General features: G+C 64.1%; 52 protein-coding genes and 1 other RNA gene (2 of these 53 only partly in view). 26 read left to right on the top strand and 27 right to left on the bottom strand.

The annotated features are described in order from the left end of the window. Together AC56DV_RS23410 and AC56DV_RS23405 are read right to left on the bottom strand one after the other, a co-directional pair. On the bottom strand, positions 1-536 hold the 5' portion of the coding sequence (locus AC56DV_RS23410) for an ATP-binding protein (protein ID WP_496316624.1). It extends 637 nt beyond the left edge of the window; the window shows 536 of its 1,173 coding nt (coding positions 1-536); it begins with the start codon at positions 534-536; its stop codon lies off the left edge, out of view. Positions 537-1,137: 601 nt separating this feature from the next. Beyond that, entirely contained in the window at positions 1,138-2,673 is a 1,536-nt protein-coding gene (locus AC56DV_RS23405) for a recombinase family protein (protein ID WP_496316623.1), read from the bottom strand. Between the two features lie 109 nt (positions 2,674-2,782). Here AC56DV_RS23405 and AC56DV_RS23400 point away from each other — a divergent pair, with 109 nt between their 5' ends. The 3 genes from AC56DV_RS23400 (at position 2,783) to AC56DV_RS23390 (ending at position 3,955) form a co-directional block, all read left to right on the top strand. Beyond that, on the top strand, positions 2,783-3,262 hold the full coding sequence (locus AC56DV_RS23400) for a hypothetical protein (protein ID WP_496316622.1): 480 nt from the start codon (positions 2,783-2,785) through the stop codon (positions 3,260-3,262). Positions 3,263-3,405: 143 nt separating this feature from the next. After that, the gene (nadS, locus tag AC56DV_RS23395; RefSeq protein ID WP_496316621.1) at positions 3,406-3,696 is read left to right on the top strand and encodes a NadS family protein; all 291 of its coding nucleotides are present in this window, start codon (positions 3,406-3,408) and stop codon (positions 3,694-3,696) included. A gap of 127 nt (positions 3,697-3,823) precedes the next feature. Further along, a complete protein-coding gene (locus tag AC56DV_RS23390; RefSeq protein WP_496316620.1) occupies positions 3,824-3,955 on the top strand; it encodes a hypothetical protein in 132 nt (43 codons plus the stop codon). Here AC56DV_RS23390 and AC56DV_RS23385 read toward each other — a convergent pair. After that, a complete protein-coding gene (locus tag AC56DV_RS23385; RefSeq protein WP_496316619.1) occupies positions 3,952-4,137 on the bottom strand; it encodes a hypothetical protein in 186 nt (61 codons plus the stop codon). The two genes, AC56DV_RS23390 and AC56DV_RS23385, sit on opposite strands and share 4 nt — an antisense overlap. A 350-nt stretch (positions 4,138-4,487) precedes the next feature. Here AC56DV_RS23385 and AC56DV_RS23380 point away from each other — a divergent pair, with 350 nt between their 5' ends. Further along, complete coding sequence (locus tag AC56DV_RS23380) at positions 4,488-4,697, top strand: transcriptional regulator (RefSeq protein ID WP_496316618.1); 210 nt, start codon at positions 4,488-4,490, stop codon at positions 4,695-4,697. Between the two features lie 1,163 nt (positions 4,698-5,860). On the opposite strand, the gene AC56DV_RS23375 is transcribed toward AC56DV_RS23380, so the two are convergent. The 6 genes from AC56DV_RS23375 to AC56DV_RS23350 form a co-directional block, all read right to left on the bottom strand. Then, entirely contained in the window at positions 5,861-6,619 is a 759-nt protein-coding gene (locus AC56DV_RS23375) for a plasmid recombination protein (RefSeq protein ID WP_496316617.1), read from the bottom strand. Positions 6,620-6,834: 215 nt separating this feature from the next. After that, a complete protein-coding gene (locus AC56DV_RS23370) occupies positions 6,835-7,038 on the bottom strand; it encodes a helix-turn-helix transcriptional regulator (protein WP_496316616.1) in 204 nt (67 codons plus the stop codon). Positions 7,039-8,401: 1,363 nt separating this feature from the next. Beyond that, complete coding sequence (locus AC56DV_RS23365) at positions 8,402-8,770, bottom strand: hypothetical protein (protein WP_496316615.1); 369 nt, start codon at positions 8,768-8,770, stop codon at positions 8,402-8,404. Between the two features lie 199 nt (positions 8,771-8,969). Next, positions 8,970-9,215 carry a hypothetical protein gene (locus tag AC56DV_RS23360; protein WP_496316614.1) on the bottom strand — a complete coding sequence of 82 codons (246 nt, stop codon included), beginning with the start codon at positions 9,213-9,215 and terminating at the stop codon, positions 8,970-8,972. A 47-nt stretch (positions 9,216-9,262) separates the two neighbouring features. Further along, the gene (locus tag AC56DV_RS23355) at positions 9,263-9,808 is read right to left on the bottom strand and encodes a hypothetical protein (RefSeq protein WP_496316613.1); all 546 of its coding nucleotides are present in this window, start codon (positions 9,806-9,808) and stop codon (positions 9,263-9,265) included. Between the two features lie 933 nt (positions 9,809-10,741). Next, positions 10,742-10,984, bottom strand: a complete 243-nt coding sequence (locus tag AC56DV_RS23350) for a helix-turn-helix domain-containing protein (protein WP_496316612.1) — start codon at positions 10,982-10,984, stop codon at positions 10,742-10,744. A gap of 267 nt (positions 10,985-11,251) precedes the next feature. Here AC56DV_RS23350 and AC56DV_RS23345 point away from each other — a divergent pair, with 267 nt between their 5' ends. Continuing rightward, positions 11,252-11,788, top strand: a complete 537-nt coding sequence (locus tag AC56DV_RS23345; protein WP_496316611.1) for a helix-turn-helix domain-containing protein — start codon at positions 11,252-11,254, stop codon at positions 11,786-11,788. 326 nt (positions 11,789-12,114) lie between these two features. On the opposite strand, the gene AC56DV_RS23340 is transcribed toward AC56DV_RS23345, so the two are convergent. From AC56DV_RS23340 to ompA, 7 genes are all read right to left on the bottom strand, one after another. Then, entirely contained in the window at positions 12,115-13,137 is a 1,023-nt protein-coding gene (locus AC56DV_RS23340; protein WP_496316610.1) for a hypothetical protein, read from the bottom strand. 175 nt (positions 13,138-13,312) lie between these two features. Continuing rightward, entirely contained in the window at positions 13,313-14,569 is a 1,257-nt protein-coding gene (locus AC56DV_RS23335; protein ID WP_496316609.1) for a tyrosine-type recombinase/integrase, read from the bottom strand. A gap of 162 nt (positions 14,570-14,731) precedes the next feature. Then, positions 14,732-15,091: a transfer-messenger RNA gene (gene ssrA, locus AC56DV_RS23330) on the bottom strand. 294 nt (positions 15,092-15,385) lie between these two features. Beyond that, complete coding sequence (locus AC56DV_RS23325; RefSeq protein WP_496316608.1) at positions 15,386-16,342, bottom strand: hypothetical protein; 957 nt, start codon at positions 16,340-16,342, stop codon at positions 15,386-15,388. 84 nt (positions 16,343-16,426) lie between these two features. Further along, on the bottom strand, positions 16,427-17,134 hold the full coding sequence (locus tag AC56DV_RS23320) for an HAD family hydrolase (RefSeq protein ID WP_496316607.1): 708 nt from the start codon (positions 17,132-17,134) through the stop codon (positions 16,427-16,429). A gap of 51 nt (positions 17,135-17,185) precedes the next feature. Next, the gene (gene ubiG, locus AC56DV_RS23315; protein WP_496316606.1) at positions 17,186-17,881 is read right to left on the bottom strand and encodes a bifunctional 2-polyprenyl-6-hydroxyphenol methylase/3-demethylubiquinol 3-O-methyltransferase UbiG; all 696 of its coding nucleotides are present in this window, start codon (positions 17,879-17,881) and stop codon (positions 17,186-17,188) included. A 113-nt stretch (positions 17,882-17,994) separates the two neighbouring features. Then, positions 17,995-18,711 carry an outer membrane protein OmpA gene (gene ompA, locus AC56DV_RS23310; RefSeq protein WP_496316605.1) on the bottom strand — a complete coding sequence of 239 codons (717 nt, stop codon included), beginning with the start codon at positions 18,709-18,711 and terminating at the stop codon, positions 17,995-17,997. 424 nt (positions 18,712-19,135) lie between these two features. Between ompA and gyrA the strand changes: the two genes are divergently transcribed. The 16 genes from gyrA to AC56DV_RS23230 all read left to right on the top strand — a co-directional run bounded on the left by gyrA (position 19,136) and on the right by AC56DV_RS23230 (position 37,111). Then, positions 19,136-21,811, top strand: coding sequence for a DNA gyrase subunit A (gyrA, locus tag AC56DV_RS23305; protein ID WP_496316604.1), 2,676 nt, complete (start codon positions 19,136-19,138; stop codon positions 21,809-21,811). 94 nt (positions 21,812-21,905) lie between these two features. Next, on the top strand, positions 21,906-22,988 hold the full coding sequence (gene serC / locus AC56DV_RS23300) for a 3-phosphoserine/phosphohydroxythreonine transaminase (protein WP_496316603.1): 1,083 nt from the start codon (positions 21,906-21,908) through the stop codon (positions 22,986-22,988). Between the two features lie 23 nt (positions 22,989-23,011). After that, positions 23,012-24,085 (top strand): prephenate dehydratase, encoded by a 1,074-nt coding sequence (pheA, locus tag AC56DV_RS23295; protein ID WP_057158911.1) that lies wholly within the window; start codon positions 23,012-23,014, stop codon positions 24,083-24,085. Positions 24,086-24,121: 36 nt separating this feature from the next. After that, positions 24,122-25,240 (top strand): histidinol-phosphate transaminase, encoded by a 1,119-nt coding sequence (gene hisC, locus AC56DV_RS23290; RefSeq protein ID WP_496316602.1) that lies wholly within the window; start codon positions 24,122-24,124, stop codon positions 25,238-25,240. A gap of 1 nt (position 25,241) precedes the next feature. Further along, complete coding sequence (locus tag AC56DV_RS23285) at positions 25,242-26,156, top strand: prephenate dehydrogenase (RefSeq protein WP_496317275.1); 915 nt, start codon at positions 25,242-25,244, stop codon at positions 26,154-26,156. 33 nt (positions 26,157-26,189) lie between these two features. Continuing rightward, positions 26,190-27,524: a 3-phosphoshikimate 1-carboxyvinyltransferase gene (gene aroA, locus AC56DV_RS23280; RefSeq protein ID WP_496316601.1), complete on the top strand. Its 1,335-nt coding sequence runs from the start codon at positions 26,190-26,192 to the stop codon at positions 27,522-27,524. A gap of 25 nt (positions 27,525-27,549) precedes the next feature. Next, positions 27,550-28,218 carry a (d)CMP kinase gene (gene cmk, locus AC56DV_RS23275; protein ID WP_496316600.1) on the top strand — a complete coding sequence of 223 codons (669 nt, stop codon included), beginning with the start codon at positions 27,550-27,552 and terminating at the stop codon, positions 28,216-28,218. A gap of 107 nt (positions 28,219-28,325) precedes the next feature. Further along, the gene (rpsA, locus tag AC56DV_RS23270) at positions 28,326-30,005 is read left to right on the top strand and encodes a 30S ribosomal protein S1 (RefSeq protein WP_056402965.1); all 1,680 of its coding nucleotides are present in this window, start codon (positions 28,326-28,328) and stop codon (positions 30,003-30,005) included. A gap of 18 nt (positions 30,006-30,023) precedes the next feature. Further along, positions 30,024-30,329, top strand: coding sequence for an integration host factor subunit beta (locus AC56DV_RS23265; RefSeq protein WP_050408958.1), 306 nt, complete (start codon positions 30,024-30,026; stop codon positions 30,327-30,329). A gap of 104 nt (positions 30,330-30,433) precedes the next feature. Continuing rightward, positions 30,434-30,739, top strand: a complete 306-nt coding sequence (locus tag AC56DV_RS23260) for a LapA family protein (protein ID WP_057158906.1) — start codon at positions 30,434-30,436, stop codon at positions 30,737-30,739. 13 nt (positions 30,740-30,752) lie between these two features. Further along, positions 30,753-31,928 carry a lipopolysaccharide assembly protein LapB gene (lapB, locus tag AC56DV_RS23255; RefSeq protein WP_496316599.1) on the top strand — a complete coding sequence of 392 codons (1,176 nt, stop codon included), beginning with the start codon at positions 30,753-30,755 and terminating at the stop codon, positions 31,926-31,928. A 10-nt stretch (positions 31,929-31,938) separates the two neighbouring features. Further along, the gene (gene rfaE1 / locus AC56DV_RS23250; RefSeq protein WP_496316598.1) at positions 31,939-32,883 is read left to right on the top strand and encodes a D-glycero-beta-D-manno-heptose-7-phosphate kinase; all 945 of its coding nucleotides are present in this window, start codon (positions 31,939-31,941) and stop codon (positions 32,881-32,883) included. A gap of 76 nt (positions 32,884-32,959) precedes the next feature. Continuing rightward, complete coding sequence (locus tag AC56DV_RS23245) at positions 32,960-34,249, top strand: DUF4214 domain-containing protein (RefSeq protein WP_496316597.1); 1,290 nt, start codon at positions 32,960-32,962, stop codon at positions 34,247-34,249. A 21-nt stretch (positions 34,250-34,270) separates the two neighbouring features. Beyond that, positions 34,271-35,188, top strand: a complete 918-nt coding sequence (locus AC56DV_RS23240) for an FAD:protein FMN transferase (RefSeq protein WP_496316596.1) — start codon at positions 34,271-34,273, stop codon at positions 35,186-35,188. A gap of 99 nt (positions 35,189-35,287) precedes the next feature. Further along, the gene (locus AC56DV_RS23235; RefSeq protein ID WP_496316595.1) at positions 35,288-35,620 is read left to right on the top strand and encodes a ComEA family DNA-binding protein; all 333 of its coding nucleotides are present in this window, start codon (positions 35,288-35,290) and stop codon (positions 35,618-35,620) included. A gap of 126 nt (positions 35,621-35,746) precedes the next feature. Further along, positions 35,747-37,111 (top strand): M20/M25/M40 family metallo-hydrolase, encoded by a 1,365-nt coding sequence (locus AC56DV_RS23230; protein WP_496316594.1) that lies wholly within the window; start codon positions 35,747-35,749, stop codon positions 37,109-37,111. Here the strand turns inward: AC56DV_RS23230 and AC56DV_RS23225 are convergent, their stop codons facing one another. Then, positions 37,112-38,875 carry an FAD-dependent oxidoreductase gene (locus AC56DV_RS23225; RefSeq protein WP_496316593.1) on the bottom strand — a complete coding sequence of 588 codons (1,764 nt, stop codon included), beginning with the start codon at positions 38,873-38,875 and terminating at the stop codon, positions 37,112-37,114. A gap of 129 nt (positions 38,876-39,004) precedes the next feature. Here AC56DV_RS23225 and AC56DV_RS23220 point away from each other — a divergent pair, with 129 nt between their 5' ends. Continuing rightward, positions 39,005-39,544 carry a GNAT family N-acetyltransferase gene (locus AC56DV_RS23220; RefSeq protein WP_496316592.1) on the top strand — a complete coding sequence of 180 codons (540 nt, stop codon included), beginning with the start codon at positions 39,005-39,007 and terminating at the stop codon, positions 39,542-39,544. Positions 39,545-39,632: 88 nt separating this feature from the next. Continuing rightward, positions 39,633-40,535 (top strand): cysteine synthase CysM, encoded by a 903-nt coding sequence (gene cysM / locus AC56DV_RS23215; RefSeq protein ID WP_496316591.1) that lies wholly within the window; start codon positions 39,633-39,635, stop codon positions 40,533-40,535. Positions 40,536-40,598: 63 nt separating this feature from the next. On the opposite strand, the gene AC56DV_RS23210 is transcribed toward cysM, so the two are convergent. The 5 genes from AC56DV_RS23210 to AC56DV_RS23190 all read right to left on the bottom strand — a co-directional run bounded on the left by AC56DV_RS23210 (position 40,599) and on the right by AC56DV_RS23190 (position 46,535). Continuing rightward, entirely contained in the window at positions 40,599-40,934 is a 336-nt protein-coding gene (locus AC56DV_RS23210) for a hypothetical protein (protein ID WP_082552264.1), read from the bottom strand. Positions 40,935-41,344: 410 nt separating this feature from the next. Beyond that, the gene (mltB, locus tag AC56DV_RS23205; protein WP_496316590.1) at positions 41,345-42,514 is read right to left on the bottom strand and encodes a lytic murein transglycosylase B; all 1,170 of its coding nucleotides are present in this window, start codon (positions 42,512-42,514) and stop codon (positions 41,345-41,347) included. Continuing rightward, positions 42,511-44,547, bottom strand: a complete 2,037-nt coding sequence (locus AC56DV_RS23200) for a transglutaminase TgpA family protein (protein ID WP_496316589.1) — start codon at positions 44,545-44,547, stop codon at positions 42,511-42,513. The genes mltB and AC56DV_RS23200 overlap by 4 nt, the downstream gene beginning before the upstream one ends. Then, positions 44,544-45,536, bottom strand: a complete 993-nt coding sequence (locus AC56DV_RS23195) for a DUF58 domain-containing protein (protein ID WP_496316588.1) — start codon at positions 45,534-45,536, stop codon at positions 44,544-44,546. The genes AC56DV_RS23200 and AC56DV_RS23195 overlap by 4 nt, the downstream gene beginning before the upstream one ends. A gap of 78 nt (positions 45,537-45,614) precedes the next feature. Beyond that, on the bottom strand, positions 45,615-46,535 hold the full coding sequence (locus AC56DV_RS23190; protein WP_496316587.1) for an AAA family ATPase: 921 nt from the start codon (positions 46,533-46,535) through the stop codon (positions 45,615-45,617). Between the two features lie 59 nt (positions 46,536-46,594). Between AC56DV_RS23190 and AC56DV_RS23185 the strand changes: the two genes are divergently transcribed. After that, the gene (locus AC56DV_RS23185; protein WP_496316586.1) at positions 46,595-47,521 is read left to right on the top strand and encodes a histone deacetylase family protein; all 927 of its coding nucleotides are present in this window, start codon (positions 46,595-46,597) and stop codon (positions 47,519-47,521) included. 21 nt (positions 47,522-47,542) lie between these two features. Next, entirely contained in the window at positions 47,543-47,929 is a 387-nt protein-coding gene (locus AC56DV_RS23180; RefSeq protein ID WP_496316585.1) for a VOC family protein, read from the top strand. 6 nt (positions 47,930-47,935) lie between these two features. Here the strand turns inward: AC56DV_RS23180 and AC56DV_RS23175 are convergent, their stop codons facing one another. After that, a complete protein-coding gene (locus AC56DV_RS23175; protein WP_496316584.1) occupies positions 47,936-51,004 on the bottom strand; it encodes a hybrid sensor histidine kinase/response regulator in 3,069 nt (1,022 codons plus the stop codon). Between the two features lie 168 nt (positions 51,005-51,172). Beyond that, the gene (locus AC56DV_RS23170; RefSeq protein ID WP_496316583.1) at positions 51,173-53,155 is read right to left on the bottom strand and encodes an OPT family oligopeptide transporter; all 1,983 of its coding nucleotides are present in this window, start codon (positions 53,153-53,155) and stop codon (positions 51,173-51,175) included. Positions 53,156-53,322: 167 nt separating this feature from the next. Here AC56DV_RS23170 and ylqF point away from each other — a divergent pair, with 167 nt between their 5' ends. Beyond that, positions 53,323-54,273 (top strand): ribosome biogenesis GTPase YlqF, encoded by a 951-nt coding sequence (gene ylqF / locus AC56DV_RS23165; protein ID WP_496316582.1) that lies wholly within the window; start codon positions 53,323-53,325, stop codon positions 54,271-54,273. Positions 54,274-54,375: 102 nt separating this feature from the next. Here the strand turns inward: ylqF and AC56DV_RS23160 are convergent, their stop codons facing one another. The 3 genes from AC56DV_RS23160 to AC56DV_RS23150 all read right to left on the bottom strand — a co-directional run. After that, positions 54,376-55,179: a DODA-type extradiol aromatic ring-opening family dioxygenase gene (locus AC56DV_RS23160; protein ID WP_496316581.1), complete on the bottom strand. Its 804-nt coding sequence runs from the start codon at positions 55,177-55,179 to the stop codon at positions 54,376-54,378. Positions 55,180-55,258: 79 nt separating this feature from the next. Then, positions 55,259-56,116, bottom strand: a complete 858-nt coding sequence (locus AC56DV_RS23155; RefSeq protein ID WP_496316580.1) for a hypothetical protein — start codon at positions 56,114-56,116, stop codon at positions 55,259-55,261. Beyond that, positions 56,113-56,922, bottom strand: partial view of a M1 family metallopeptidase gene (locus AC56DV_RS23150; protein ID WP_496316579.1) — the 3' portion only. Its footprint extends 1,398 nt past the window's final position; only the last 810 of its 2,208 coding nucleotides appear in the window; its start codon lies off the right edge, out of view; it ends in the stop codon at positions 56,113-56,115. The genes AC56DV_RS23155 and AC56DV_RS23150 overlap by 4 nt, the downstream gene beginning before the upstream one ends.

Genomic DNA, 56,922 nt, shown 5'->3' with positions numbered 1-56,922 from the left:
TACTGCAATTCATCGATGAAGATCAGCAGCACCGTGTCAGCGGCGCGGGCGGCGCGGCCGACCTGTTCCAGCAACGCCGTCAGATCGCTTTCCAGGTCGCCATTGTCGGCCAGGCCCGGCTCGGCCTCGTAGTCGAATCCGACCTCGATGTCGTTGTAGGTCAGTTTGAGCTTGCCAGCGAAGCCGGCCAGCGCACGCAAGCCGCGCACCGCCATGTCCTTGGCGGCGTCCAGTTTGCTCAGCCGCAGCAGGGCGCGGCGCAGCTCGGGCGCCAGTAGCGCGGGGAGCGAGTGATTTTCCGGCGCTTCCAGCCGGATGGTGTGCAGGCCGACCGCCTCGGCGTCCATCAGCATGCGGTCGAGCAAGACCGTCTTGCCGACGCCGCGCAGGCCAACCAGCAGCACGCTCTTGGCCTGACGGCCGATGCGCAGCCGTTCGTTATGGATGCGCACCGTCTCGCGCACGTCAGCGCGCCCGGCCAACTCGGGCGGCTGACTACCCGCACCAGGCGAAAATGGGTTTAGTGCTGTATCCATGCTGAGCTTCTTGAATTTGTTCGTATGGTTATCCCACCAGCCCCAGTCTATCAAACAGAGGCACGATATAAGGCGAAAGTGAAACTATCTGCTTCATGAAAATTGCACGTCCCGCGCAAGTGTTAGTCGTGGCGGTTAGGCCGCGATGATCCCAATAGGGATCACTGGTGCACGATTTCAGCTCATCCATGCGCAAAATCCGATCATCCGTGATCCCGCATGGCTCACTGGTGATCCCAATAGGGATCACGGGAGGTCGGCTTTTGGCTCACCTATGCACGGACAGCGGACAAATTTCAGCCGACAAGTAGCCGCTCGTGTTGGCCCCCACTTCGCTGCAGCGGGTATGCAGCCACGCGTGCGGCGCGTCCAGCCGGCGCAGATTGCAGGCCAAGAATCGGTCATTGCGCCCAAGCCATGGCTGCCCCCCGGCGTCACTGCCATTCTCGATAGTCTTCCACAGCTCGGCCACCTTGAAAGTCGCCGCTGTTCAGCGCAGCGCGAATTTCCCATTTCGCAGCCGTTGCGGCGTCCACATGCGTTCGCATCTTGAGTTCAATGGCTGCCAATACCCGCTCAGCGCTCCAGTCGAGGCGCTGGCCTACACCTCACCAAAAATGGCGGCCAGACTCCAATATCGGTACTGCGCACGATCTTCTGGACGCTCGCCACGCAGGATGATATGGCCCTCACTGAAATCAGCAACGGGGACGAGAAAGTAGGCTAACACTGCCGCGTTTGCGCTATTCATCTGCACACACAGGACGAAGTCAGGAATTGGCACGGTGCGTACAGGTATCCGCCACCGAATGCGACCCTGCTGATCGTGGCGGCTCCTTGAAACCACGACCTTGAGGATGAGCCGGTCATTTATCAGCAAGCACCATTTCGCTGCCCCTGGCGCGTGGGCTGCGCCGGCCTGCACGATAAGCATCTTCGCCGCCGAAATGGTCGCGTGCAAGGTCTGGCGCACAGCGCGGGTGGTCCTGGCATAAGCCAGCGTCTTGGTGATCGGTAGCCCCGCCATCAGGTAAGCATCCGCCATGGTGCCAAACGCCTCTTTGATGTAGCGCGGTGCAGGGTATCCCGGTTCGGCGGCGATCAGCTTAGCGTCAACTTTGCCGCACTTGTCATGCAGCCTGCGCAACAGCATAAGAATTTCTTCCCTCTGCCACGGAGCCAAACGCGCTTTGCGCTCAAGCTGAGCCTGCCTGAAGAGGTCAGCCGGAATGATCGGCTCCATTGCGCCTTCAATCCGAACAACTGCCGCAGGCTCATTGAATGCCATCCGGGTCTTGAGCTTCGCAGTTCGCTTGTTGAAGATTGCGTGGCCCATGTATTTCTCGCCCTGCAGGACATTCTTGACTCGAAACGCAGTCCATGGTCGCCCACGCTCGGCGGGTATACCTTCCAGATTTAAAATCTCGGCGATCTTGGTGTCCCCGTAGCGGCTGTGGACGTACATGTCGAAGATGCGGCGGACCACCTCCACCTCAGAGTCAGGCCCCCAGCACAATCTCACGCGGTCCGTTAGGGCAGCCTTCCGCTCACCTGGCTGCAACATCCGCCGACGCTTTCCCATGTGGTCGAACGACATGCGCCGCAGTCCATAGCCTGGCAAGCCACCCATCTTGAAGCCCAGCCCGGCGAACTTGCACTGCGCAGCAAGCACCTTTGCTGACAGCTCCCTGCTGTATTCAGCCGCCATGGTGCGCTTCACGCCCTTCAGCAACGAGGACATGGCCGAGCCATCGTTTTCAAATTGCTCGGCGCAGTACACGACCTGCACGCCTGCCCGCCGGCACACGAACTCGTAATGGGCACTTTCATCCACATCCTGAAACCGGCCCCAGCGGCTCACATCGTATACCAGCACCAGTTCAAAGCCCGGCGCTCCCGCCTGCACGTCAGCTAGCAGTCCCTGTAGCCCGTCGCGGCCATTGATGCGCAAGCCACTCTTTCCCGCGTCGGCATACATCATCACAATCTCGATGTCGTGCTTTTGGGCATACTCGTTCAGCCGGTCGCACTGATGCTGAATGGAGTGGTCTTGGGGGCGGCTGGACATACGTACATAGATGGCCGCCCGGCGCGAGGGCGCACACTTTGCTTGTGCCTTGGCGCCCGGGTCAGTCATGGGACGATGGGCCTTGGCTTATGCGTCGCAGCTCATGAATGTCCCTTCGCACTTCGGCATCCATGCGGCCATTTAACCGTGCCCTAGCGGCACGCTGAATCGCGCCTGCATGATCGACCACGAATGCATCAGCAAACGCGTGCCCATGGCTTTCGGCGAGCGATACGCGTATGACCGCGACTGCCGTGCGGCCGAACACAGTGGCGGCATCGAATTTTATGTGGCTGCTCTTGTTCATGGTTCCCTCCTACCGCAGGCTACCAGCAATGCTTGGCGGCGCGTTGATATTGCGCAAACTTATGCACCCCGCCGGGGTGGGGGCCAAATGCCCCACGGACTGCACCTCTCGAATCTATCCGGCCCTCAAAAATCTTTCGGCGGATTCTTAGCGGACAAAAGTCGAATTGCAGTCCAGTGGCGACAATGGTGCCGTCTTCAACAACAGAGGAACCGCATGCCGTACTTCACCATCACCAACTTCGACACACTCGCCGCCACCATGTCCGGTATCGCTTGCCGCTTCTTCGGTAGCTGGACAGCGACCAACGCCGAGGCTGCGAGCGCCAACGAGCTGTTCAGCGCAGCGTGAATTCAGTCGGGCAGGGCTAGCATAAGCGTGGGAGAGCGTGCGCCCCATAGGGGTATCCGCCAATGACGTATATAATTCAGACGCCATGCAATGCGCCGCGCCCCTTCTTTTCTTCCCTTCAGTTGCCGAACTGTTACCCGAAAATGGACAAAGCAATATTCAATGAGATAACCGAGAGTTTGAAGCAAGCTGTCGCCATCAAGCGCGGCGAGTTGGCTCCTGGCCGTCGCTTTACCGTGATCGCCCCCGATGTCAAGCTGGTGCGCGAGACAACCGGCCTCAGCCAGTCCGAATTCGCCGCCCTGCTGCGCATCAGCATCGACACGCTGCAAAACTGGGAGCAGCATCGGCGCGTGCCACGCGGCCCAGCGGCGGCGTTGCTCAAGCTAGTGCAGGCTTCCCCCGAGTTCGTGTTGAAAACGCTGCACGCCTGATCCTGGCGGCTAGCTCGCCGCTTTTTCCTTGCTGATGCGGCCCGCGAATGCCGCTTTCAGCTCCGCAAACGCATCCGCCACGGCTGGGCGGCGCTTTGGCCGGGGCCGGCACGTCCGGCGCCGGTAAGTGCTGCACGTTGAAGGTCTGCCGCTCCAGCCCAAGAGGTTCTTCATGGCCGTGGACAGGTCGCGCATGGTGCTGGCGTGGACCGGCCGCGATACCGCCTTCATCAGCTTGACACGGCGCTCGCCGGTTTAGCCCTCGGCTGTATCCAGCTCAATCAGGTTTTCCAGCTCGTCGCGCCGGCACTCCGCCGACAGTAGCTGCGCCGACAGCACGGCCACGACATTGCGCCCGGTGGCGATGTCGCGCCGATGTTCGCACAACACCGTGACCACCGTCAGCGCCGCCGCCTCGACTATCTCGCGCTTGGTACGCACACCATGCGCTTTCGCGTGAGCAGTGTGTACCTACTAGTCGCGGGCCTTCTGCTGCACCTTGGCCGTCAGGTCGCGCTGCCAGGCATTCACTGTGGCCCTCTTGCGTATCGCCCGCTCCGTCACTTCATGCAGTTCGGCGATGGCGCGCACTGATCGCCCCCGGCTCGGTACAGCTTGGATAACGCTGCTCGTGGAATGACAGCGCCCGTATGGCCGATGGCGTGCGGACATGAAAGCGCGTCGTGGCGGTGCGAAGCTGGTTGCGGCGAACCGCAGTCAGGTTTTAGCGCGGACTAGTGATGCGTCGATCATGTGTAAAATTCACACATCATCTGAATCAAGGAAGAATCATGTCCACCAGCTTCAATGTCGTGCTTTCCGACGACCTCAACCGTGATATCAATCTGGCGGTGGCCGCCACCGACAGTAGCACGAGCGAGCTGCTGCGAAAAGCATTGCAGCTGTACTTGGCCGCCCTGGAGGGCAAGGGCCGAGGCCTGAAACTTGGCCTGGTCGATCCGAAAACCGGATTGATGCAGACGGAGTTCATCGGTCTTTAGCCTTGGCTGGACCACACGGGCGTGCTGCGAGCCTCGGTAAGCTCAATCATGTTGGCTAGGCCGGGCCAGCGATGAATCGCTGAACGACGCGCAGCGCCGTGCCATCCTGACCGACGAACTACTGGCCCACTTGATCATGGGGGAAATCAGTTTTCGCCGCCTTGCCAACGAGTCCGTGGTGAGGTGCGCAACGGGCTGCGCACGCCTTCAGGCGTCAGTGTAGGGCTTCTCGTATGGCATCGTCGCGGCGCTGCTAGGCTTACTTACATGCTCACATGCTCACTTGCTTACATGAGCTGGAATCTCAGGGTTAGTTTCGCCGTGGCGCTCCCTTGTTTTGATGCCCGTTATGCTGGCGCGTGGCTTTGTTCCAGAAAGGCTGAATCTGCTGCCGCACTGGCTGCTGATCGCAAGATGACGTAGGCAGCCATGGCGTTGAATGCAGCGATACCGGCCGGCTTGAACCGCATGGCATGGAGTAGGGCGAAGCCCATTGTCAGTAGCCTCAAAGGCAAGCGGCTCAATTTTGAGCCGCTTGAATCCATCCTTACATCCCAGCTTGTCTGTTTCAGCAAGCGCCCGCATGCGTTGCCACCGTTACCGCCATTGCCGCCGCCTCGACAGTCATGCGCTCGGTACGCACGTCGTGCGTTCTCGCGTGCGCGCTGCGTACTTGGATGCGTACCAGTTCTCGCGTGCCTTTGCTGAACATCGCCGGTGGGTGCATGCGCCAAGTGCGGAAACTAAGGGGTGTCACCACCACAGATTGGCTGCAATCGTGTCCATTGCCTGCTGGCGCTTGGACGCATGCAATCGGGACGGTATCGTGGAGGTCATGAATCTGGCGGTATCCATTCGTTGTTGTTGCAGCGAGACGCGCCAGATTCTATTCTTACCCGCCGGGCAGTCAATCAGTGTGCACTGGCATTCAGGAGCGGCACCGAGTAGGAAAGACCTGCACCGGTCTATTGTCAGCGTGTTCGGTTTGTTCACGCTCGGGCAGGTTGTACTGACCGAGCTGGGTACTGTTTGACGTCGATTGCGCAGAACTGCTGCCCCCTACTGCAGGCTTTCGCCTTCATTGTGCTAACACAGGATAGAGAATGGTGCGTCCGTGACAGGCGCGCCATTCTCTAGCGCATGGTGCGCCCAGTACTTCGGTGTCAGCGTTCCGACGGGGAAGGCGCAGAACCGCCGCCTGCTTGTTGCAGTGACGCCGCCAGCTTTTCCGTGAACACGGCCGGCGCAACCAGGGCCGACATAACCCCGGCATCGAGCGGTTGCGTTGGCTGGTCCAGCGTATGCGCTATGAGCGTCTCCTCGTTCAAGCCGCGATGCTTTGCTGAGGCTTTGGGGCGCACGCTTGAGCAGTCCAAGCCAAAGCGCGTGGCAACCTCCTGGCGAAACGTCTTCTGCGCCAAGCTGAGGGCGGAGCGCTTGCCGAACAAGTAGCCGCCTAACCACTTGCCGTTGCGCAGGGGCAGCAGGAGAACGTGGCAGTGCGGTTTGGCTTGGTCGAAGTGGCACACGGCACTTATGACTGGAACGTCGTAATATGCACGCAGCCATGCCACGCAGGCTTGGAAGTAATCGACAGGATTCTCCACGCTGCCGGGTTCTAGCGAAAACACAACCTCGCTGCCCATGTTGGCGTTCTTACGTGCGATGGTGAGTGAAGCGGCGGCCATCAGGTGCAAAGCGAAGTTAGCAACCTCTAGTGCCGAGCGTGGACCCGCCAGGATGACGTTGTCCCGGCTACGCTCAGGGCGGATGGCGCCCGTGACGTGATCGCGGCCTGTGGACGGAATTTCGCGGAGGTTGTGCATGGCGCAGTTGCGGATGACCACCGCGTTTGCGGAGGCACGTGTCGTCTTTTTGCTGAGTGGTTTCATGCGCATGAACGGAAAGGATTTCTTCATCATGATGTTCCTTAAGAAAGCGCTATTCGCCAGCGTCCATCACTGGAGGTGTAGGCGTAACCCTGCCTCCATCGCTGGACATTGGGTATGGAAGAGCGCGTGCAGCAGTGGCCCGAAGGCAGGCTGAAGCACGCACCAGTGCTGCCAGTGCGACATTTCGCCGCGTAAGTTGTTAGCTCACGCGGAAAAGTGATGCGAAAGCAGCTTCGGCTGCGGCGTTAGCTGGGGCTTGTCGTGGAGTTGGACAGGCAGGCTTGTTGCCAGGCTACGATGGCCGTGGATGACCAAGCGATGGCGCGGGCGCCAACTTTCACGGGGGGCGGGAAGGTTTTGGCTTTGACTGCTGCGTAGATGGCGCTGCGGGATTTGCCGGTCATGGCGACCACGGCATCCAGGCGGAGAAATTGCACGTACTGCGTCATATCACGTCCTTTAGGTTGGACGCAGAGCCAGTGTTGGACACAATTGGTTTTTTTTATATGGCATGATGCTATATGGCGTCATGCCTTGACCCGTGCGTGCCACTGCGTTACGCTCCAAATTGTCTCTCACGACAAAGTTTGGATTGGCCTTGCGTCAATACGAACTGCTTCAAATAAACGCCCTGGTGCCGGCAAGCGCCGGGGCGTTTTCCTTTGTCTCACGGGTTCCCTGCGGTGCGATGTCCTGGCACGGCATTGAATGGCGTGAAACTGAAAACGATTCTATGGCAAAGCGCAAGAAAAAGAAACGCGCATCCACTTTTAGCACTTCTGCGACTAACGACAACACTTTTCTTTTCGGCTCGACACCTTGCACAGAATCGGAAGGGCCGCGAGAAGGTATCTGCGGAGACTGGGGCAGCAGGACGAGCAGTGGTTAGTACTGCTTGAGTAGCTATAGGAGTTTCAACTCCTGGGCTGCGCGGGCTTCCAGCGGTTCGATGGCCAAGGACATGGCGGCCATCGTGAATGAGTTGATGGCGTCTGCAGATGAGGGCTACAAGCGTCGCCTAGTGGATAGTGATCCGCGATGGTGCAAGATGTACCGCGTTTGTCCTGGCCGCTGTCCGCCGGTGGCCACAAGTGCTGCCTGCTGACTGCGAAGTCAAGGGGATGGCAGTTCTGGCCGCGACAACGGATCAGCGCTTGCCGGATATTTTGCCTCTGCGACGATTTTAGGTGACATACCGACAGCGGTTGTTGTCACCTGCTGTCGCGGGCAAGTTGCGGACGACGGACGCCTTGGCGGAGTCCAAGTTGGACAGCCTGAGCCATGGCCTCGATTATGCCCTGCGGAGCTGTTGCGTTGAGTGTCTTGCGGCTGCTTGGCCAGCAGGGAGGGCTGTCCTTTCTGTATCAACTGGCTGGCACCAAATGCGCTGGTCCGATTTGCTGACCTAACAGGACTCGGCAACGGTCAACTGGCAGCTGTCGTATAAATGGCGCGAAATGCGCCAACAGGCCTCAGCTGCCATTCGCTAAGACGTTTCGCCTGGATCGGGCCGCATTGGTGGCCTGCCCGTTTGCGCACGGTCTGCGGTGCGCGATGTAGCCAGCGTGCCACCGTCTCAGCGTCAACAAGCGATCGCATGTCCAGATCGATGGCGGCAATTACAGGCGGTGTCTGGCGTGGCGAAAGGGGGGCTGTCTGAACTGCGTGAGCAGTGGCCAGTGTACCTGCGAGGCAGTGCACGCGGGCATTCAGCGCCGCAATGGCCCCAGCGCGCAGGCTCCTTGGCTCGGCGGTCATCGCCTGCTATACATGCCGGCGCTGAGTTATGTTTGTTTGATGCTAGTTCATGGACTACCTGTACGTGCGTGGGCCAGGATACAGCGGCGCGCCCGCCTCGTCCTCCCCGCTCGTCAAATCAATTTCGCATAACCACGACTGCGCGTACTCCACTCGCTCTTTGTGCTGATTCATCGACCGCTCGAAGCCGGCAAGCGTAAACCGGCCGTGCCTGGCCCAGACCATGCACGGCTCGATCAGGGTCTCCTGAATCACCTGCGTCCCTGGCGCCATTAGCCTCGCCAGCTTTACCGGACGGTGCAGTCCTTGGTCATCGGTAGTAAGGATGAGAAGGTCCCCGGTGACAGGTTTCCCGCGCTGCCCAAGCGACAGGCTTGGCAACGTGATGCCTTGCATCCGCAGCTTCGTCATTTTGATCCGCATTTTGCACTCGATACTGTGTTTTTGTACAGTATATCAGGCGCAGCTTGATGGGCAACTATTCCTGACCACGGGACGATGCCCGGTCAACAACGGAAGCCAGGCGAAGGTGACGACTGCCCTCTAACGTCAGGTTGCTTGGCGCGCAGGATGGTATGGCCTCCCGTGAAGTCAGCCACCGGAACGAGGAAAGGCGCCCTGGTCATTCATGCGTAGTCCCAGCTTGTCCGATAAATCGCATGCCCTGGAATTCCGCTCGCACTTCGCACTCCGTGCGGCCATTCAAACGCGCTCTGGCGGCACGCTGGATCGCGCCCTTGTGCTTCGCCACGAATGTATCAGCAAACGCGCTACCGTGGCTCTGGGCCAGCGACATGCGTATTGCCGCGATGGCCGCTCGGCCGAACACGACGGTGACATCGAATTCTATGTGGCGCGCTTTGTTCATTGGCTCTCCTTCCTCTTTAGCAGGGTAGGGTGCCGGCCGGCCCAGCGTTAGCCCATCCAGCTTCGAGTATTTGACGGCCGCTTTGACGGTTCAAAGCCAGGCTGGTGACGGTTTTCAATGAGGAAGCTTGCTCCCTTCGTAGTTGCCTTGACCCGATCCGACCTCAACGTTTCCACCAATCCTCGCTTCATGAGTGAGTTCGCGGCGACTCGTGAGGCTGCCGCTTCAGGCAATCCGGGGTGCTCCGCTATCTCATAGAGGCTGGCCTGCAAATGCGGCTGCTCGCTCAGGTATTGCAGAACAAAAATCTCTGCCTCTGTGAGCTTACTGAACTTAACTGGCCAGACTCTAACCACGCTGGCGTATGCGGCCACGATCGTCCCTGGCGCCGACGATACCGCCCACCAAGCGCATTGGAAGCCTGAGAAGATCATCACGAGCCACACTAGCCATGCAGCGAATGCCGGCGGTGGAAGCACCAGGGTGAAGTGGGCAAGGGCCAGATATCCTGCCGTGGCCGCGAAAGCCGCTGCGCTCGACAGCCGGGAATTCAAAAAATGTTTGAACAGATCGGCCCAACCTGCTGCGGTCATATTGATCACCTTGAGGAAAAGTATTTCCACATTATAACGACGTGGTCGGCCAATGGCGTTATGTGGTTGGGGCGGTCTTGGGGCCGCCTGCACCCCCTATATGTCTTAAAGATTTGCCTTATTCCTGTCTTACCGTATATACGAAAAGGCGCGCGCCCAGCTGGATCTTCCGCTCCCTCTATAATCAGGTTGCGGTGCCATGTGGGTGCCGCGAGTCAGGGTAGCATCAGCCACTAAGCCAACTTCACTTTCTCTCTCGTAGGCGCCGTCACCCAGCACTCAGCGCCGGTGCATTGCTTTTAGCATCGCCTGCCGGCGACAGATGCCCGCACGCTTTGTCGCCGGGTCGCTCCGTCCCGCCATACAGCCTTTTGCCTTCCTTGTGCGCCTCTGCCGCTTCGAGCAGCTTGGCTGCCGTGCATATTGCCCAGCCTTGCCGGATGGTCGAGTGGCAGCCGCTTCATCTCCTGTCGCGCCTTGCGGTGGCGCAGGGCCAGCCTGCCTTTCGCCAGGGGCTATGCGTGCAGACACGCAGCGGCCATGGTGGAGCGGGAACGGGAAGTGAGGCGAACTATGGACAATCGAAAAGATGCGTGTACAGCGAAACGGATCGGCGAAGCGTTGACGTTGGCCAGTAGAGCAGGACTCAGCCCGGCAATGGCGCTATTGCAGGATGCCGGGGGCAACGAGGTGATACTTCGGGTGCTGACCGCATCAGCGTTTCGCCGAACGGAACGCGATCAGACGGTGGCGCTAGGAGAACTCTGGCAATCCAGCTATGGCTAGTCCCCACGACCGATTCATACGGCAGTGGGCGCACCAGCTAACCAGCAGTCCATCAGATGGCGCATGCCACTTCCCAGGCCGTGCAGCGCCCATGCCGGGTTGGCCAGAGTGCCGGTTGATTGCGACGCGACCACGCACCAGCAGTACTCAAAGACCAGCCAGTTGCATGAGGTCTTTCGCTGACAAGTTCAGCGCGTCAGCAATTCTGATCAGCGACAAAACCGCCACATTGTTGTCACCCCGCTCAACGCGGCCCAAGTAGCTGCGGTCAACGCCTGCAAGCAGTGCAAGGGATTCCTGGGACACGCCGCGTTCGAGACGGACCTGGCGAATGGCGTCACCAAGTGCGACAAGAGCAGGATGTTGGCGGTGTTGGGAGAGATTCGGCACCCGCCAATCATGCGTATATAATTCGTGCCTTTCGACGGTACATGTACCGCATTGACGTTGTTTTTTAGCTGATGGATGGGGTGTTGACGCAGTATGAGTACGCAGGCAACTAAGAGAGTCATCGTCTATGGATTAGCCTCATCCGTAGATGGTCAGATCCGGTACGTAGGCCAAACCACCAAACCAGTCGGCGACCGCCTGAAGGAGCATCTCACTTGGGCGAGAAGAGAGAGGGACAAGAGCCGTCGTACAGCGTGGATAAGGTCGGTGGTGAACGCGGGCCACGAAGTGTTGGTCTTGCCGCTCCAGGAGGATGCCGAATTGCATACCGTAGAGATGATGTGGATTAAGCATTTTTCCGATCTCGGCCACGACCTTGTCAACGGGTCAGCGGGTGGCGATGGCGGGATAGGCATTCCGAAATCGGAGGAGCATAAGGAAAAAATTCGCGCCGCCTTGAAGAATAGAAAAAGTCCTTGGACCAGCGAGCGCAATCGCGCCCAGAAAGGGAAGCCGGGCCACCCGATATCTGCGGAATCAAAACTCAAGATTTCACTGGCCAACAAGGGCAAACCGAAGGCCGGCCTGGCGGAGCGGAACAGTAATCGGGAATGGACGGAAGAGCAGCGTCAGCGAATTCGGGAAACGCGCAAGAACCGCAAGCTGTCGGATGACGATGTCCGTGAGATTAGGCGGCTACTTGCCCAGGGCATGACGCAGACAGCGGTGTCGAAAGAATTCGGTGTATCGAACGGCACCATCAGTGAGATTCATCGCGGCCGCACCCATTCGCTTGTCAAGTAGCATGCAAGGAATCGTCTAAATCGTCGCGTGGAACATTAGCGCCAGGTGCCGTAGCTCAGCTTGTCCTGATGGTGGCTGTGAAGCGTGAAAAATAGTCTGCAGCCTGCCAGAACCGGCGAAGCGCTATTCGGCTCGTGACGCAGCGGCGCCCTATGCCGCGAGCGTGATCGATGTGCCTGGCTGGCCTGGTAGGCTACGTGGGAGCGGAACTGCATCAATGGCTAGTTGGCGTCCACCACCGCCAACTGCTGCGCGCTACGTGAACAAGCTGTGGCGCTGCTCGAATGGCATGCCGAAACAGCATGACGAGATGTCAGCGCCGCTGTTTAGGCAACATTCGCTCGCCGCTGCTCGGCAGCCGTTTCGCGTAGCCAATTGAGCGCGCAAATCCGATACAGCTTGAGCAGCGTCCGATGCTGTTCGCGTTCTTCAACATTGTCCCACGTTCCGATTGCTGGGCAATACAAATCATCGTGCATCAGTTTGCCTTTGTGGAGCAGAGCGGAGCGTGTGCTGTAGATTTTTTTGAAGGTCTTCTTGTACTCCTCTAGAAGATCTTTGGGATTGCCGGCACCGTACTGGAGGCAGAACTCAAGGAATTTTTTTACAACCCTGTATCGTTCCTGGCCGCACTCCTTGCAGCGCTCCACCTCATGGCCACGGTGGTTGTAGTCTATCAGCGTCTCAAGCGCCGATACGGCTGACGCGAAGGACAGGCTGGAATAATGCTGCCACAGGTCCTTCGCTTGACGGAATAGCAGACAAGCTGAGAGAAATGTCTCCGAGGCTTCCGCGTCAAGTGCGCCGACATCTGCCAACAACTCGTTGATCAAGTCGGGCAGATCAAACTCATGGTCCGGCACAAGTCCCATACGTGCGTGATACTCGCGGGTGTCCGTGAGCGGAATGCCTTGGTAGTCGGGTTGCGAGAACGCTTGGATGCCGGGACCGATTTCGCGCAGGCTATAGGACTCCATGCCCCACTGCGGCAACGGGAATGGATTTTCTCGGCGATCGGTTGCCGGCCGAAACCATGATGATCGTTGCTTTGGGAATACCAGGCTGAAGGTGGTTAATGTTGTGAGCCACAGTAGCACGTGATTAATCCGGTCAACTCGACGCCGTTGATTGATCGAGTCGGGTTCGATGAAGCCCTGTTCGAGGTGTCTGCCCTGATCGGTGGCCATGTATTTCACTTCGATGATGAACGGGTAGGTTGCCTCGATATGGTTGGTCATCGGCGAGCCAGCAGGCGCCGGGTAGATCTGAAACTCATCGTCAAAACGATACAGTCCGGTAATCGGCGCGGAGGACAACGCTATCACTCGCCCGTACGCGGCGTATTCCATGATGTGATGTTTCCTAGGTAAATTTTACGGTGGCTCGGAACGCATGCGCATGTGGTGCGCAAGGTGCTCGACCCGGGCGGGGCGGGGCACACTGACCCGTGAGGAAGAGGCACCGTTAAGCGCGAATACTGACGGATTACACGGGTGTCGGCGCCCCACTCGTCTGCATGAAGGATCAGGGCGTCGCTTGTGCCTTGGTCAAGACATCGTCCCACCAGCGGAAAAGTATGATGCGGTCATCGAAATATTCACCACGGTCGTAGGCAAGTGCCGTTTCGCTGTCGCTGGCATGATCGGTGGCGACTTGAATCAGCTTGTTGGGCATGATCTTCTCCTCGCTGGCTCGTGTGGTCAATGAGCTGCGCCAGCCATGTGGGGTATGGACCGCGTTTAATTTGAGGGTCACGCGGTAGAATTTTTCCAGCGCCTCCCGCGTGATGGGCTGCTCAGCGTTGGTCGGGGAGGGGAACAGCAGGCCCTTGCCGCCGGTCGCCAACTTCCACTCGCGCAGCTCAGCGGCGATGGTGGGACCGAGCGGGATGCGATGATCTGGAAACCGCTTGTCTTTTTTCTTTAGGTTGGCGCGTGGAATGGTCCATATGGGCTGGTCGTCCTCCAGGTCGAACTCCTTCCATTCAGCGTTGACGATATTGCTGATGCGCATGACGCTGAAGGCAATCAAGCGGTGCGCCAAGTACACTTGGGGAGTCGTTCGTGCCAGCCGGGCGTGACGCAGGACCTGGCCCAGTTCGGCGCGCTTCAGCAGGGCGGGCATGCGCGTGCTATCGCGCTTGCGTTGCAAGACTTCCCTGACCGATGTCGCAGGGTTGCCCTTGCACAGGTCCTTGGCTTCGGCAAAGCGGAACACGCCGTTGACGTGTTGCAGGATGCGTGAAGCCGTCTCGTGAACGGAGCGGGCGGTGATCTTTTCCATTGTCATCGTGATCATGCCGGAGCTGATGCGTGAAATGGGGAGTTGGCCCAGCTCGGGGTAAATATCGCGCTCCAAAGCGCGGGCTGATTTTTTGAAGTGCACTTCACTCCATTCGCGGCGCTTCATCGCCAGCCACTGCTGCGCTACCGACGCGAAAGTGTCCACGTTGGCCGCTGCCGCCGCAGCGCGGTCCAGGCGACGTTCGACGACGGGATTCATGTGCGCACGGGTCTGTTCCCGCACCTTGGCCAGCTCGGTCCGGGCCTGCGCCAGAGAAATGTCCGGGTAGGGGCCGATGGTATAGGTCGTCTCTTTGCCACCCGTGCGGTATTTGAACCGCCACTTGGCGCTACCGGAAGCCATGCGTTGCAGGTACAGGCCCTGGCCATCCCACAGGCGCTTGCCGTCGCGTTCGCCTTCGATTCCGCTGGCGTCCTTGCCGCCGGCCAAGAAGGCCTTGACGCGGCGGTCCGTCAGCTTGTTTGTACCCCCAGCCATATCACGCTCCCCAGTTGAAGAAATGAAATGTACCCCCAGCCATACACCCATTGTAGCTGGATCTTCTTAAACATTGGGCAACTTTATGGGATTTCGCCGAAGGCGAGCGAGAATGAAAAACGCCGTCACTGGGACGGCGTTGGATGATGCTGAATAATTCAGTGGTGGAGACGGCGGGAATCGAACCCGCGTCCGCAAGCACTCTACAGACAGTTCTACATACTTAGCACTATCATTTAATTTAACCGGTACGGCACGGATGTGCACGTTACGTACCAGCGATTCACCTTAGATTTAGCGCTACTTCAAGTGACCCGTTATAGCGCGATTCCCTGTAAATGACTCCTCAGCTTTTAACGGCCCGCCCCAGGGAAGAAGCGTTGAGGAGCTAACAGCAATTAAGCTGCCAGTGCGTACGAGTTATCGTTTGCAGTTATTGATTTCTGGGTGTATTTACGAGGTAACCAGGCCTCGGTATGCCCTGTTCTGCTTTGCAACCCACGTCGAAGCCAGGTCGTCCCCACAGACTTACCATTGTACTCGATTCCACCCCAACGTGCACTTTGCTTGGCAACGGGCTTCATGGCGGCGCCGAACCGCCACATCGCGCGCTAAAATTGCGAACCTAGTAGGGGAAGGGGATGCCATGCCCGAGACACCTGACGAGTCAAAGAAGCAACGGCCGAGTATTCCGAATTGGCTGATGAATTGGATCATGGTGGCCGTGGCGCTGCAGCTTGTGTTCTTGATCTGGATGATCTGGCACTACGACCTTCGCCTTTGGGCCTGACGCGGCGCGCGCGGCCGCGCGGCGCATCACACCTTGCCCGGCACCCGGAACAGCGGCTCGCTGCCCTTGAAGGTCACTTCGAACAGGTGCCGGCTGGCTTCCTTCACGCGGTCCGAGTACAGGTTCTGGAACGCGTCCGGCGCTTCCAGCCCGAGGTCCACCTGCAGCCGCTGCAGCATGTGCGCCTGGTACAGATTGGCCACCCGCGCTTCCCGCGCCTGCACTTCGCGCGCACTGCGCATTTTCTCGTCGTCCTTCTCGAAGTACTTGATCAGTATGCACTCGAGCAAGTCCATCTGGTCCTTCAGCATCAGGTCGTGCAGCTCGTCGGAGGCGCCGTCGGTGGTCACCGGCGCGCCGGTGCTGAAGTCCATGCGCTGGATCAGCAGGAAGTTGTCGTTGTCCGGGCCGCTGTTGTCGCAGGCGCGGTTCACGCCGCTGATGCGGCCCTTGATCAGGCGCCCGGCCGGGTCGCGCGTCTGGCCCACGTAGTGCACCTTGCTCGGGTAGTCGTGCTTGGTGTTGAAGTTCTGCAGCAGGTCGTGGATCGAGTAGGTCTCTATCATCGAGCCCCAGTTGAGCGTGAGGAAACGCTCGAACACCTGCACCGTCGGCTTCTTTAAAGTGGCGTCCTCCGGCGTGTTGAGCTCGATGGTCAGCGCGTCGCGCTTCTGGTCGGCGCCCACCAGGATGGGGATGGTCAGCTTCAGGCCGAAAAAGCCCCAGCTGGTCGAGCGCGACGTGTCGAAACGCAGCTTGGGACGGCTCACCAGCATGTACATCAGCCGCTTTTCCATGGTCGCTTCCACCGCGAACTGCATGCGGCGCAGGTAGCGGCCCAGCGGGTCGCGGAAGTCGGGCACCGGCGGGAAATCCGTCAGCAGGTCGTACCAGTAGAACTTGGATTCGGACACCGTCACATCCCAGCTCTGCGGCGTATGGCTGCGCGCAGCGGCGTCGGCGATTAGTTCATCGCTAGTCATGTGCGTACTCCGGCTTTCATGTGTTTATGTCCCGTTTATCTTACTGGGAGAATTTCCGTACGGCAATGGTCGTGTGACAATCTATCAGGCTGCCAGCGCGTTTCCGGCGTGCGCAGCCAACACTGTTTGCACAAGTTGCAATAAAGATTGGGGTGTCGGCAGCAAGTGGTCGGCGTTCCAGCCGGCCGGCTCGGTGGCGCCGCAATAGCCCCAGGCGCAGGCCACGGTCGGCATGCCGGCGGCCCGGCCGGCCTGGATGTCGCGCAGGTCGTCGCCCGCGTACCAGCATGCTTCCGGCGGCAGGCCAAGGCGGCGCGCCGCTTCCAGCAGCGGCGCCGGGTGCGGCTTGGCGTGCGCGGTGGTGTCGCCGGAAATGACGCAGCCGGCGTGCGCCAGGCCGATCTGCGGCAGCAGCGGGTCGGTGAAGCGGGCCGGCTTGTTGGTGACGATGCCCCAGGCCACGCCGGCCGCTTCCAGTCCGGCCAGCAGCGCCGGCACGCCGTCGAACAGCGTGCTGTGCACGGCGATGGCGGCTTCGTAGTTGTCGAAGAAGCCGTTCTTGAGCTCGTCAAAGCCGGCGTCCTGCGGCGTCAGCCCGAAGGACGCGCCTATCATGCCGCGCGCGCCGGCCGAGGCGGTGGGGCGCAGCAGTTCGTAGGGCGTGGCGTCCAGGCCGCGCGCGCTGCGCAGCAGGTTGACGGCGGCGGCCAGGTCGGGCGCGGTATCGGCCAGCGTGCCGTCCAGATCGAACAGCACGGCGCGCGGGGCGGACAAGGTGGCAGGATGGCTCATGAAGGGGGCGTAGAGATGGCGGCCGCGGCCGCCGTTGGAAAAGAGGGGGGCTCAGCCGGTGCGGCTGGTGGCCACCATGTAGTTGACGCTGGTGTCGTCGTTCAGCGAGTAGATCTTGCTGAGCGGGTTGTAGCCCAGGCCTTTCAGGCCGTTCACCTGCAGCCCGGCGCTGCGCGCGTATTGCGACAGTTCGGCCGGCGTGATGAACTTGGCGTAGTCGTGCGTGCCGCGCGGCAGCATGCGCAGCACGTATTCGGCGCCGATCACGGCAAACAGGTAGGACTTGGGATTGCGGTTCAGCGTGGAGAAGAACACGTGGCCGCCCGGCTTCACCAGGGCGGCGGCGGCGCGCACGATGGCGGCCGGGTCGGGCACGTGCTCCAGCATTTCCATGCAGGTCACCACGTCGTACTGGCCGGCTTCCTGCGCGGCCATGTCTTCGGCGGCGATCAGCTTGTAGCGCACCTGCACGCCGCTTTCCAGGCTGTGCAGGTCGGCCACTTTCAGCGCTTTTTCGGACAGGTCGATGCCGGTCACCTTGGCGCCTTTGCGCGCCATCGATTCGGCCAGGATGCCGCCGCCGCAGCCGATGTCGATCACGTTCTTGCCCGCCAGCGGGGCGCGCGCGTTGATCCACTCCAGGCGCAGCGGGTTGATTTCGTGCAGGGGACGGAATTCGGACGTGGGATCCCACCAGCGGTGGGCCAGTTCGCTAAATTTTTGGATTTCTAAAGGGTCGGCATTCATATCCGCATGATAGCGGGATTTTGCCCGGCGCCAAAGCGTGCGCGCAACAAAATGCGCGCAAAAAAGCCGCCCGGCGCGAACCGGGCGGCTTGAGCGGTGTTGCTACCTATGAATTACTTGCCGCGGGTGCCCACGACTTCGATTTCCACGCGGCGGTTTTTGGCGCGGCCGGCGGCGGTCTTGTTATCGTCGACTGGCTGCTTCTCGCCTTTGCCTTCGGTGTACACGCGGTTCGCTTCCACGCCCTTGGATACCAGGTAGGCTTTCACGGCTTCCGAACGCTTGATCGACAGCTTCTGGTTGTATTCATCGGTGCCCACGGAGTCGGTGTGACCCACGGCGATGATGACTTCCAGGTTGATGGCGCCCAGTTTCGAGCTCAGGTCGTCCAGCTTGGCTTTGCCTTCAGGCTTCAGCACGGCTTTGTCGAAGTCGAAGAAGGCGTCGGCTGCGAAGCTGACTTTTTCCGAGGTTGGCGCCGGTGCCGGTGCCGGGGCTGGGGTCGCTGCCGGTGCTGGCGCTGGCGCCGGGGCTGGCGGTGGCGGCGGCGATACGCATTTGCCGTTTTCCAGTTTCTGTGGCTCTACGCAGATCGGCAGATCGCAGCCTGGCACGGCGTCAGCCGGGGTCCAGTAGCCGGTGCGCCAGCACAGGCCGAACGGATCACGCGCGATCACGCCGCGTGCATCCTGCACGTAGGCGCTCTTGGGCGTGGCTGCTTTGATGTCCTGGGTCACTGGCGCGAAAGGCGGGGTGGTTGGCTGCTGGGCCATGGCAGAACCAGCGATCACTGCCGACGCAGCAAAAATCGATGCAACATATTTATTCATATTTTTTCTTCCTTTCGGGGTGATATCCGCAGAAAAACTGCGCGACTGATGGTACGTGGGGCGCATCCTACCATACGCTCCTATGTCGCGCCGGTTCCCGATTGCGAAACAAGCAATTAACTTCTCGTCCATTTTGCCATAGGCATCGGAACGAAATACGAACCGCGCAAACTGAATCCGGGCCGCAATTGACCAAAATGTTGTTTTTGCGCAACGTCGGGCGAAATAATAACGTTTCATTATTTCCGCTGCGTGACATGGATCGGGTCCCGCGCCGGCCGCCTGTCATGGCCGCGGCGGCGGAATTGCGCAGCAGCCATGGCGCGCATGCTAAAATCGTACGCTTGTCTGCGGACAGCGGGTAATCACGGTCAGCGTGCGTAACAGATAAGTCAACCTCAGTAAAGAACAGACGAACCCACCCATGGATCAATTCGCAAAAGAAACAATCCCAATTTCCCTCGAAGAAGAGATGCGCAAGAGCTACCTCGATTACGCCATGAGCGTGATCGTGGGCCGTGCCTTGCCGGACGCGCGCGACGGCCTGAAGCCGGTACACCGCCGCGTCCTGTTCGGGATGCACGAACTGAACAATGTCTGGAACCGCCCCTACGTCAAATGCGCGCGCGTGGTCGGCGAAGTCATGGGTAAATACCACCCGCACGGCGACGCGTCGATCTACGACACGCTGGTGCGCATGGCGCAGGACTTCTCGCTGCGCTACATGCTGGTCGACGGCCAGGGCAACTTCGGTTCGGTCGACGGCGACAACGCCGCCGCGATGCGTTACACCGAGTGCCGCCTGGACAAGATCGCCGGCGAAATGCTGGCCGACATCGACAAGGACACGGTCGACTTCGCACCGAACTACGACGGCAAGGAAAAAGAGCCGACCGTCCTGCCGACCCGCATCCCCAACCTGCTGATCAACGGTTCGTCCGGTATCGCGGTGGGCATGGCGACCAACATTCCGCCGCACAACCTGACCGAAGTGATCAACGGCGCGCTGCACGTGCTGCGCAACCCGGATTGCTCGATCGACGAGCTGATCGAACTGATCCCGGCGCCGGACTTCCCGACCGCCGGCATCATCTACGGCGTGTCCGGCGTGCGCGACGGCTACCGCACCGGCCGCGGCCGCGTGGTGATGCGCGCCAAGACCCACTATGAAGAGTACGGCAAGGACGGCGGCCGCACCGCCATCATCGTCGACGAGCTGCCGTACCAGGTGAACAAGAAGTCGCTGCTGGAACGCATCGCCGAAAACGTGCGCGACAAGAAGCTGGAAGGCATTTCCGACATCCGCGACGAGTCCGACAAGTCGGGCATGCGCGTGGTCATCGAGCTGAAGCGCGGCGAAGTGCCGGAAGTGGTGCTGAACAATCTGTACAAGCAGACCCAGCTGCAAGACACCTTCGGCATGAACATGGTGGCGCTGGTCGACGGCCAGCCGAAGCTGCTGAATCTGAAAGAGATGCTGCAGTGCTTCCTGTCGCACCGCCGCGAAGTGGTCACGCGCCGCACCGTGTTCGAGCTGCGCAAGGCGCGCGAACGCGGCCACGTGCTGGAAGGCCTGGCCGTTGCGCTGGCCAACATCGACGATTTCATCGCCATCATCAAGGCTGCGCCGACGCCGCCGGTGGCGAAGACCGCCCTGATGGAGCGCGGCTGGGATTCGTCCATCGTGCGCGAAATGCTGGCCCGTACCGGCGACGAAGGCCAGGCCGGCATCGACGCCTTCCGCCCCGAGCACCTGCCGAAGCACTACGGCCTGCAGCCGGACGGCCTGTACAAGCTGTCCGACGACCAGGCGCAGGAAATTCTGCAAATGCGCCTGCAGCGCCTGACCGGCCTGGAACAGGACAAGATCGTCAACGAATACAAAGACGTGATGGCGCTGATCGCCGACCTGCTGGACATCCTGTCCAAGCCGTCCCGCGTGACCACCATCATCACCGACGAAATGACCGCCGCGCAGCTGGAATACGGCAGCAAGGACGAGCGCCGCTCCAGCATCGAGCACAACGCCACCGACCTGGGCACCGAAGACCTGATCACGCCGCAGGACATGGTGGTGACCCTGTCGCACCTGGGTTACATGAAGTCGCAGCCGATCTCCGAGTACCGCGCGCAGAAGCGCGGCGGGCGCGGCAAGCAGGCCATGGCCACCAAGGACGAGGACTGGATCGACCAGCTGTTCATCGCCAACACGCACGACTACATCCTGTGCTTCTCCAACCGCGGCCGCATGTACTGGCTGAAGGTGTGGGAAGTGCCGCAAGGCTCGCGCAATTCGCGCGGCAAGCCTATCGTGAACATGTTCCCGCTGCAGGACGACGAGAAGATCACCGTGGTGCTGCCGCTGTCGGGCGAAAACCGCACCTTCCCGGAAGACCACTACGTCTTCATGTCCACCAGCCTGGGCACCGTGAAGAAAACCCCGCTGAAGGACTTCAGCAACCCGCGCAAGGCCGGCATCATCGCCGTCGACCTGGACGAGGGCGATTTCCTGATCGGCGCCGCGCTGACCGACGGCCAGCACGACGTGATGCTGTTCTCCGACGCCGGCAAGGCGGTGCGTTTCGACGAGAACGATGTGCGTCCGATGGGCCGCACCGCGCGCGGCGTGCGCGGCATGAACCTGGAAGAGGGCCAGAACGTGATCGCGCTGCTGGTGGCCGAGAACGAGCAGCAGTCCGTGCTGACGGCCACCGAGAACGGCTTCGGCAAGCGTACCCCGATCACCGAGTACACCCGCCACGGCCGCGGCACCAAGGGCATGATCGCGATCCAGACCTCGGAGCGCAACGGCCGCGTGGTTGCGGCCACGCTGGTTGAGCCGACCGACGAGATCATGCTGATCACCACCGGCGGTGTGCTGATCCGCACCCGCGTGGCGGAGATCCGCGAGATGGGCCGCGCCACGCAAGGCGTGACCCTGATCGCGGTGGAAGACGGCACCAAGCTGTCCGGCCTGCAGCGCATCGTGGAAACGGATATCGACGAAGTGGAGCTGGAGCCGTCCGGCGGCGCAGCGGCCGCATCCGATGCCACGGATGCACCGGAGGCCCCGGACGCATCGGAATCCGCGCCTGAATAAGCTGGCGTAATTCGTATTGGGCGGGGCCGGGGTCGTGTGCGCGGAATAATGCGACAATGACACTGGCCCCGTTTTTCATTTAAAGGAACAAGTTGTGACGAACATCTACAATTTCTCAGCCGGTCCCGCCGTGCTGCCGAAAGAAGTGCTGGCCCAGGCCGCCGCTGAAATGCTGGACTGGAACGGCAGTGGAATGTCCGTCATGGAAATGAGCCACCGCGGCCCGGAGTTCATTTCGATCTACCGCGCCGCCGAGCGCGACCTGCGCGAGCTGCTGGCGGTGCCGGACAACTACAAGATCCTGTTCATGCAGGGCGGCGGCCTGTCGCAGAACGCCGTCATCCCGATGAACCTGGTGGGCGGCGCCGACAGCACCATCGATTTCGTGCAGACCGGCTCCTGGTCCAGCAAGTCCATCAAGGAAGCGGGGCGCTACGCCAAGGTCAACGTGGCCGCCAGCGCCAAGGACAACAACTACACCTTCGTGCCGCCGCAGTCCGAGTGGAAGCTCACGCCCGGCGCGGCCTATCTGCACCTGTGCACCAACGAGACCATCGACGGCGTGGAGATCGACTTCGTGCCGACCGCGCAAGGCGACACCACCTTGGTGGCGGACATGTCCTCGCACATCCTGTCGCGCCCCGTGGACGTATCGAAATACGGCCTGATTTTCGGCGGCGCGCAAAAGAACATCGGCCCGGCCGGCGTCACCGTGGTGATCGTGCGCGAAGACCTGATCGGCAAGGCTTTGCCGTTCTGTCCGTCCGCGTTCGACTTCAAGAACGTGGCCGACAACGAATCCATGTACAACACGCCGCCCACCTACGGCATCTACATCGCCGGCCTGGTGTTCCAGTGGCTCAAGCGCCAGGGCGGCGTGGCCGAGATGGAACGCCGCAACAAGGAAAAAGCGGCGCTGCTCTACGCCGCGCTGGATGCGGACGACTTCTACCAGAATCGCGTCCTGCCGCAATACCGTTCGCGCATGAACGTACCGTTCTACCTGCGCGACGAAAGCAAGAACGAAGCATTCCTGGCCGGCGCCAAAGCGCGCGGCCTGTTGCAGCTGAAGGGCCACAAGTCCGTCGGTGGTATGCGTGCATCCATTTATAACGCCATGCCTGTCGAGGGCGTGCAAGCCCTCGTCGATTACTTGAACGAATTCGCCGGCCGCTGAGCGCTGGCCGCTAAGGCACCTTCATGAACGATAAACTGAAACCCCTGCGCGAGCAGATCGACGCGATCGACGCGCAGATCCTCGCATTGCTGAACCAGCGCGCCAAGGTGGCGCAGGAAGTGGGCCACGTCAAGGCCGAGACCAACGCGCCTGTGTTCCGGCCCGAACGCGAAGCCCAGGTGCTGCGCGGCGTGGCCGACCGCAACCCCGGCCCCATGGTCGCCACCGACGTGCAGACCATCTTCCGCGAAATCATGTCGGCCTGCCGCGCGCTGGAAAAGCGCGTCACCGTGGCCTACCTCGGCCCGGTGGGCACCTTCAGCGAGCAGGCCGTGTACCAGCAGTTCGGCAGCGCCGTCGAAGGCCTGCCGTGCGCCTCCATCGACGAAGTGTTCCGCGCCACCGAAGCCGGCACCGCCGATTTCGGCGTGGTGCCCGTGGAGAACTCGTCCGAAGGCGCCATCAACCGCACGCTGGACCTGATGCTGGGCACCACCACCCTGATCAGCGGCGAAGTGGCCATCGCGGTGCACCACAGCCTGATGACCAAGACCGGCAATATGGACGGCGTGCAGGTGATCTGCGCCCATTCGCAGGCGCTGGCGCAGTGCCAGGTGTGGCTGAACCAGAACTACCCCAACATCGAACGCCGCGCCGTGGCCTCCAACGCCGAAGCGGCGCGCATGGCGGGCGACGACGCCAGCGTGGCGGCCATCGCCAGCGAAATGGCGGGCACGCAGTACAAGCTGGGCGTGGTCAAGGGCCACATCCAGGACGACCCGCACAACCGCACCCGCTTCGCCGTCATCGGCCATCTGCAGACGCTGCCGTCCGGCAAAGACCACACCTCGCTGGTGCTGGCCGTGCCGAACAAGGCCGGCGCCGTGTACCAGCTGCTGGCCCCTTTGGCCAAGCACGGCGTGTCGATGACGCGCTTCGAATCCCGCCCCGCCCGCATCGGCACCTGGGAGTACTACTTCTATGTCGACGTGGACGGCCATGTGAACGACGCGGCCGTCGCACAGGCGCTGGCGGAACTGAAAGACCAGGCCGCATTCTTCAAGGTGCTGGGTTCCTACCCGGTGAGTCTCACCTGACCTTTGACCTGACCTTCACTTAACACGAGAATTACTATGTCCAAGAATTTCGGTCCAGAATACGTCCGCGCCATCGCCCCATACCAGGCTGGCAAACCCATCTCCGAAGTGGCGCGCGAGTTCGGCCTCGACGAGGCTTCCATCGTCAAGCTGGCGTCCAATGAAAACCCGTTCGGCGTGCCGGAGTCGGCCAAGGCCGCCATGGCCGCCGCCGCTGCGGACCTGGGCCGCTACCCGGACGCCAACGGCTTCGAACTGAAGGCCGCGCTGTCCGAGCGCTACGACGTGCCGGCCGACTGGATCACGCTGGGCAACGGCAGCAACGACATCCTGGAAATCGCCGCCCACGCCTTCGTGGAAAAAGGCCAGGCCATCGTCTACTCGCAGTACTCGTTCGCGGTGTACGCGCTGGCCACGCAGGGCCTGGGCGCGCGCGCCATCGTGGTGCCGGCCAAGGACTACGGCCACGACCTGGACGCCATGGCCGCCGCCATCGACGCCGACACCCGCCTGGTCTTCATCGCCAACCCGAACAACCCGACCGGCACCTTCATCGGCGCCGCCGGCATCGAAGCCTTCCTGAAGAAGGTTCCCGCCAACGTGGTGGTGGTGCTGGACGAGGCCTACAACGAATACTTGTCGCCGGAAAACCAGTACGAATCGGCGGCGTGGGTGAAGCAGTACCCGAACCTGCTGGTGTCGCGCACCTTCTCCAAGGCCTACGGCCTGGCCGGCCTGCGCGTGGGCTTCGCCATCGCCCAGCCGGCGCTGACGGACCTGATGAACCGCATCCGCCAGCCCTTCAACGTGAACTCGCTGGCGCAAGCTGCCGCCATCGCCGCCCTGAACGACAAGGCCTTCCTGGAGCAGGGCGCGCGCAACAACGCCGCCGGCTACGCGCAGTTCGTGGAAGCGTTCCAGCAGATGGGCCTGGAGTACGTGCCGTCCTACGGCAACTTCGTGCTGGTGAAAGTGGGCAAGGACCTGGCCGCCGGCGCGCGCGTCAACCTGGCGCTGCTGAAGCAGGGCGTGATCGTGCGCCCGGTGGGCAACTACGGCCTGCCGGAGTGGCTGCGCATTTCCATCGGCCTGCCGCAGGAAAACGCCATCCTGATCTCGGCGCTGCAGAAAGCGCTGGCGTCAGACCGTGAGTAAGATTGCACATGCGGCAGTAAACAAGGTCGTCGTTTTCGGCGTCGGCCTGATCGGCGGCTCGTTTGCGCGGGCGCTGAAGCAGGCCGGCGCCGCGCGCCGCATCGTCGGCATGGACCGCTCGCCGGCGTCGCTGCAGCGGGCGCTGGAGCTGGGCATCATCGACGAAGCCGGAACCGATATGGCCAGCGCCGTAAAGGGCGCCGACCTGGTGCTGCTGGCCGCGCCGGTGGCGCAGACCGGCAACATCCTGGCGGCGCTGCTGCCGCACCTGGACGCGCACACCGTGGTCACCGACGCCGGCAGCACCAAGGCCGACGTGGCGGCCGCCGCGCGCCGCGCGCTGGGCGACAGGGCGGGGCGCTTCGTGCCCGGCCACCCCATCGCCGGCCGCGAAACCAATGGCCCGGACGCGGCCATTCCGAATCTGTATCAAGGCAAGAAAGTAGTGCTCACGCCGCTGGCCGAAAACGCCGCAGCGGACGTGGAGCTGGTGGCCGCCGCCTGGCGTGCCTGCGGCGCTGTGATCCATCGCCTCTCGCCGGAAGAACACGACAAGGTGTTCGCCGCCGTCAGCCATTTGCCCCATTTGCTGGCTTACGCACTGGTGGACGACATCGCCCACAAGCCGCACGCCGATCTGCTGTTCCAGTACGCCGCCAGCGGCTTCCGCGACTTCACGCGCATTGCCGGCTCGTCGCCGGAAATGTGGCGCGACATCAGCCTGGCCAACCAGGCCGCGCTGCTGACGGAACTGGACGCGTATCTGGCACAATTGACCACGCTGCGCGCGCAGCTTGCCGCTGGCGACGGCGCCGCCCTGGAGGCGGTGTACGGCAATGCCCGGCACGCGCGCGAGCGCTGGATCGCGACGATCGAGGCGGCCGAAGCGCCGCCCGCACAAGACAACGCTGAATGAATCAAAGCTGAACAAGCAAGCAAAAGGACTGGTATGACGCAGCAATATCCCGAACACATCGACCTGGCGCCGGTCGCCCACGCTGAAGGCGTGGTGCGCCTGCCGGGTTCGAAATCGATCTCCAACCGCATCCTGCTGCTGGCCGCGCTGGCCGAAGGCGAAACCCGCATCGGCGGCCTGCTGGCCTCCGACGACACGCACGTGATGCTGAACGCGCTGCGTTCGCTGGGCGTGAACTGGAGCGAACAGCCCACCATGGACGGCTACCCGATGCACACCGTGCAGGGCGCCGGCGGCGTGGGTGGTGTTCACTTGGCGCCGTCGGCCGACCTCTTCATGGGCAACGCCGGCACCGCCATCCGCCCGCTGACGGCGGCGCTGGCCGTGATCGGCGGCGACTACACGCTGCACGGCGTGCCGCGCATGCACGAGCGCCCGATCGGCGACCTGGTGGACGCGCTGAACGCCATCGGCGCGCAGATCGAATACACCGGCAACCCCGGCTTCCCGCCGCTGCACATCCGCAAGGGCAAGCTGACGGCCCAGCGCCTGTCGGTGCGCGGCGACGTGTCCAGCCAGTTCCTCACCGCGCTGCTGATGGTGGCGCCGCTGATGGCGCAAGGCCACGCCGTCACCATAGCCGTGGTGGGCGAGCTGATTTCCAAGCCCTACATCCAGATCACCCTGAACCTGATGCGCCGCTTCGGCGTGACGGTGGAGCAGGACGGCTGGGCATCCTTCACCGTGCAGGCCGGCCAGCGCTACCGGAGCCCGGGCCTGATCCACGTGGAAGGCGACGCCTCGTCGGCGTCCTACTTCCTGGCGGCCGGCGCCATCGGCGGCGGTCCGGTGCGGGTGGAAGGCGTGGGGCGCGATTCGATCCAGGGCGACGTGCGTTTCGCCGAAGCGCTGGAACGGATGGGCGTGCAGATCACCATGGGCGACAACTGGATCGAAGCCAAAGGCAATGGCCCGCTGAAGGCGGTGGACATGGACTTCAACCATATCCCGGACGCCGCCATGACCATCGCCGTGGCCGCGCTGTACGCCGAAGGCACCACCACCTTGCGCAACATCGCCAGCTGGCGCGTGAAGGAAACCGACCGCATCGCCGCCATGGCCACCGAGCTGCGCAAGCTGGGCGCCGACGTCGAAGAGGGCGCCGACTACCTGAAGGTGACGCCGCCGGCCGTGATCGGCACGGCCGCCATCGACACCTACGACGACCACCGCATGGCCATGTGCTTCTCGCTGGCCTCGCTGGACGGCGCGTTGCGCAAAGGCAATAATGTGCGGATCAACGATCCCAAGTGCGTAGCCAAGACTTTCCCTGACTATTTCGCCGCCTTCGCCGCGATCGCAAAATAAGTCCCAAGCAGAGCCCAATAAAAATATGCCGACAACCCACATCCCCGTCATCACCATCGACGGCCCTACCGCATCCGGCAAGGGCACCGTCGCACACAAGGTTGCCGACCACCTCGGCTTCCACCTGCTGGACTCGGGCGCGCTCTACCGGTTGACCGCGCTGCAGGCGATCCGCCGCGCCACCAGCCTCACCGACGAACACGCGCTGGCCAAGCTGGCCGAGCACCTGCACATCAGTTTCACCGGCGAGGCGGTGTTTCTGTCGCATGAAAACGTCACCGATGCGATCCGGCAGGAAGACGTGGGCAACACGGCATCGAAAATCGCGGCTTTCCCGTCTGTGCGGCAGGCGCTGTACAGCCTGCAGCTGGGCTTCCGCAAGACTCCCGGACTGGTGGCGGACGGGCGCGACATGGGCACGGTGATCTTCCCGGGCGCCCAATTGAAGGTGTTTTTGACCGCCAGCGTGGAGGCGCGCGCCGAACGCCGATATAAGCAATTGATAGCTAAGGGATTTTCTGCTAATATGGAAGACCTCCTGATGGATTTGAAGGCAAGGGATGACCGGGATACGAACCGGGCCATCGCGCCGCTGGTCCCCGCAGAGGGGGCGCATGTCCTCGATACCTCGCAGATGACCGTCGATGAGGCGGTTTCGCAGGTGTTGCAGTGGTATGCGGCCGTCGGGAAATAGTTGGTTGCCGGGCAAGCTCTGAGTGCCCTGGCAGTTTATTAACCCTAACCCAGTTGAAGCCGCATGGTGCGGGTCTTACTGGCTAACCTGGAAGTACTATGTCTAATATGGAAAGTTTCGCAGCCCTCTTCGAGGAATCCCTGTCCCGTCAGGACATGCGTTCCGGCGAAGTGATCTCCGCTGAAGTCGTTCGTCTGGATCACAACTTCGTGATCGTAAACGCCGGCCTGAAATCGGAAGCTTTCATCCCTGTTGAAGAATTCAAGAATGACCAAGGCGAACTGGAAGTCAAAGTAGGCGACTTCGTTTCCGTGGCCATCGAATCGCTGGAAAACGGTTTCGGCGATACCATCCTGTCGCGCGACAAAGCCAAGCGTCTGGCTTCGTGGCTGGCTCTGGAAAAAGCAATGGAATCCGGCGAAATCGTCGTCGGTACCGTCAACGGCAAAGTCAAGGGCGGCCTGACCGTTCTGACCAACGGCATCCGCGCGTTCCTGCCAGGTTCGCTGGTGGACACCCGTCCTGTCAAAGACACCACCCCATTCGAAGGCAAGACCCTCGAATTCAAAGTTATCAAACTGGACCGCAAGCGTAACAACGTCGTTCTGTCCCGCCGCGCCGTCATCGAAGCTTCGATGGGCGAAGAGCGTCAGAAACTGATGGAAACGCTGAAAGAAGGCACCGTGGTGACCGGCGTTGTGAAAAACATCACCGACTACGGCGCGTTCGTGGATCTGGGCGGCATCGACGGCCTGCTGCACATCACCGACCTGGCATGGCGTCGTGTGCGTCACCCATCGGAAGTGCTGACCGTTGGTCAAGAGATCACCGCGAAAGTACTGAAGTACGATCAAGAGAAGAACCGCGTGTCCCTGGGCGTGAAACAGCTGGGCGACGATCCTTGGACCGGTCTGTCCCGTCGTTACCCGCAAGGCACCCGCCTGTTCGGTAAAGTAACGAACCTGACCGACTACGGCGCGTTCGTTGAAGTTGAACAAGGCATCGAAGGCCTGGTTCACGTTTCCGAAATGGACTGGACCAACAAGAACGTTGCTCCTAACAAAGTTGTCCAGCTGGGCGACGAAGTAGAAGTGATGGTTCTGGAGATCGACGAAGAGCGTCGCCGTATCTCGCTGGGCATGAAACAGTGCAAAGCCAACCCATGGGACGACTTCGGCGTAACCCACAAGAAGGGCGATAAAGTCCGTGGCGCCATCAAGTCGATCACCGACTTCGGCGTGTTCATCGGCCTGGCTGGCAACATCGACGGCCTGGTGCACCTGTCCGACCTCTCGTGGACCGAGTCCGGCGAAGAAGCCGTACGCAAGTTCAAGAAGGGCGACGAACTGGAAGCCGTTGTTCTGGCCATCGACGTTGAGCGCGAGCGCGTGTCCCTGGGCGTCAAGCAACTGGAAGGCGATCCGTTCAACAACTTCGCAGCCATCAACGACAAGGGCGCACTGGTCACCGGCACCGTTAAATCGGTTGAGCCTAAAGGCGCCGTGATCCAGCTGTCCGAAGAAGTTGAAGGCTACCTGCGTGCATCCGAAATCTCCCGCGACCGCGTGGAAGATGCCGGTACGCACCTGAAGGTGGGCGATTCGGTTGAAGCGCTGGTCATCAACATCGACCGCAAAGCACGTTCGATCCAGCTGTCGATCAAAGCTAAAGACAATGCTGAAACTGCAGAAGCCATGCAGAAGATGGCATCGGTCGACAGCAGCGCCGCTTCGGGCACCACCAGCCTGGGCGCACTGCTGAAAGCCAAGTTCGACAACAAGAACTGATAGCATTAGTCAACGTAGATGACCAAGTCCGAGTTGATCAACCGCCTGGCTGAGCGTTATTCTCAGCTGGTGGCCAAGGATGCGGAGTACGCCGTCAAGACGATACTCGATGCCATGACCGGCGCGCTTGCGAGCGGCCAGCGCATCGAGATCCGCGGCTTCGGCAGCTTTGCTTTGAATAGCAGGCCGCCCCGCATCGGCCGCAATCCGAAGTCCGGCGACAAGGTGATGGTGCCCGAAAAACGGGTGCCGCACTTCAAGCCTGGCAAGCAGTTGCGCGAGCGGGTCGACGCGATGGTGGGGCAACCCATCATCGAGGACTGAAGCGTCTACATGACGGTAGCCGGGGCGGGTGCGAACCTGTTCCGGCTGATGTAAAAGAGCGGCGTCCCTGGATGCCGTTTTTTTTTGAAACAGGAAGCTGACGAATGAAAATTGTTTCCACTGTTTTTGGTTTTATCCTGTTTGTGCTGTTTTTCGGTTTCGCGCTGAAGAACACCCAGGAAGTGAATCTGGTCCTGTTCCTGAATTACGAATTACGCGGCCCCCTGGTGCTGATGCTGCTCGGCTTCTTTGCCGCCGGCGCCTTCCTCGGCGTGCTCGCGCTCACCCCTACCGTATTCCGCCACCGGCGCGAAGCGACCAAACAAAAATCCACGATCCAGACGCTGCAAACCTCGGCCCTGCAGGTGAATGCACAGCCGCAGCCGGACAGTGTCAACACGCAGCAATAATCATAAGAAAAGCATGGAATTCGAACTCTGGTGGTTACTGGGCATGCCCATCTTCTTCGGCCTGGGCTGGGTTGCCGCGCGGGTGGACATCCGCCAGCTGGTGTCCGAGTCGCGCAGCCTGCCGCGCGGCTATTTCAAGGGCCTGAACTTCCTGCTGAACGACCAGCCGGACAAGGCGATCGACGCCTTCATCGAGATCGTGCGCCTGGACCCGGAAACGTCCGATATGCACTTCGCGCTGGGCAACCTGTTCCGCCGCCGCGGCGAAACCGAGCGCGCCATCCGCGTGCACCAGAACCTGTTGTCGCGCCCGGACCTGCCGCCCGAGCAGAAGTCGCACGCCGAGTACGAACTGGGCATGGACTACCTGAAGGCCGGCCTGCTGGACCGCGCCGAGGAAACCTTCAAGCGCCTGGTCGACACGTCCTACGGCGTGCAGGCGCGCCGCTCGCTGCTGGAGATCTTCCAGCGCGAGAAGGAATGGCCGCGCGCGATCGAAGCGGCGGTGGGCCTGCAGGAATCGGGCGCCGGCGCGCGCCAGAAGGAGATTTCGCAGTTCTACTGCGAAATGGCGCAGGACGCGCTGGTCCACATCCATCCCGACGAAGCGCTGCAGCTGCTGGAGCAGGCCTTGCAGGCCGACCGCACCAGCGTGCGCGCCACCATCCTGGTGGGCGACGCGCAGATGCTGCAGGGCGACGCCGAGGCCGCGCTGAACACCTGGCGCCGCGTCGAGCAGCAAAGCGTGCCGCACGTGGCGCTGGTGGCGCAGCGCCTGATGGACGGCTACAAGAAAGTCGGCCGGCCGCAGGAAGGCGTGTCGCTGCTCAAGTCCTACCTGGAGCAGGCCTCGTCGATCGACCTGCTGGAAGTGGTGTTCAAGGCGGTGATCGAGCTGGACGGCGTGGGCGCCGCCAAGCAGCTGGTGAGCGACGAACTGCGCCGCACGCCGACCCTGCTGGGCCTGGACAAGCTGCTCGAAGCGCGCATGATGGACGCGCCGGCCGAACTGCTGTCGGAACTGTCGATGGTGAAGGGCCTGGTGCACGGCTATACCCAGAAGCTGGCGCGCTACCAGTGCGGCCATTGCGGTTTCAAGGCACGCCAGTATTATTGGCATTGCCCGGGCTGCAGCAAGTGGGAATCCTACCCGCCGCGCCGCACGGAAGAACTGAACGTAATGAACTGACGAGGGCGCAATGAGCACTTCTGTAACGACCTACCAAGCTCCCGCGCTGGATAAAGTGCGCATACTCGTGGTCGGCGACGTGATGCTGGACCGCTACTGGTTCGGCGACGTGAGCCGCATTTCGCCGGAAGCGCCGGTGCCCATCGTGCGCGTGGACAAGCGCGAAGCGCGCCTGGGCGGCGCCGCCAACGTGGCCCGCAACGCGGCCGCGCTGGGCGCGCACGCCGGCCTGCTGGGCGTGGTCGGCGCCGACGAGGCGGGCGACCAGGTGGAGCAGCTGCTGCACGGCGGCGGCATCCACAGCTACCTCAAGCGCGACGAAGCCATCTCCACCATCATCAAGCTGCGCGTCATCGGCCGCCAGCAGCAGATGCTGCGCATCGACTTCGAAGAGCCGCCCAGCGACACCGTGCTGCGCAACAAGCTGATGCAGTACAAGGCGCTGCTGGCCGACTACGACGTCATCATCCTGTCCGACTACGCCAAGGGCAGCCTGGTCAACGTGGCCGACATGGTGGCGGCCGGCCGCGCGGCCGGCAAGGTGGTGATGGTGGACCCGAAAGGCGACGACTTCACGCGCTACGCCGGCGCCACCGTGCTGACCCCGAACAAGTCCGAATTCCGCCACATCGCCGGCGGCTGGAGCAGCGAAGAGCAGCTCACCGCCAAGGCGCAGAACCTGCGCCGCGAATTGCGCCTGGACGCGCTGCTGCTGACCCGCTCGGAAGAGGGCATGACGCTGTTCACCGAACAGGAAGTGTTCCACATCCCGGCCGACGCGCGCGAAGTGTTCGACGTGTCCGGCGCGGGCGACACCGTGATCGCCACCATGGCGGCCATGCTGGGCGCCGGCGCAGGCTGGAACGAGGCGGTGCAGACCGCCAACCGGGCCGGCGGCATCGTGGTCGGCAAGCTGGGCACGGCCACCGTCACGCGCGAGGAATTGTTCGGCTAAATACCGATGTACTTGCGGTTGCCATTGGCGGGGCGCGCACCTATGCTGTAAGCAGTGTCCCGCACAGGTGGCCGCCATGAATACATTGCGTATCGGCAGTATCGTTCTCTTGTTGGCGCTGGCCGGCTGCGGCGCGGGCGACAACAGCGCGCCCGTTGCGGCGCCCAGCCTGCTGTCCCAGGCCGGCCCGGCCCCGGTCCCGGCCACCCGCCAGGGCGCCGCGCCCGCATTCATCACCTTCTCCGGCAATCTCAGCCAGTACACCATCGCTGCCGCCGAAGGCGGCATTGCCGTCAGCGACATCGTCAGCGGCGCGGTGCAAGTGGTGCCGCCCGACAGCCGCCTGCGCTTCGCCGACACCGCGCTGGCGCTGGACCTGGAAGGCGTGGCCGGGCGCACCTACCGCCTGTACCAGGCCGCCTTCAACCGCAAACCGGACTTGCCCGGCCTGGGCTTCCAGATGTATGCGCAGGAAGACCTGGGGCTGTCCTTTACGCAGATATCGCAGAACTTCATCGACAGCGTGGAATTCGCCGGCACCTACGGCAGCCTCGACTCGGTCGGCTTCGTGACGCTGCTGTATGCCAATGTGCTGCGCCGCGCGCCGGACGCGGAGGGCTTGGCATTCCATGTTTCCTTCCTGGAAGGCACCCGTCCCGACGGCCGCCGCCTGACGCGCGCCGAAGTCCTGTTCGGCTTTTCGGAATCCGCGGAAAACAAGGCGCTGGTGCTGCAGGACATCAGGAACGGCATCGAGTACACGCTGGCAGGCACCAGCGCGCCGTCCAACCCGCCTACCGACTTCATCGGCAGCTATAGCGGCAGCATACGGGGCGACGATACCGGTGCGTTGACCCTTACCGTCACCGACAGCGGCGCGCTGATCGGCTTGCTGCATTCGAACGCGTTCAACGTGGACATGAGCGGCATCACCGGCATTGCCCCCGGCGGCCGCTTCCTGATCACGCTGGCCGGCGGCGGCCACAGTTTCGATTTCGGCGGCAGTTTCAATCTGGCCAGCGGCGTCGCGGCCGGCTCGTGGACCGTGACCGGCGTGCCCGGCGTAGGCGGCGTCTACGCCGCGGCCAAGCCGGCAGCGCCGCCGCCCGTCACCTACGCGCAGCAGATACGGCCGGTCATCATGCAGCGCTGCGTGCCATGCCACTCGGCGCAGCCGACGCAGCCCGGCTACGGCGTTGCCCCGTTGGGCATCCGTTTCGACACCGAGACCGAAGTGCGGGCGCGCGCCGGCGACATCCAGCGCACGGCGGTGTTGCAGCAGTCCATGCCGTTTGGCAACATCACCGGCATGACACAAGCCGAGCGGGACCTGCTGGCGGCCTGGTTTGCAGCGGGCATGCTGTAACAATTTCCTGTTTCAACGATAATGGGCGGACACAGCAACCGTAAGGAGTCCGCCCTGTTCAACGTTGAATTCCAGGCCATGGCCAGTCCGTGCCAGGTGCTGCTGGCGGCCGCCAGCGAAGCCGAGGCGCGCGCGCTGGCCGAACCGGCCATCGCCGAAGTGCGGCGCATCGAAACCAAATACTCGCGCTACCGCGCCGACAGCGTGGTCAGCGCCATCAATGGCGGCGCCGGGCGCGATGCGGTGCCGCTGGACCAGGAAACCCTGGCCCTGCTGCAGTACGCCGGCCAGCTGTTTGAATTGAGCGGCGGCCTGTTCGACATCACCACCGGCGTGCTGCGCAAGGCGTGGAACTTCAAGGAGCCGCGCGTGCCCACGGCGGAGGAACTGGCGCCGCTGCTGGCGCTGACGGGCTGGCGCCGCGTGGAACTGGGGGCCGGCGGCGTGCGCCTGCCGCAGGCCGGCATGGAGCTGGACTTCGGCGGCTTCGGCAAGGAATACGCGGCCGACCGCGCCGCCGCCATCCTGCTGGCGCACGGCGTGCGCTCGGGCTATGTGAACCTGGGCGGCGACATGCGCGTGCTGGGGCCGCAGCCGGACGGCAGCCCATGGCGCATCGGCATCCAGCACCCGCGCCAGGAGGACGGCACGGTGGCCTCCATCGACGTCAGCAGCGGGGCGCTGGCCACTTCGGGCGACTACGAGCGCTATTTCGAGCTGGACGGGCAGCGCTACTGCCACATCCTCGATCCCGCCAGCGGCTACCCGGTGACGGCCTGGCGCTCGGTGAGCGTGCTGGCGCCGCTGACGGTGGCGGCCGGGGCCTGCGCCACCATCGCCATGCTGAAGGGCGCCGGGGCGCTGGCCTTCCTGTCTGCCAGCGGCAACGCCTGGCTGGCGCAGGACGCGGCCGGCGGCCTGCACAGCGCGGGCGTTTGATTTTTATCAACGTTATCATGTCAACTACGCTCAGCCGTAGCCGTTGATGGGAAGCGCGGCGGAACCCCGCCGTCGCTATCCCACCTGATGGAGAACAACATGATGAAGAAACTGTTGATGGCAGTCGCCGCGCTGGTGGCGACGATGGGTTTCGCATTCGCACAGGTAGACGTCAACAAGGCCGACGCGGCCGCGCTGGACGCGGTGAAGGGCATCGGCCCGGCCAAGTCGAAAGCCATCCTGGATGAGCGCGCCAAGGGCGAGTTCAAGGACTGGGCCGATTTCGAAACGCGCGTGAAAGGCGTGGGCGAGAAAAACGCCATCAAGCTGTCCGAGGCCGGCTTGCAGGTGAACGGCAAGTCGCGCGACGGCGCCGCCGCCAAGCCGGCCAAGGCCGACAAGATGGCCGCCGCACCGGGCGCGAAAAAATAAGCGCCGCCTGACCCAAGCCCCGCCGCGGCGGGGCTTGTTGCAACTTGACGATACAAAAATCCCGTTCCGCCGCGCCAAGGCTTCATGAGAAGATCGCAGCCTGTTATCACCACAGGACCCGCACTCATGGCACACCATTCCCTCGTTCTGCTGACCGCATTGCTGGCAGGCGGCGCCGCCGCAGCCGCCACCGGCCCCGACACCGCCCGCCGCCAGCCCGACATCGACAAGATCGTGCGCGAGATCTCGCCGCAGCGCATCGAAGCGGTGGTGCGCAAGCTGGTCTCCTTCCAGACCCGCCACACCATGTCCGAAACCGGGTCCGACACGGTGGGCATAGGCGCGGCCCGGCGCTGGATCAAGAGCGAGTTCGAGCGCTGCAACGCGCAGAACGGCGGCCGCCTGCAAGTGGCGTTCGACAGCCACGTCGCGCCCGTGTCGCGCCGCATCAGCCGGCCGACGGAAATCGTCAACGTGGTGGCCACCTTGCCCGGCACGCAGGACACGTCGAAGGAGCGCATCTACGTGGTCAGCGGCCACTACGACTCGCGCAACACCGACGTGATGGACGCCACCGGCGCCGCGCCCGGCGCCAACGACGACGCTTCCGGCACGGCGGCCGTGATGGAAATGGCCTGCGTGATGTCGAAGTACAAGTTCGACGCCACCCTGGTGTTCATGACGGTGGCGGCCGAAGAGCAGGGCTTGCTGGGCGCGGCGCACTGGGCCGAGCAGGCGAAACAGAAGAAATTGAACATCGCCGGCATGTTCACCAACGACATCATCGGCAGCTCGCGCGACGAGCACGGCAAGGTGGACGACAAGACCGTGCGCCTGTTCGCCGAAGGCTTGCCGGTGGAGAAGGAGGCCAGCGAAGCGAACCGCACGCTGATCCAGACCGGCGGCGAGAACGATTCCATTTCGCGCCAGCTGGCGCGGCATGTGAAGGAGCAGGGCGAGCGCTACGTGAAGGGCTTCAAGGTCAACGTCATCCAGCGCCGCGACCGCTACCTGCGCGGCGGCGACCACATGCCATTCCTGGAGCGCGGCTACGCTGCGCTGCGCTTCACCGAACCGGCGGAAGACTTCAACCACCAGCACCAGAACGTGCGCACGGAAAATGGCGTGCTGATCGGCGACATGCCGGAGTATAACGACTACAACTACATCGCCAAGGTGGCGCGCGTGAACGCCGCCGCGCTGGCCACGCTGGCGCTGGCGCCGGCCGCGCCGCAGCAAGTGCAGGTGCGCACGGCGCAGCTGGAGAACAACACGGCGCTGCTGTGGAAGGCGAACGGCGAGCCGGACCTGGCCGGTTATCGCATCGTATGGCGCGCGACGGACGCGGCCGTGTGGCAGGGCGGAAAGTTCGTCGGCAACGTCACCGAAGCGCGCGTGCCCCTGTCGAAGGACAATTACTACTTCGGCGTGCAAGCCATCGACAAGGACGGCAACGCCAGCCCCGCCAGCTACCCCGTGCCGCTGCGCTGATTATAGGTCCGGCGGCAGGTTGGCCAGGAAGGCGTGGATCTGCGACACCACCGCCGCGCCTTCGCCCACCGCCGCCGCCACCCGCTTGGTGGAGTTGGCGCGCACGTCGCCGATGGCGAACACGCCCGGCACGCTGGTCTCCAGCGCCGCCCGCGCCGGCAGGTCGGACGGGTACACGCCCTTGGCGAAGTTGGCGCGGCATTGCGCCTTGGTGACGTCGAAGCCGGTGCGGATGAAGCCCTTGTCGTCCACGTCCACGCCGCAGTCGCTGAGCCAGCCGGTGTTCGGATCGGCGCCGATGAACAGGAACACGCGGCACACGTCGTAGTCGGTTTCGGTGTCGGTCTTGCTGCAGCGGATGCGCACCTGCTTCAGGCCGTCTTCGTCGTCGCCTTCCAGCGCCACGATTTCGCTGTGCGTGTGCAGCACGATGTTGGGCGTGGCCTGGATGCGCTCGATCAAATAGCTGGACATGGTGGCCGCCAGGCTGGGGCCGCGCACCAGCATGTGCACCTTGGAGGCGTGCCCGGACAGGAACACCGCCGCCTGGCCGGCCGAGTTGCCGCCGCCCACCAGCACGATTTCCTCCGTCTTGCACAGCTTGGCTTCGATGGGCGAGGCCCAGTAGTACACGCCGCGTCCTTCGAACTGTTTCAGGTTGGCCAGCGACGGGCGGCGGTAGCGCGCGCCGCACGACAGCACCACGGTCTTGGCCTGCAGCCGCGTCAGGCTGCCGCACATTTCCACCTGCAGCGGGTAGGTGTCGCAGATCAGCCGCCCGGCCGGCGCCGGAATGGCGATCTCGACGCCGAACTTTTGCGACTGCACGTAGGCGCGCCCGGCCAGCGCGCCGCCGGAAATGCCGGTCGGGAAGCCGAGGTAGTTCTCAATCCGCGCGCTGGCCGCCGCCTGGCCGCCGAAGGCGCGCGTTTCCAGCGCCAGCACCGACAAGCCTTCGGACGCGGCGTACACCGCCGTCGCCAGCCCGGCCGGACCGGCGCCCACCACGATCACGTCCCACACCTTGTCGCTGCTCAGCTCGGGCAGCATGCCCAGGCAGCGGCCCAGCTCCACATTGGTCGGGTTCTTCTTCACGCTGCCGTCCGGGCACACCACCAGCGGCATGTCTTCCGGCGTCGGCTGGTAATGCTCGCACAGCGCGCGCGCCTGGGCGTCCTGCTTCGGGTCCAGCACCGTGTACGGGTGGCCGTTGCTCTGCAGCCAGGTCTGCAGGTTGTGCAGGCGCGGATGGCCGGGCGCGCCCACCAGGATGGGGCCGCCCGACGGCGCTTCGATCAGGCCCACGCGGCGCAGGATCAGCGCGCGCACGATGCGCTCGCCCAGCTCGGCTTCGGCCACCACCAGCGCGCGCAGCGATTCCGACGAAATGACCAGCACTTCCACGTCGCCCATGGCGTCGCCGTTCACCAGCGACGGCCGGTCCGACAGCTGGCCCACTTCGGCGCCGAACTGGCCCGGCATGTGCTCGGTGATCAGCGAGGTGTTGCCCAGGCCGTCGTAGCGGCTGATGGCCACTTTTCCTTTCAGCACCACGAACATGCCGAAAGTGGTGCGGCCCGCTTCGAACATGCGGTCGCCGTCGCGGAAATGGCGCACCGTGCCGAAGCGGTGCATGCGCTTGATTTCCGCTTCCGCGAGCGTGGGGAACATCTGGTGGCGGCGCGATTCGAGCGAGCTGGGCAGGCCGGACAGCGTTGCGCTGGCGTTGGCTTCTGCCTGGAATGGGGTGTCTTCGTTGGCCATGGCGGGATTCGTTAAATGAGTGGGCTGCAGTGTTACGGCCAGTCTAGCGCATGCCGTCGCTTTCATGCCAACATCTTATTGGAGAGCTTGGCTGGTACAATCTTCTTTATTCTTTCTGACAACTCACCCATGCCCGTTGTTCCTGCCATCCGCGCGCTCGATCCGCGCGAGACCGACCATTTTTTCGTCTACCTGAACGATCATTTGCGGGACAACGGCGCCGATGGCAATCCGCTGTTCCAGCCCATGCCGCGCAGCCGCTCGGTGTTCCCGGAGGAGAAGGCCGCCGCCTTCGTCAAGGGCATGAAGATTGCCGTCGGCGAGCCGGGCTGGCGCCGGGCCTGGGTGGCCACCGGCCGGGACGGCATCCTCGGCCATGTCGACCTGCGCGCCCGGCCGGAGAACGCCAGCGCCCACCGCGCCATGCTGGGCATGGGCGTGCACCGCCTGGCGCGGCGCCAGGGCCTGGGCCGGGTGCTGCTGGCGGCGGCCATGGACTGGGCCCGCAGGCAGGGCCTGGAATGGGTGGACCTGGAAGTACTGAGCATTAACGAGCCGGCGCGCGCGCTGTACCGCGACAGCGGTTTCCGCCAGACCGGCGAAATCGCCGACATGTTCCGCATCGACGGCGAACAGCTGGCCTACACGCTGATGAGCCTGAAGCTCTGAAGCTCAGAAGCATCGGGCAGCCCCGCCGGGCACGCTTTTGCGTCCCGGATTAAAATGATCTCTTTTGCTGAAACGAAAACAGAACACGATGGCTTACATGACTATTGCCGATACGATCGGCAACACGCCCCTGGTGCAGCTGCAACGCATCCCCGGCGCCGACGCCGAGGCGCGCGGCAACATCATCCTCGGCAAGCTCGAAGGCAATAATCCAGCCGGTTCCGTCAAGGACCGCGCCGCCATGTCCATGCTGCGCCGCGCCGAAGAACGCGGCGACATCAAGCCGGGCGACACGCTGATCGAAGCCACTTCGGGCAACACCGGCATCGCGCTGGCGATGGCGGCCGCCATCCGCGGCTACAAGATGCTGCTGCTGATGCCGGAAAACCAGAGCGAGGAGCGCAAGCAGGCCATGGCCGCCTACGGCGCCCAGATCATGCTGACGCCGAAAACCGGCGGCATGGAATACGCGCGCGACATGGCCGAACAGATGCAGAAGGACGGCAAGGGCATCATCCTGGACCAGTTCGGCAACGGCGACAATCCGCGCGCGCACTACGAGGGCACCGGCCCGGAAATCTGGCGCGACACGGGCGGCCGCGTCACCCACTTCGTCAGCGCCATGGGCACCACCGGCACCATCATGGGCGTGTCGCAGTACCTGAAGGAGCAGAGCGCGGCGGTGCGCATCATCGGCGCGCAGCCGGAGGAAGGCTCGCAGATCGCCGGCATCCGCAAATGGCCGGAAGCCTACCTGCCGAAAATCTACGACAAGGCGCGCGTGGACCAGGTGGAATACGTGACGCAGGCAGCGGCGGAGCGCATGGCGCGCCGGCTGGCGGCGGAAGAGGGGATATTCTGCGGGGTTTCGGCGGCGGGCGCCTGCGAGATCGCATTGCGGATTTCGCAGACCGTGGAGAACGCAACCATCGTGTTCATCGTCTGCGACCGGGGCGACCGTTACCTGTCCACCGGCGTGTTTCCGGCTTAAGGTTCTGAAAAAACTGCATCCCTCCTCCCGGGCGAGGGGGAGGGATCGCGAACCGGGCGGCGATCAGCCTTGGTTCGGGGTTTCGCCTTCTTTAGGCTTGAACTGCTTGTCGCTGATGCGGAACTTGTTGCGGCGGTCGCCCATCAAGTAGCGCAGGTCGCGAATGCTCAGGTCGCTCACTTCGTGCATGCGGATCAGCAGCGAAGCACCCACCGGCAGGCGGTGGTGACGGATTTTACTGATCACCGGCGGCGCCACTTCCAATGCGCGCGACAGGGCGGCATCGTTTTTCAGGCGCAGATTTTCAATCAGCGTGTCGAGCAGCCGGTTCGGATTGTATTGCAGCAGGTCGTCGCCTTCCGAATCGCTGTTCATATCAATACCCACTTGGTTAGTCATGATTCGTTGTTCCTTGTAAAGTTTGTCCTGCAAAGTGAAACACTCGGAGCCTAGCCATGTTCATCCTTACTCGGGAACGAATTCACCACACGGACGGAATTCCGAAATAACAAGTTTCATAATATATACACAATTGTACAACATCACGCAATGTAATACTTACGAGCAATAAAAAATACCGCTGCGGCGGTGTTCTTGTTGTCGGTCCGCAACAATGTGTGAGAATTGGCGCGACTTGCGTGTGCTACCATGCCTCTGCGGATGCCGACGCATTCTTTGTCTTTTGAACAAAGTTGAGTATAGGGCAAAACAGCTCCGCATTGCCGCACGATATGATTCCTGTCGTGTTTCCAACTATCAATTATACAATAGCTGCCAGTAGGCAAGATTTCAAGGGGCTTTACGCTTCCTTACATGTCCCGCCGCGATAATTTGACAGCACGGCCCAGTTCCAGCACCGACATCGCGTAGAAGTAGCTGCGGTTGTATTGGGTTATTGCGAAGAAATTGTTGGTGCCCAGCCAAAATTCAGTCGGCTCGGAGCCGTTCTGCAAGTCCACCAGGCCGAACATCATTCCTTCCGGCAAGGAAGATGTGGTGACGACACCGGCCGACATCAAGTCCTCCTGGCGGAATTTCGCTTCCAGTCCCTGGTTGATGTAGCGTTCCCACTGGCGGCTGGGCGACACGGTGGCTTGATATACCAGCGGGCCCGGGTCGTCGCGGCGCCAGCCGTGCGCCACCAGGAAGGCGGCCACGCTGCCGATGGCGTCGGTGGGCGAGTTGCGCAGGTCGACGCGGCCGTCGCCGTCGAAGTCGACGGCGTATTTGACAATGTTGCTGGGCATGAACTGCGGCAGGCCCACCGCGCCGGCGTAGGAGCCCAGCAGCGAGAACGGGTCGATGCCGGTCTGGCGCGCGTACAGCAGCGTGCTTTCCAGCTCGCCCTTGAAGAAGGCCATGCGGGCCTCGCGCGAGGGCGCCAGCGGGTAGGCGAAGGCCAGCGTGGTGAGCGCGTCCATCACGCGGAAGCGGCCGGTGTTGCCGCCGTACACAGTCTCGACGCCGATGATGCCGACGATGATTTCAGCCGGCACGCCGTACAGCGCTTCGGCGCGCGCCAGCGCGTCGCGGTTCTCGTTCCAGAATTTCACGCCGCCGTTGACGCGCACCGGCTCGATGAACAGCTTGCTGTACGCCTGCCAGTTCTTCGGCTTGCCGGGCGGCGCCGGCTTCATCAGCTGCACCGCCGAATCCACGTAGCGCACCTGCATCATGGTCGCGTCCAGTTCCTTGCGGTCGAAGCCGTGCTTGGCGGCCATCTCGTCCAGGAAGGCGCCGACTTCCTTCCACTGGCCGAAGTTGACGAATTCGCCCGCGTAATCGGTTTTATTCGCCGCGGCGGCCTTGGCCTTGGCTTTCTTGGCGGCGGCCGCCTTGGCTTTGGCTTTCGCCTTGCTGCTCTGGCTGGTTTGGGCGGACGCTGCGGACGGCGCCAGGGCCAGCGCCAGGCCGGTGCCGGCGAGCGCCAGGGCCAGCAGGGCGGACGAGAGGGTGTTGTTGCGCAAAGACAGTTTCATGTTGATCGTTTCAGCAAAATGGCCAGCCGTTTGGCGGGCGCCGTTATCTCGTCATCAGGCGCGGCGTACTTCAGCGCGCCATACAATTTCAAGAAGGCCTGCATGGCCTCCTTTTTCTCATCCTGTACCTGCATCGCCTGCAAACGGCGAGCATAGCTGTGCGGGCCTTCGTGCGGCGCGCGCGGCATGCCGCGCCGCGCCATCAGCCGGCAAAAGGCGGCGTACACCGCGTCCACCGGTTCCTGCGCCACCCGCGCTCGCAGCCTGCGGCCCAGCACCAGCAGCGCGGCCACCACGGCCAGCGCGGCGCCGCTGCGCCAATTGCCGAGGGCTTCCATTAGTGCCCCAAGGAAACTGCTCTGCCTTTCTGGATTGTAATCCAGGACCCATTGATTCCACGCATTATTCACCGCGTGCAGGCGGAATCTGAGCTGTGCCAGCCACGAATTGCTGTCATTACGGAAATTCATCAGCTGGCCCAGGCCGTCCAGGCCGAACGGCGCCTGCTGCGGCAGCGCGCGCCCCAGGCCGAGGTTGACCCGCTCCGGCGCCACGGCGGCGGTGGGATCGACCCGCAGCCAGCCCTGGCCTTCGACCCAGATTTCAGCCCAGGCGTGGGCATCGGACTGGCGCACGGTGAGGTAGTGGTCCACTGGGTTCAGTTCGCCGCCCTGGTAGCCGGTGACCACGCGCGCCGGCACGCCCATGGCGCGCATCAGCACCACGAAGGCGCCCGCGTAGTGCTCGCAGAAGCCGGCCTTGCTGCCGAACAGGAAATCGTCCACCGCGTGGCGGCCCAGCAGCGGCGGCTCCAGCGTGTAGACGAACTGCTGGGCGCGGAACATGCGCAGCACGGCTTGCGCCGAGGCGGCCGGGCCGCCAGGCTGGCGCAGGGTGGCGGCCAGCGCCAGGGTGCGCGGGTTGTAGCCGTCCGGCAGGTGCAAGGCGCGCGCCTGCTGCGCCTCGTCCAGGCTGGGCTGCAGGCGGTAGCTGAGATGGGCGACGGCCTGGTAGCGCAGGCGCTGCTGCACCGGTTCGCGGCTGATGAACTCGAACTCGTCGCTCAGGCCGGCGCGCAGGCCGGGCATGGGCTGGTTGGGGTTGGTCAGTTCCAGCGCGAACAGCCAGCGCTTGCCGGTCGGCTCCATGGTCACTTCGTGGCGCAGCGCTTCCCCGCCCACCGCGGCGCGGGTGTTGGCTTCGCCGGGGCTGAAACGGCGGCGCTCGGTGCGGGTCCAGGTGGCGCCGTCGTAGTTGCTCAGCACGATGCCGCGCCAGTAGAGCTGGTTCTGTGCCGGCAGCGGGCCGAAGAAGCGTACCCGGTAGGCCACTTCGTCCGACAGCGCCAGGCTGGTCATGCTGCCGGGGGACATGGTGTCCGAAATGCCGCTGCGGGCGCTGCGCGCGTCGCCGGGCAGGCCCCACAGCGGGCCCTGGATGCGGGGGAAGGCGAAGAACAGCAGGACGGCCAGCGGCGCGGCTGCCAGGAAGATCCTGGCCGCCACCAGCAGCCGGCGCCGCAGCGGCGGCACCGCGCCGGTGTACTGGAAGGTCATCAGCGTGGCCAGCAGCAGGATGATGGTGGCCACCATGGACAGGCCGGTCAGGATGCTCTGGGAATAGAAGAAATTGGTCAGCAGCAGGAAGAAGCTGAGGAAGATGACCACGAACAGGTCGCGCCGGGCGTGCATTTCCAGCAGCTTGAAGGCCAGCAGCAGGGCCAGCATGGCCACGCCGGCGTCGCGGCCCAGCAGGGTGCGGTAGGTGAGGTAGACGCCGCCCATGGCCAGCACCGACACCGGCAACAGCAGCCACAGCGGCGGCATGCGCCGTCCCAGCAGCGTGATGGCGCCGCGCCACAGCAGCACGCAGCAGATCACGCCGCTGGTCCACGGCGGCAGGTGGCCGAAATGCGGCGCCAGCACCAGCAGCGCGGCGGCCAGCAGCAGCAAGGTGTCGGCCTTGTCGCGCGTGAGCCGCTGCGCCCAGCGCGCGACGGGGCCGGCCGGCGGCGCGATGGCCCGCGTGTTCATGCGTACGCCTCCTGGCCGTACAGGGCCAGTGCCCGCAGGCAGGCGGCGCGGTGGGCGTCGCCCAAGCCCGGCGGCAGGTCGTGGTGGCCGATGCGGAAACCGTAGGGCAGCGCGCGCTGCTCGGCTTCCAGCACCCAGCGCGTCATGCGCGACAGTTTCTGTTCCAGCTCCATGGTCACCGGCAGCAGCGCGAAATCGAGCACCATCTCGGCCACCGCGCCGCCTTCGAAATGCTTGGTGGTGAGCTGGCCGCCCAGCGCCGGGTCGTGGCGCGCGATCTGGCGCCAGGCCAGGTGGCGCATCGGGTCGCCCGGCTGGTAGCTGCGGATGCCGGCGAAATTGTCCAGCCCCACCTGGCCGTGGCCGTCCTCGCTGGCCGCGCCGCTCACCGGCAGCGGCGGCGCGTTGTGTTCCGGCGCCGGGTAGACCAGCACGCGCAAGTCCGGCTGCCAGTAGGCCCAGGCGCGGAACAGGCCGAGCGGAAAACGCGTCACCAGCCGCACGCGCGGCGCCGCCAGCCAGCCGCGTCCCTCGGTGGGCGCGGCCAGCACCAGCGCCGCGCTGCCGCCGGACGGCACGTCCACCGCGTGGCGCGGCTCGCCGTCGTGCTGGAAACCGAGCCAGACGGCGTAGCGGTCGCGCGGCGTGCCGTTGTGTACCTGCAGTTCGAACTGCGCCTCCTGCCCGGAAAACACCGGCTGCGCGCGGCCCGGCGCCAGGCGCAGCATGGCCAGGTTACGCGCCGTCATCACCATGTCGGCCACGGCGCAGGCGCCGGTGAAAAATGTCAGCCCGAAGCCCAGGCCCAGCGTGTAGTTGATGGAGCCGATCAGCATGATCAGCAGCAGGCCGCAGAAGGCCATGCCGGGCCGCGTGGGAAGGATGAAGACGCGCCGCATCACCAGCAGCACCTCGCCCGGCTCGCGCGCGCGCAGCTGGAACAGCCAGGTGTCTATCCAGCGGCGCAGCGGGCCCGGCAAGGCGGACATGAGCGGACGGCGCGGCGTGGAGGGCATGTTCGGCAACGGCGGCAAGGGTGGCAAAGGTGGCAACGGGGGGCGCAAGCGTCAGACCGGCACCGAGGCCTGCAACTGCAGCACCAGGTCGCGGCTGGCCAGCGCCACGCCGTGCGCCGCCTTCAGCGGCCGCAGGCGGTGCGCGCAGACCGGCACCAGCACCGCCTGCACGTCCTCCGGCAGCACGTGGTCGCGCCCTTCCAGCGCGGCCCAGGCGCGCGCCGCCTGCAGCAGCGCCAGCGCCGCGCGCGGGCTCAGGCCCTCGGCGAAGGCGCCGTTCTGGCGCGAAGCCTGGGCCAGCGCCTGCACGTAGGTGGCCAGCGCCGGCGACACGTGGACCTGGCGCAGGCTGCGCTGCGCCTCCAGCAGCTCGGCCGCCGTCATGGCCGGCGGCAGCGACTTCAGCATGGCGCGCCGGTCGTCGCCCAGCAGCAGCGCGCGTTCGGCGGCGGCGTCCGGGTAGCCCAGTGAAAGGCACATCAGGAATCGGTCCAGCTGCGATTCCGGCAGCGGGAAGGTGCCCACCTGGTGCAGCGGATTCTGGGTGGCGATCACGAAGAACGGTTCCGGCAGCGCGCGCGTCACGCCGTCGGCCGACACCTGCCGTTCCTCCATCGCCTCCAGCAGGCCGGACTGGGTCTTGGGCGTGGCGCGGTTGATTTCGTCGGCCAGCAGCACTTGCGTGAAGATGGGGCCGGGATGGAACACGAAACCGTTCTTTTCGCGCTCGTAGATCGAAATGCCCGACACGTCGGCCGGCAGCAGGTCGCTGGTAAACTGGATGCGGTTGAAGTTCAGTCCCAGCGAAATGGCCAGCGCATGCGCCAGCGTGGTCTTGCCCACGCCCGGCACGTCCTCCACCAGCAAATGGCCGCCGGCCAGCATGCAAGTGAGCGCCAGGCGCACTTGCGGGTCCTTGCCGACGATGACCTGGCTCACCTGGCGGGCTACCGCGTGCAGTTTGGTATACATGGTTCCTGTTATTATCCCGTGGTAGATTACTACTTGATTCTACGGCAAAGAAATAAGACATGAGTACAGCAATTTACAGCCACCCCGACTGCCAGCGCCACGAAATGGGCGAATGGCATCCAGAATCGCCCGCGCGGCTGCAAGCGATTGCCGATCAGCTCATCAATTCGCACATCGACGATCTGCTGGAGCACCGCGAGGCGCCGCTGGCGGATCTGTCCGACATTGAGCGCAACCACAGCCGCAACGCGATCGGCATCGTGCGCGACAACGTGCCCGACGCGGGCGACTATTACCCGATCGATGGCGACACGTCGCTCAACGCGCACAGCTGGAAAGCGGCCCTGCGGGCGGCCGGCGCGGCCGTGGCGGCCACCGACGCGGTGATCGCCGGCGAGATCGCCAACGCCTTCTGCGCCGTCCGCCCGCCCGGCCACCATGCGCGGCCGAGCGAGCCGATGGGCTTCTGCCTGTTCAACAACGTCGCCATCGCGGCCAAGCACGCGCTGGACGTGCACGGGCTGAAGCGGGTGGCCATCGTGGATTTCGACGTCCACCACGGCAACGGCACCGAGGAGGCGCTGCGGGACGAGCCGCGCGCGCTGATGGTGAGCTTCTACCAGCACCCGTTCTACCCCTACAGCGAAGTGGCGCCGGACACCCCGAACCGGGTCAACGTGCCGGTGCCCGCGCACTCCAAGGGCGACGCGGTGCGCCAGCTGGTGACCGACAAGTGGCTGCCCGCGCTGCACGCCTTCAAGCCGGAGATGATCTTCATCTCGGCCGGCTTCGACGCGCACCGCGAGGACGACATCGGCGGCATGGGGCTGGTGGAGGCGGATTACGCCTGGATGACGCAGCAGGTGATGGCGGTGGCCAACGAATACGCCAAGGGCCGCATCGTCAGCTGCCTGGAGGGCGGCTACAACCTGTCGGCGCTGGGCCGCAGCGTGGTGGCGCATGTGAAGGTGCTGGCGGAACTGTAAAGTCTTACCATGGGAGGCAGCATGGCGATACAACTGGACCATTTCATCGTACCGACGCGCGACCAGGCGGCGGCCGCGCAATTGCTGGCGGAGCTGCTGGACGTGCCCTGGTCCGTGACCGCGCTGGGGCCGTTCTCGCCGGTGTTCATCAACGACGGCCTGACGCTGGACTTCCAGACCACGGAGGAAGCCTTCCCGGTGCACCATTACTGCTTCCGCGTGGACGAGGGGGGATTCGACGCCATCCTGGCGCGCCTGAAAGCCAAGGGCATCCCGTTTCGCGGCAGCGTGCGCGGGCCGAACGACGGCCGTATCAATACCGAGTACGGCGGCCGCATGGTCTACTGGAACGAGCCGGACGGCCACCAGTGGGAAATGCTGACGGTGAGCTACGCGCGCCAATCGTAGGGCGGCTTAGCGGCCAGCCGCGCCCTCCGTGCCTGCTGCTGAATACTCCGCCAGCAGCAGCTCCGCTTCCTCAAGCACCGCCGGCAGCGCCGCCAGCACGGTGGCGACGCCGTTGAGGCAGGCGTCCGGGCCCCGGTCCTGGCGGATGGTCTGCTCGGCCAGCGCGGCCAATTGGCTCAGCTGGTCGGCGCCGATGGTGCCCGCCAATCCCTTCAGAATGTGCAGCGCGGCGCGCGCGGGCGTGAAGTCCATGGTGTCGATGGCGGAGCGCATTTCCCCGGCCAGTTCGGCCGCCTCGGCGCCGAAGCTGCGCAGCGCAATGTGGTAGACCGGCTTCAGCCCGCCCATGCGTTTCAGCGCGCCGGCGCTGTCCAGTTGGGGCGTGGCGCGGACAGCGGGCGGGGGAGCGCGAGGGGCGGGCGGTGGCGCGGGCGCAGAGCTGGGCGCCTCAGTGGGCGCCTCAGTAGGCGCGACGGTTGGCGCCGCCGCTTCCGCCGCGCGCGGCGCGGCGTGCAGCAGGATCACCGCGATCAGCTGCCGCAGGTCGAACGGCTTGCCCACATGGTCCGCCATGCCGGCCGCCAGCGCCAGTTCGCGGTCCGACTGCATGGCGTTGGCCGTCATCGCAATGATGGGCGGCGCGCGGCTGCCGAGCAGGTCCAGGATGGCGCGCGTGGCCGCGTAGCCGTCCATGTCCGGCATCTGGATATCCATCAGGATCAGGTCCGGCAGCGGGCCTTCGCGGCGCACCGCGCCGATCGCGTCCAGCCCGCACGGCGCCACCTCCACCACCGCGCCCTCGTGGCCCAGCAGCTCGCGCGCCACCTGCTGGTTGGTCGGATTGTCCTCCACCAGCAGGATGCGCATGCCGTCCAGCAGGCGCTGCGCCTGCACCGGCTCGTGCAGCGCGGCCGGGCGCAGGCCCGAGTGCGCGTCGGCCACCGCGTCGAACAGCATCGACGCCGTGACCGGCTTCACCAGCACGCCGTCCAGCACCGGCGCGCAGCCGTCCCGCGACTGTTTGCGCGCCAGCATTTCGCGGTCGTGCGCCGTCACCATGATGATCAGCGGCGTGGCGGCGGACGGCATCAGCTCGCGGAGCCGCACGCTGGTCTCCCAGCCGTCCATCAGCGGCATGCGCCAGTCCACCAGCAGCACATCGTAGGGCCGGCCGGCGCTGCGTCCCATCACCAGCTGCAGCGCGTCGAGACCGTTGTCCGCCGTGTCCACCCGCCAGCCGAAGGACGCCGCCATGCCCGCCAGCACCTGGCGCGCGCTCGGATTGTCGTCCACCACCAGGCAGTCCAGGTCGCGCAGCGGCGCCGCATCGGCGGTATGCAGCGGCGGCGCGGTCTGGGGCAGCGCCAGTTCAAAGCGGAAGGTGCTGCCCTGGCCCGGCGTGCTGTCCACCTCCAGCGCGCCGCCCATCATGTGCGCCAGGCGCTGCGAAATGGCCAGTCCCAGCCCGGTGCCGCCGAAGCGGCGCGCGGTGGACGCCTCGCCCTGCGAGAAGCCGTCGAAAATATGCGCGCGCTGCTCGGGCGTGATGCCGATGCCCGTATCGCGGATGGCGAAGGCGACGCGCACGCCGGCGCCGTCCTGCGCGCCGGATGCCTCGGCTGCATCGGCGCGCCGCACCGACAGCACCACCTCGCCCTGCTCGGTGAACTTGATGGCGTTGCCGGTCAGGTTCAGCAGGATCTGCTGCAGCCGCAGCGAATCGCCCAGCAGCCATGGCGGCAGCGCCGGATCGACCTCGAACAGCACCTCCACCGGCTTGCCGCCCACATAGGCGGACAGGATGACCGACAAGTCGCGCAGCAGGCGGTCCAGGCTGAAGGGATGCAGCTCCAGCGCCAGCTTGCCCGCCTCCACCTTGGAATAGTCGAGGATATCGTTGAGCAGGCCGAGCAGCGAGCGCGCGGCCGATTCGGCCTTGGCCGCGTAATCGCGCTGGCGGCCGTCCAGCGGCGTTTGCTGCAGTAGCTGCAGCATGCCCAGCACCGCATTCATCGGGGTGCGGATTTCGTGGCTCATATTGGCCACGAAGGCCGACTTGGCGCGGCCCGCCTCCAGCGCCTGGTCCTTGGCCTCGGTCAGCTTGTCCATCGTGCGGCCCAGCTGGGCCAGCGCGTAGTGCGCGCCCAGCAGGGAACTGCTGGCCATGATGAGGAGCACCGCCAGGAACATGGCGTCGTTGAAGGCTTCCCCGCGCCACGGCGCCAGGAAGTCGTCGCTGGACAGGCCCACCAGCACGAACACCGGATACTCGCCGATGCGCTCGATGCTGATCACGCGCTGCAAGCCGTCGCGCGCGCTCATGGTGGTGTAGGTGGCGTGCTTGCGCTGGCTGGTCAGCACCTCCATGGTCGGCGCCGACAGCGTGGCCAGCGTGCCGATCTGCGCGTCCTTCACTTCCGGGTAGCGGTGCAGCAGGCGGCGCTCGCTGTCGACCAGCGTGATCACGCCGTTCGGCCCCACGTTGAGGGACTTGAGCACCTCGGTGATGGTGTCGGTGGCCATGTTCACGTAGGCCGTGCCGCCGAAGCTGCCGTCCTCGTAGGTCAGCGGATAGACCAACGGCAGCACCCAGTCGCCGGTGATGCGCGACTTCACCGGCACCCCGAACACCAGCTCGCGGCGGGTCTCGACGCGCTCGTAGAACTCGCGGATGGTCAGATCCTGGATCCTGGACAGGTCGATATCCTCGCCGTAGATGACCCGGCCGTCGCGGTCCGAGCCGCGCACCGAGCGCGCGTGCGGGATGCGCTCCTTGAGCGAGCGCAGATAGGCGCTGAAGGCCGCTTCGTCGAAGCGTCCCTGGGCGTGCTGGGTGCGGAACTCCAGCGCCGCGCGGCGCATGGCCAGGTCCACCTCGTAGAAATGGCCGCGCAGGAAGTGCTCCAGCGTGATGGCCAGGTTGCGCGAGGTTTCCTCTGCGTTGGCGAAATAGCGCTGCCGGCTCTCGTGCAGCGTATGCAGAACAAAGCCGGTCACGATCAGAAATGCCGCAGCCACCGCCGCCAGCAGCACAGCGAACAGCTTGCGCAGTTTTCGCAGGGTCTCTGATTTCATGGAGTTCAGGCAGGGATACGGCCCATGGCTATCTTCCATGGCTATCTTCCATGGCTACGTTCCATGGCTACATTAACACCGCCGCGCTCCACAAGCAAACCGGCCGCCGTGTCGGAGGGACACGGCGGCCGGTTGAGAGGAGGGGCCGTCAGGCCCGGGGCAGTGCGCTTACACGGAGACGCGCTTGGCGTTGCTGCTGGACCAGCGGTACAAGGCCGTGACCACGGCCGCACCCACCACCAGCGAGACCACCATGGCGGCATGCTCGCCCAGCGAGGTGGCGATCGCCAGCGGCTCGCCTTCGCCGGACAGCACGATCAGGCCGGCCAGCGCCACGTTGAACAGGCTCTCGCCGACGATGAAGCCGGACATGACCAGCACGCCCAGGCGCTTGGCCACCTCGCCCCAGGTCTGATGATGCACGGCGCGTTCGAACAGGTAGCCGGTGAAGGCGCCCACCACCACCGGCGCGGTCACCACGCTAGGCAGGTAGATCGCCAGGCCCACGCCCAGCGGCGGCAGGCTGTACTTGTTGTGGCTGGCCTTCTTGATCGCGAAATTGAGCACCACCAGGCCCAGGCCCAGGGCGGCGCCCCAGCCGATCAGGTGCCACGGCAGGTTGCCGCCGATGACGCCTTTGGCCAGCGTGGAAATCAGCGTGGCCTGCGGCGCGGCCAGCGGCTGCGAGGAAATGGCCTGCAGATTGGGCGCGCCGGCAAAGCCGTTGGCGCGGTTCAGCAGTTCCAGCACCGGCGGCACCACGCAGGAACCGGCGAACACGCCGATCAGCAGGGCGACCTGCTGCTTCCACGGGGTGGCGTCGACCAGCTGGCCGGTTTTCAGATCCTGCAGATTGTCGTTGCCGATCACTGCCACGGCCAGCACCACGGTGGTGACGAACAGCGCGTAGGCGATCAGCGCGTGCGCCACTTCCGGGCCCATGATGTGTTTGCCGACCGCACCCACCGACAGGGCCGCGCCCAGCACGGTCAGGATGGCGATGCCGGATACCGGCGAGTTCGAGGAACCGATCAGGCCCGCCATGTAGCCGCAGACGGCGGCGGCGAAGATGCCGGCGATCAGGATGTAGCCCACGCCGACGGCGATCAGGGCCGGGGCCACGCTTTGCAGCACGCCGCCTTGCAGGAAGGTGGCCAGCAGCCAGCCGGCCGGCACCATGGCGATCAGGCTCACCAGGCCGACCACGAAGATCGGCAGATCCTGCTCGGTGCGCGGCAGCGCGCCGCCATTCAGCTTGGACTGGCGCGATGCTTCCATGGCCGATTTCAGGCCGCTGATGACCGGCTTGGCCAGGCCGGCCAGGGTCACGATGGCGGCTGCGCCGATGGCGCCCGCGCCGATCATGCGCACGTCGGTTTTCCACACCTTCAGCGCCCAGTCGGCGGCCGACAGGTCGGCCATGGGCTGGGCGGCGGTCAGGATCGGCACCAGCACGCCCCAGGCGATCGCCAGGCCGGTCAGCATCGCGATGCCGACGGTGATGCCCATCAGGTGGCCGGCGCCGATCAGGGCCAGCGAGCTGGCCGCACCGAGGCCGGTGGCGCCGCTGCCGGCGCGGAAGTAGACCGCCATTTCGCCGGCCAGCATCTTCATGGCGGCGCCGGCGGCGAACAGCGCGGAGGCCACGCTGCCCAGGATCACGGCCATCAGGCCGGCCTTGCCCTCGAGCGCGCCGGCGCGCGACGAGGTGCCCACTTTCAGCACTTCGGCGGCGGCCACGCCTTCAGGGTAGGGCAGGTCCGAAGTGGTCACCAGCGCGCGGCGCAGCGGCACCGTGTACATCACGCCCAGCACGCCGCCGATGGCGCAGGCGCCAAAGGTTGGCCAGAACGGCACGTTGGCCCACCAGCCTATCATCAGCAAGCCTGGCAGCACGAAAATCACCGACGCCAGCGTGCCGGCGGCCGACGCGATGGTCTGCACGATGTTGTTTTCCTGGATGGTGGCGTTCTTGAAAGCGCTCAATAGCGCCATCGAGATCACGGCCGCCGGGATCGACGTGGCAAAAGTCAGGCCCACCTTCAGGCCAAGGTAGACCTGCGCCGCCGTGAACACCAGCGTAATCAGGATACCCAGGATCACGCCGCGCGCTGTGATTTCGCCGGGCGTGGACGGGGAAGCTTTAGTCATGTTTCACGACTCCATGTATATAGTAATGTTTATAAAATGGATAAGAATTTGTGCCCCATGATAGCCGACCTTGACGTAAACGGGAACCAATCGGATACCAAACAGATATCCCGGCCGGGGGAACAGGTAAAATAGCGGATTACACGTTAGGCGCAGAAGGCAACAGCATGGCAATTCAATGGTATCCGGGGCACATGAACGCCGCCAAGAAAAAGGCGGCCGAGCAGATGGAGAACACCGATCTGGTGATCGAGGTGGTCGACGCGCGCCTGCCCGAAGCCAGCTGCAACCCCATGGTGGAAGAACTGCGCCTGTTCCGCCAGCGCCCCTGCCTGAAGATCCTGAACAAGATCGACCTGGCCGACCCCGCCGCCACCGCCGCCTGGGTGGAGTACTACGACCGCCAGGAAGGCGTGACCGCGTACGCCATGACCACCAAGAAGCCGGGCGACGTGGCGCGCATCCCCGACATCGCCAAATCGCTGGCGCCGCACCGCGGCGTGCCGACCAAGCCGCTGCGCATCATGATCATGGGCATCCCCAACGTCGGCAAATCGACCTTGATGAACGCGCTGCTGAAAAAGCGCGTGGCCAAGGTGGGCGACGAGCCGGCGGTGACGAAGGTGCAGCAGAAGCTATACCTGGACAAAAACACGGTGCTGGTCGACACGCCCGGCATGCTGTGGCCCAAGATCGCCATGCCGAGCGACGGCCTGATGCTGGCCGCCAGCCACGCCATCGGCTCCAACGCGCTGATTGAAGAAGAAGTGGCCGAATACCTGGCCGGCGAAATGCTGCGCCGCTACCCCGATCTGCTGATGGCGCGCTACGGCTACAAGAACATCGAAGAGATGGACGCCATCGCGGTGGTGGAGGGGATTGCCGCCAAGCGCGGCTACCGCCAGAAAGGCGGCGACTACGACTACGAAAAAGCCGCCCACATCTTCCTGCAGGACTACCGCACCGGCGCGCTGGGCCGCATCTCGCTCGAAACGCCCGCCACCCGCCAAGCCGCGCTGGCCGTATTCGCCGAAGAGCAGCGCGTGAAAGCCGAACTCGCCGCCGCCAAAGCCGCCGCCAAGGAAGCCGAGCGCATGAAAGGCAAGCGCGGCACCTGACAATCGCGATACTTCACTTAGTTGCTCTACACCAAAATGGGGTCAGGGTTAATTAATTTGGCAATAATTGCCAAATTAATTAACCCTGACCCCATTTTGTGTTTAGGCAAAGCGGAAGCTGGAGACGGCGAGGCTGCCCATGAAGGCGTCTTCGTGGTAGACGCTGCTGGCGGCCTCGCCGCTGGCGGCGCCGTGGGCGACCATCAGCGGCAGCAGGTGCTCTTCGCGCGGGTGGGCGGCGCGCGCGGCCGGGGCGCTTTCCCACGCCAGCAGCCGGGCTTCCCGTTCGGCCGGCGGCAGCGCCATCGATTCGCGCAGCCAGGCGTCGAACTGGTGCGAGGCCGCCGCGCCCGCCGCGCCGAACTGGCGCAGGTTGTGGTAGCTCAGGCCGCTGCCCACGATCAGCACGCCTTCTTCACGCAGCGGCGCCAGCGCGCGGCCGATGGCGATGTGCTCGGCCGGGTCCAGTCCCTGTTTCAGCGATAGCTGCACGATGGGCACGTCCGCCGCCGGGTAGATCGGCTGCATGGCCGAGAAGGTGCCGTGGTCGAAGCCGCGCTGCGGGTCGAGGTGGGCGGCGATGCCGGCGCCGTTCAGCAATTGCTGCACGCGCGCTGCCACTTCCGGCGAGCCGGGGGCGCTGTACTGGATTTCGTAGGTGTAGTCGGGGAAGCCGCCGTAGTCGTAGATCATGGGCGGCTTGGGGCTGGCCGAGATCAGCGGCTCGCGCGCTTCCCAGTGCGCCGTCACCACCAGCACGGCCTTGGGCTGCACGCCGAGCTGGCGCGGGATGTCTTCCAGCGAGGCTTTCAGCGCGTCGTAGCGGCCGCCGTACTGGTCGAGCATCCACGGCCAGGGGCCGCCGCCGTGGGACAGGAAATAGGTGGGAAGTGCAGTGTTGGACATGGCGTGCTCCTGGTTTTCGATGCACTGACTATAGGCTTGCCCGCCTTGTTCATCAATCGTGTTTTTGTGGATGGATCGTTCAGGATTTGTTAATAATGCCGATGAGCGCGAACAGCCGCGCGCTGCGCATCCAGGCCAGCAGCACGGCGATCACTTGCGTCAGCAGCAGGGCGAACAGGAAGCCGGCGGTGCCAACGTGGGGCACGTGGACGCGCGCCAGCCCCAGCGCTGCAACCGCCGCCAGGCCGGCGATGCTGATGGCCGCATAGCTGCCCAGCATGGCGCCCGGACGGCACGCCAGCAGGCGCAGGCCGTGCCACCAGCAGATGACGGCGGAGCGCCGGCGCCGGTCCGCCGCCAGCACGGCGCGGCCCGCGTCCAGCGTGGCCAGCGCCAGCGCGAACAGCAGCGCGGCCAGGGCGTCGGCAAGGACGCGCAGGAATCGCCCTTCATCGGGCGTGATGGCGCTGTCGGCGCCGCTGCCGGCGATGTGTTGCAGCGTGTTGCCGAAGCCGAGCGCGGCGCCCAGCGGCACCACGGCCCACAGCAGCATGCGGAACATGCGCGGATATTCGGCCACGGCGCCGGCGAACAGCTCGCGCCAGCCCGGCACGCCCTCGAAGCGCGCGGCGGTGGCGACGGCGCCGGTCAGCAGCGGCGAGAGCAGCAGCGTGAGCACCAGCGCGGTGCCGGCGCCCAGCTTCATGGCCAGCGGGTTGCGCGCCGGGTCGCTCATCAGGTCGGCGATGTTGGACAGGTCGAGCCGCTGCGCCAGTTCGGCCGCGTGCACGGAGTGGTCGAAGGAGGCGCTGAAGTGGCTCCAGAACGGCAGCGCGAGCGCCAGCGTGGGCAGCAGCAGGGCGATGGTCCACAGCGCCAGCAGGCGCCATTGCAGCGCGGCGCGCGCGGCGTGCAAACAGGTTGCGGTCAGTTTCATATGGCGGCGATCAGGGTCAGGATGGTTTGCGCGAGCGCGGCCAGGTCGAAGGTCCAGCGGCGCGAGGCGGCGCCGTCGGCCTTCAGCGTGCGGCTGTCGTCGAGCTTGTTGGTGTCCAGCAGGTGCTTGCGTTCCGGGTCCAGCTGGGCCGACACGGCCTTGGCCGGCTTTTGCCATACGAAGCGTTGCCAGCGTTCGCCGTTCTGCGGGTCCCACTTGACGGTTTCGCTGCTGCCGTCGGCGAAGCGCACCAACAGCGTTTGCGGTACGGCCTCGCCGCGCCGGCGCACCACGACCTCGGTGAGGAAGGGATACGGGCCGGTACCGGCCTTGGCTTCCGGGTGCGCCTTGTCCCATTTTTCGCGCGCGGCGTCGATCTGCTGGTCCACCTGCTCCTGCGTCAGCGCCACACGCTTGCCGTTGACGATGCTGCTGCCCGGCTGCGGCAGCACTTCCTCGCTGCGGATCGATTGCACGCGGTCATCCACCTTGCCGGTGCGGTAGATCTGCTGCGCAAACACGCGCTCCACCACCGCGCGCTGGCCGCTGGCTTCGGCCAGCGTCTCGCGCAAGTCGGCGATGCTGGGGTGGCGGAAGCGCCAGCGCCTGTAGTATTCCTTGAAGGCTTGCTCGGTGGCTTCCTTGCCCAACTGCGCCTCCAGGTCGTGGAAGATGATGGCGCTGCGGTTGTAGGCCGGGCCGATGCCCTGCAGGCGCGAATACGCGTTCTGGCCCGCCGGATCGGCCGGGTTCTCGCGCACCGCGCCGCCCAGTTCATAGTGGAAGCCGTCGAAGCCCGGCGAGAT

It is taken from the genome of Massilia sp. BGA-UO-ETr-WB1 (assembly GCF_059567845.1).
The sequence above is the reverse complement of the archived record's forward strand: the minus strand, read 5'-3'. Positions and strand labels throughout refer to the sequence as shown.

What these genes read in the sequence shown, in the direction of transcription:
- AC56DV_RS23405 (WP_496316623.1), bottom strand. Translation starts at nt 2,673, where the DNA reads ATGACTGACCCGGGCGCCAAGGCACAAGCAAAGTGTGCGCCCTCGCGC.
- AC56DV_RS23400 (WP_496316622.1), top strand. Translation starts at nt 2,783, where the DNA reads ATGATCGACCACGAATGCATCAGCAAACGCGTGCCCATGGCTTTCGGC.
- nadS (WP_496316621.1), top strand. Translation starts at nt 3,406, where the DNA reads ATGGACAAAGCAATATTCAATGAGATAACCGAGAGTTTGAAGCAAGCT.
- AC56DV_RS23380 (WP_496316618.1), top strand. Translation starts at nt 4,488, where the DNA reads ATGTCCACCAGCTTCAATGTCGTGCTTTCCGACGACCTCAACCGTGAT.
- AC56DV_RS23375 (WP_496316617.1), bottom strand. Translation starts at nt 6,619, where the DNA reads ATGATGAAGAAATCCTTTCCGTTCATGCGCATGAAACCACTCAGCAAA.
- AC56DV_RS23370 (WP_496316616.1), bottom strand. Translation starts at nt 7,038, where the DNA reads ATGACGCAGTACGTGCAATTTCTCCGCCTGGATGCCGTGGTCGCCATG.
- AC56DV_RS23365 (WP_496316615.1), bottom strand. Translation starts at nt 8,770, where the DNA reads ATGCGGATCAAAATGACGAAGCTGCGGATGCAAGGCATCACGTTGCCA.
- AC56DV_RS23360 (WP_496316614.1), bottom strand. Translation starts at nt 9,215, where the DNA reads ATGAACAAAGCGCGCCACATAGAATTCGATGTCACCGTCGTGTTCGGC.
- AC56DV_RS23355 (WP_496316613.1), bottom strand. Translation starts at nt 9,808, where the DNA reads ATGACCGCAGCAGGTTGGGCCGATCTGTTCAAACATTTTTTGAATTCC.
- AC56DV_RS23340 (WP_496316610.1), bottom strand. Translation starts at nt 13,137, where the DNA reads ATGGAATACGCCGCGTACGGGCGAGTGATAGCGTTGTCCTCCGCGCCG.
- AC56DV_RS23335 (WP_496316609.1), bottom strand. Translation starts at nt 14,569, where the DNA reads ATGGCTGGGGGTACAAACAAGCTGACGGACCGCCGCGTCAAGGCCTTC.
- AC56DV_RS23325 (WP_496316608.1), bottom strand. Translation starts at nt 16,342, where the DNA reads ATGACTAGCGATGAACTAATCGCCGACGCCGCTGCGCGCAGCCATACG.
- AC56DV_RS23320 (WP_496316607.1), bottom strand. Translation starts at nt 17,134, where the DNA reads ATGAGCCATCCTGCCACCTTGTCCGCCCCGCGCGCCGTGCTGTTCGAT.
- ubiG (WP_496316606.1), bottom strand. Translation starts at nt 17,881, where the DNA reads ATGAATGCCGACCCTTTAGAAATCCAAAAATTTAGCGAACTGGCCCAC.
- ompA (WP_496316605.1), bottom strand. Translation starts at nt 18,711, where the DNA reads ATGAATAAATATGTTGCATCGATTTTTGCTGCGTCGGCAGTGATCGCT.
- gyrA (WP_496316604.1), top strand. Translation starts at nt 19,136, where the DNA reads ATGGATCAATTCGCAAAAGAAACAATCCCAATTTCCCTCGAAGAAGAG.
- pheA (WP_057158911.1), top strand. Translation starts at nt 23,012, where the DNA reads ATGAACGATAAACTGAAACCCCTGCGCGAGCAGATCGACGCGATCGAC.
- hisC (WP_496316602.1), top strand. Translation starts at nt 24,122, where the DNA reads ATGTCCAAGAATTTCGGTCCAGAATACGTCCGCGCCATCGCCCCATAC.
- aroA (WP_496316601.1), top strand. Translation starts at nt 26,190, where the DNA reads ATGACGCAGCAATATCCCGAACACATCGACCTGGCGCCGGTCGCCCAC.
- cmk (WP_496316600.1), top strand. Translation starts at nt 27,550, where the DNA reads ATGCCGACAACCCACATCCCCGTCATCACCATCGACGGCCCTACCGCA.
- rpsA (WP_056402965.1), top strand. Translation starts at nt 28,326, where the DNA reads ATGGAAAGTTTCGCAGCCCTCTTCGAGGAATCCCTGTCCCGTCAGGAC.
- AC56DV_RS23265 (WP_050408958.1), top strand. Translation starts at nt 30,024, where the DNA reads ATGACCAAGTCCGAGTTGATCAACCGCCTGGCTGAGCGTTATTCTCAG.
- AC56DV_RS23260 (WP_057158906.1), top strand. Translation starts at nt 30,434, where the DNA reads ATGAAAATTGTTTCCACTGTTTTTGGTTTTATCCTGTTTGTGCTGTTT.
- lapB (WP_496316599.1), top strand. Translation starts at nt 30,753, where the DNA reads ATGGAATTCGAACTCTGGTGGTTACTGGGCATGCCCATCTTCTTCGGC.
- rfaE1 (WP_496316598.1), top strand. Translation starts at nt 31,939, where the DNA reads ATGAGCACTTCTGTAACGACCTACCAAGCTCCCGCGCTGGATAAAGTG.
- AC56DV_RS23245 (WP_496316597.1), top strand. Translation starts at nt 32,960, where the DNA reads ATGAATACATTGCGTATCGGCAGTATCGTTCTCTTGTTGGCGCTGGCC.
- AC56DV_RS23240 (WP_496316596.1), top strand. Translation starts at nt 34,271, where the DNA reads ATGGGCGGACACAGCAACCGTAAGGAGTCCGCCCTGTTCAACGTTGAA.
- AC56DV_RS23235 (WP_496316595.1), top strand. Translation starts at nt 35,288, where the DNA reads ATGATGAAGAAACTGTTGATGGCAGTCGCCGCGCTGGTGGCGACGATG.
- AC56DV_RS23230 (WP_496316594.1), top strand. Translation starts at nt 35,747, where the DNA reads ATGGCACACCATTCCCTCGTTCTGCTGACCGCATTGCTGGCAGGCGGC.
- AC56DV_RS23225 (WP_496316593.1), bottom strand. Translation starts at nt 38,875, where the DNA reads ATGGCCAACGAAGACACCCCATTCCAGGCAGAAGCCAACGCCAGCGCA.
- AC56DV_RS23220 (WP_496316592.1), top strand. Translation starts at nt 39,005, where the DNA reads ATGCCCGTTGTTCCTGCCATCCGCGCGCTCGATCCGCGCGAGACCGAC.
- cysM (WP_496316591.1), top strand. Translation starts at nt 39,633, where the DNA reads ATGGCTTACATGACTATTGCCGATACGATCGGCAACACGCCCCTGGTG.
- AC56DV_RS23210 (WP_082552264.1), bottom strand. Translation starts at nt 40,934, where the DNA reads ATGACTAACCAAGTGGGTATTGATATGAACAGCGATTCGGAAGGCGAC.
- mltB (WP_496316590.1), bottom strand. Translation starts at nt 42,514, where the DNA reads ATGAAACTGTCTTTGCGCAACAACACCCTCTCGTCCGCCCTGCTGGCC.
- AC56DV_RS23200 (WP_496316589.1), bottom strand. Translation starts at nt 44,547, where the DNA reads ATGAACACGCGGGCCATCGCGCCGCCGGCCGGCCCCGTCGCGCGCTGG.
- AC56DV_RS23195 (WP_496316588.1), bottom strand. Translation starts at nt 45,536, where the DNA reads ATGTCCGCCTTGCCGGGCCCGCTGCGCCGCTGGATAGACACCTGGCTG.
- AC56DV_RS23190 (WP_496316587.1), bottom strand. Translation starts at nt 46,535, where the DNA reads ATGTATACCAAACTGCACGCGGTAGCCCGCCAGGTGAGCCAGGTCATC.
- AC56DV_RS23185 (WP_496316586.1), top strand. Translation starts at nt 46,595, where the DNA reads ATGAGTACAGCAATTTACAGCCACCCCGACTGCCAGCGCCACGAAATG.
- AC56DV_RS23180 (WP_496316585.1), top strand. Translation starts at nt 47,543, where the DNA reads ATGGCGATACAACTGGACCATTTCATCGTACCGACGCGCGACCAGGCG.
- AC56DV_RS23175 (WP_496316584.1), bottom strand. Translation starts at nt 51,004, where the DNA reads ATGAAATCAGAGACCCTGCGAAAACTGCGCAAGCTGTTCGCTGTGCTG.
- AC56DV_RS23170 (WP_496316583.1), bottom strand. Translation starts at nt 53,155, where the DNA reads ATGACTAAAGCTTCCCCGTCCACGCCCGGCGAAATCACAGCGCGCGGC.
- ylqF (WP_496316582.1), top strand. Translation starts at nt 53,323, where the DNA reads ATGGCAATTCAATGGTATCCGGGGCACATGAACGCCGCCAAGAAAAAG.
- AC56DV_RS23160 (WP_496316581.1), bottom strand. Translation starts at nt 55,179, where the DNA reads ATGTCCAACACTGCACTTCCCACCTATTTCCTGTCCCACGGCGGCGGC.
- AC56DV_RS23155 (WP_496316580.1), bottom strand. Translation starts at nt 56,116, where the DNA reads ATGAAACTGACCGCAACCTGTTTGCACGCCGCGCGCGCCGCGCTGCAA.